A 48290-nucleotide genomic window follows, 5' to 3' on the forward strand; every position below is an offset into this window, starting at 1 on the left:
ATACTATTAAACTCTTTCCATGTACTCTCCAGTTCTAGTATCAACTCTAATAGTATCTCCTTCATTAACGAACATAGGAACATTTACAACTGCTCCAGTTTCAAGTGTAGCTGGCTTTAAAGCATTTGTTGCAGTATTTCCTTTTACTCCTGGTTCACTTTCAGTTACTAATAATTCTACGAAGTTTGGTGCTTCAACTGAGAAAGCGTCTCCTTTATAGAATTTTATTATAGCAAACATATTTTCCTTTAAGTATTTTATAGCATCTTCAACCTTTTCATAATTTAAAGGAATTTGATCATATGTTTCTTGATCCATGAAGTAATATAACTCTCCATCTGAGTATAAATATTGCATTTCTTTTCTTTCAATAACAGCTTCTTGGAACTTAGCTGTAGGGTTAAATGTTGTTTCAGTAACTCCTCCTGATATAACATTTCTAAGTTTTGTTCTTACGAAAGCTGCTCCTTTTCCTGGTTTAACGTGTAAAAAGTCTACAACTGTATATACTTGTCCTTCGTGTTCAAAAGTTGTACCTTTTCTTAAATCTCCTGCTGATATCATTAAATATCCCTCCAAAAGTATAAATTCAATCCAAATAATTATATCAATTAGAAGTTAATCATATATAATCATAATTTGGTTTCTTCTGACATACAAATTTATTTTATCAAAACTCCTTATTAATTGCAATTATTTAGAGTATTATTTTAACATTATTTTTATATTTAAAATCCTTCTTTAAATATTATTATAATTTTCGTTTAAATTTATACTCTTCAAGATTTAATTTTACATTAAAATTGTCATTATCATATTTAACTTCATAATCTTTTATAATATAACCTTTTATTTCTTTCATTGCCTTAATAATAACGTCCTTATTTCCTTCTATAGTTACAAGAGCTTTTATATTTTTAGTTCCTTCTATATTATTTACAATTAGTCCTTTTATGTTGCTTAAATCATTAAATACATTATTAATAGTTTTTATATCTCCATTAAATACATTTATTGCATTATCATAATAACTTTTTTCATCTATTTTAGATGATGATACAAAAAACATTCCCTGAATCAAAATCATTATTATAAGTGATATATATTTAAAATAAATCTTTTTCATAATCATTTTCCCAAAACTTTTAAATAATAACCTTCCTCTCCTTTATTTTCTATACTTTCTATTGTTTTTTCTTTACTTATATAATCTATATATTTTTTATCCATTATAAGCATACTTCCCTCATTATTTTTAATCTCACCACTGCGTGATGTTTTATATAATATATTCATCCAATCTTTTAATTCATCTATATTAACTCCAATATCAGCTACTATATTTTCATTTATTTTTGATTTTATTTCCTTATTATTTATCAAAACTTTTATATTGCTAATTGTACTTGGTAATAATATTAAATTAATAATTAATGTTATTTTAATCATTATATTTAATCTTGTTTTAGTTTCTTTCATCCTTTTATCTATAAACTTTTTAGGTATAAATTCATTGCTCATATCATACCTCCTCTAAAATAAAGCTTTTTTTATTAAAAGGAAAACTTATTTTTCCAACTAGAATATTATCTAACGAATCTTTTAAATTAAAATTACTGTATATTTTATTATTTATTAAATACCCATTTACCACCTCAAGAAAATACCAATTTTCATAAACTTTTATTACAGCCTTAAATGTATTTAATTTCTTCATTTTAATTATTAAATTTATTATTTGAAATTGGATTGGTATAACTTTAAGTTTTCTTATATTATTTAATACTTGTGATATTTTATTTCCACCTTTAACAGCATATATATAAGTTTTATTTAGTTTTTTATCAACTTTAAAATCTAATAAATAATCATCTTCATTAAACTCACCCTTTATATCATTATCTATAATATTACTAATTTTCTTTTTATTAATTTCTAAGTATTCTTTTATATAAATTTCTTCATCTAATATAAAAATCTTAGCATTTAATTTATTATGTAAATTTAGTGAATTTTGTTGTCCTTTATAAACATATCCAAATTTATTTATCTCTAATATTTCTTTATTTATCATAAACTCTATACCTTTCTTTTAGGAAACAATCTTAAAATTTTATTTTCTTCATTTTGTAAATCAGCTTTTAATTTTTCATCCTTTTTTAAATTATTCTGACTTTCTTTTTCTATGAAAACTTTTTCTTTATCTTCTATACTATAAAGACAATATAAAGTTTTTTCTTCTTTTTTAATACCATAAGCTATTTTAAATATTTTTTTACTTTTTAAATAATGTAATTTAATATAATTTTCATTTGGTATAACATAAGAATTTTCTATATCATTTATATTTTCATTATTCATATTGTTAATAACTTTATTACTATTACTTTCTAGCCAAGCATTGCATATATTTAAAACTTCAACCTGACTATCTTTTAAATCTAAAAAACTAGAATAAATTTCATAATTTTTTATATATTTAATATTCATGTTTGATATTTTAGCTCCTAAAATTAATATAGTTGTTATAAAAAATATTAATATTATAGAGTTTATAAGTACATACCCCTGTTTTTTTACATACATATTAAGTACTCCTTATCATCAATTCCGAGTTCAACATATATAAGTTTATCTTTTTTATAAACAATAAATTTTGTTACATCATCTAAAATTATATTTGTTGTTAACTCTTTTTTTACTCCACCTATTTCTCTATAATACTTAATTTGTAATGTTTTGCTAACTAAATATATCTTTTTATATTTAACTAATAAATTTTTATCTATTGCATTTTTATCATTTATTTCTTCTAACTTATGTTCTTCCTTTGAAATTTCAATTTCATCACTATTTTTTGAAATTTTATAATTTGTATTATCTACTTCTGAAAATATTTTCTTTATATTTAATATTGCCCTATCAATTTCATTTTCTTTTTTTATTAAAGTATTTCTTTCACTTGAATACTTATATGTATTCAATGTTAACTTAATCAAACATAAAATTATAATTGATGATATAAATATATATGATAAACATTCTATTAATGTAAAGCCTTGCTTTTTCATTTTAATTCCATCCAATACTCTTTTAATATTTCAGTTTCTAAAAATTTTTCATCATTTAAAGTTAAACTTATACTCATTTTAATCTCTTTATCATTTTTGAAAATTTTACTTATTTTTATAAAACTTTTAGAATTAAAATTAGAAAATAAATTTATTATATTTTCATCTTTTAATTTATTTGCATCATTTAAATTAATAAAAATATTTTCTTCAAACTTATTAAATATTCTATCTAATTCATTTATACTAATATTAAACTTAAGCTCACTTATAATATTATTTAAAATAATATTATTTTTTCTTGATTCTTCCCTAATAACAAATGCCTTCAAATCTAATTTATTCATTTTTACAACTACTCCACATAATATAGTTATTATAAATATAGAAACTATACATTCAAGCAATATACTACCACTTTTCTTTTTCAATATTTATATAGTCAACTCCTACTCTTATTTTTAATGAATATTTTTCCTTATCTTTATAATTCTTCATTACAGTTGTTTGAGATGAAATTTGTCCATTAGTACTTATTTGAATAATAGATCCATTTTCAACACTTATATAATCTGGTATTTTAAAAGATTCTATTACGATACCTTCTTGAGTTAAATTAACTTTACTATTTGCTTTGCTAAAGTTAATTTGAAAATTTTTATTCTCTTTTATTGCCTTAGCCTTACTATAAGTTAATATACCTTCAATAGATGTAAGAAAATTTTCTGTTTCTAAATTTCTAATAGCCTTGGTATAGTAATTTATAATACTATTTGAAGATCCTATTATAATAGTTATAATTATAATTACTGCCATAAGCTCAATAAGTGTATACCCCTTCTTTTTCTTTATCAAATTATTCCTCCATAAACACTTTGAAAAATTGGTAATATAAATATTCCAATAAATGCTAATATTAAAATAGACATAATAACAATAATTATCGGCTGAAACATAGCTGTTATTTTTTTAAGTTTATCATTATTTTTCTTATAAAGTCTTGAATATAAATTATCTAAGTTATTATCTAAAGAACCACTTTCTTCACCTAACCTTATCATAGCTAGACTATATTCAGATAAATTTATAGTTTTCTTTAAAGATTCTGAAAGTTCTAATCCACTTAATATATTTTTATTAATATCTTTATAAATTTCTTTATTTAATATATCGTCTTCACAATATTTAAGCCCTAATGATATATTTACCCCACTTAAAACAATTATCTTAATAACTAAAATAACCTCAAGCTCTCTAAATTCTTTAAAAATTTTATTCTTTTTAAATATTAAATTTATTATTTTATTAAAGTTATTTTTAAATAATATGCAAGGAATTAAAATTACCCATATAAATAAAGATAATATATATATAATTGGAGATTCGTTTATTTTATAGGAAAAATCAATTAGTACTTGTGCTATATAAGGAATAGAATTTCCTATAGATTTATATATATCCTCCAATTGAGGAATCATAAATTTCATTACAAAAATTAATATAAATATCATAGAACTTAATAAAAACATTGGATATATCAAGAAATTTATTATATCTTTAAGTAATTCATCTTTTCTTTTATAATATATACTTAATTCATTAAGAACTTCTTGAAGTCTTCCAGTCTTTTCTCCAATTGAAATCATTCCAACAAAAAACTTAGGATATAAATTATTATTTTTCATAAATCCTTCACTTAAAGATTCTCCTTGCATTATTGAGTTAACTAATACTTTTATACTATTTTTATAATCATTTCTTAATGGAAATTCATTTAATAAACTAATCGCTTTACTTATTTGCAATCCATCTTTATATAAATTAGATAAGTTTTCACATATAATACTTAAATTCTTATATGAATATTTTTTGTTGAAATTCATATTTTACTAATTCCTCTCCATTTATAAATCTTTTATATTGCTTATAGCTTATTTCTCCTTTATACAATAATTCTTTACATCTGCTATACATTTGTTCATTTGACAATATTTCTAAATCTTCATTTATATTTTTAAGCTTACTTCTTATATTTTCATCTATAAAATGTACTGCACATATTAGTCTTCTTCCACTTATACCAGTATAATTACATCTTTTACATCCCACTTCTTTATAAAAATAGTAAATCTTATCATTTATGATTTCTTCTTTTTTAGTTTTACATTTTTCACACAAGCAACCAATTAATCTTTGAGATATAGCCCCAACCATTGAATCGCGTATTAAATAATCTTTTACATTCATATCTTCAAATCTAAAAAATACATCTCTACTTGATTTTGTATGAATTGTAGAATAAACTTTATGTCCAGTAATTGCAGCTCTTATTGCTATATTAGCTGTTTCTTCATCTCTAATTTCTCCTACCATTATCACATCTGGATCTTGCCTTAATATGCTCCTTAGACCATTTGCAAAATTTAAATTTATTTTATTATTCACATTTATTTGATTAATTCCACTAAGATTACATTCCACCGGATCTTCAATGGTAGTTATATTTATATCATTATCTTTAATTTTTGAAATTATTGAATATAAAGTTGTAGATTTACCACTTCCTGTCGGACCATTTATTATGACTATTCCATTGTTAGCTTTTATAATTTTATCTAAATTTTCAGACTGTTCTTTTGATAAATTAAGTAATTCCATATTATAATCAGATTTTTCTTTATAAAGTATTCTTATAACCATTTTTTCTCCAAATACTAATGGTATTATAGATATTCTGCAATCAAAATAAATTTCATTATACTTAACAACAATTTTTCCATCTTGAGGTTTTCTCTTTTCTGCAATATCCATATTTCCATTTAACTTTACTCTAGATAATATTTGATTATAATCACATATTCTTATTTTACTAACTAATATTAAGATTCCATCTATTCTTATTCTAACATTTACGAAATCTTCAAAAGGCTCAAAATGTATATCACTGCCTTTTTTAGATATAGTATATTTTATAAAAATTTCCTCTAAAGATTTGCTTAAGTCCGGCTTAACCATATAAAATAAATCATAAAAATCATCCTTACTTAAATAAATAAATTCTACTTTTTTACTAAATATAAATTCTATAAACTCTTTTGAATTATTATTTTTTTCATAAGTTGCAACCTTTATATAATCCTTTTCAATATATAAAGGTAATATTTTGTATTCAATCATCTTATCTTTATCTATTTTATATACACAATTTAAATCTATATTTAAAATTAAATTTTTCATATCTCCTCCTTAATATTATTTATTTAATTATTTTCCAAATATTTCATATAATATTCAAAGCAAAATAAAAAAGCCTTAATAAAAATTAAGACTTTAATTTATATTTATAAAGTTATAGTTTCCTTCTTTATTACTTATTAAAGAAACACTGTTATCCTTATAAGAAAATACTTCTTCTTTACCTTCTGAAGAATTACTTCCAATAAATAATATTCCACTATTTGAAATCTGAATTCCTTTTTTCATATTTATACTTGATGGAAAAGAAAATACTAATTTTTTAATATTTTTATCTTTTAACTTATATAATGATTTTGTATCATCAAAAGCTTCGCCTAATATATAGTATGAATTATCTTGTTTTTCTAAATCATTTATAGATTTAAAACTATTTGATATATTATTTATATTCTTATTTTCAGCATTTATTTCTAATAAGATTTTTTCATTATTAGCTTTTTGTTGAAACACAAATACACTATTAAGATCTCCCTTTAGAAAATCTACATATCCTCCAGACTTTAGATTGTATAAAAGTTCTTCTTTATTCTCTTTTAAATCGTAAGTAAATATTCCATTTATTTTATCTTCTGAAATTCCATAATAGACAAGTTTATCATTTTTTATAAAATCATATAAATTGCCAGAAATAGCAACCTTAGATTTTATATTTATTTCTTTATCATCTTCTAAAGAAATTACTTTTAAATTATATCCGTTATCATAACTCATATAAGAAACATATCTTCCATCATAAGATATTTTTATAAAGTTATAATTACTATCCTTTATTGGAATTTCTTTACCCTTATAATAAATATAATGTTTTCCATCTTTAACAAAAATATAAGTTCCACTTTCTTTGTTAAAATTTATAATAACCCTATCATTACTTATCCCATGATATTTATCTTCTTGTAAATCAAAAACTTTATACTTTCCATTACTTTCTAATAACACAGAACCTTTTTCTAAGTTTATAGGTTGCAAATTTAAATTTGAGTTTTCTATATTTGATTTACTATTACACGAAATAAATGTCAAAGATAAACTTAAAATAATTAGTATATACATAGGTACTTTGATTGATACCTTTTTTAATAAATGCATTAAACTCCCTCTTATCTATATTTATAATGTTTCACCTTTACATATATACTCAGCATTCCCCGTCATATAAACACCATTATCTAAAACTTCTATAATTAATTCTCCACCTGGTAGCTTTGCTAATACTTTATTATTAGTTAATCCAAATTTATTAGTTACAACAGCAGATGCACATGTTCCAGTACCACAAGCTAAAGTTCTTCCTGCGCCTCTCTCCCATGTATCTACTTTAATTGTATCACTATCAATTACTTTAACAAAATTAACATTTGTTCCTTCTTTAAAATAACTAAACTTCTCTATATACTTTCCTTCTAAAACATCATAATTATTGTTTTTATCAATTACTATAGTATGTGGTACACCCATTAATAATGCTGTTAACTCATATATCTTATTATTTATATTTACCTCTTCTTTTATTAATTCTTTTTTATTATTTAATGGAATTAATTCGCCTTTAAATGATGGCTTACCCATATAAACTCTAGCTCCAATTATAATATTATCTTCACTTATAAGTTCAATTTCTTTTTTTCCATCATCTGTTTCCACAATAAACTTTTTATCTTTAACATATCCTTTATCATAAATATATCTTCCAAAACATCTTATTGCATTTCCACACATATTTGCTCTAGATCCATCACTGTTTATAATAGTCATTTTCATATTTAAATTATTTAATTTTCTAACTACAACTAATCCATCTGCACCTATTCCAAAATGTCTATCACATAGCTTTTTAGCTATTGAAACTTCTTTTTCTAATAATTTGTTATCTAAATCTTCAATAAATATAAAATCATTCCCAATACCTTGCATCTTTGTAAACTTCATTTCTATTCCTCCTGTAACTAATATATATAATTGATTATTATCTTTATTTGGTGTTATACTATCCTTAAATTAAAGAAAAGAAAGGACGATAAACGTGGCATTAGACGGTATATTTTTAAACAGCTTAATCGATAATTTAAGAATTTCTATTATAAATTCTAAAATAGATAAAATAAATCAACCTGAAAAAGATGAAATTATTTTAACATTAAGAAAAGATAGAAAAAATATTAAACTATTAATCTCAGCATCTTCACAATTTGCTAGATTACATATTACCAATACTCAAAAAAATAACCCTCTTAAAGCTCCATTATATTTAATGGTTCTTAGAAAATATTTACTTGGAGGTACTATAACAAACATAACTCAAAAAGATAATGATAGAATAATAACTCTTCATATTTCTTCTAGAGATGAGTTAGGTTTTGATAGCAAGTACCAATTAATTATTGAAATAATGGGAAGACATTCAAATATAACTTTAGTTCGTGAGCGTGACTTTAAAGTTATGGAATCAATAAAACATATTACTCCTGATATAAATAGTTTTAGAGTTTTATATCCAGGTGTTCCTTATATCTATCCACCAAAATCTCAAAAATTAAATCCATTTAATTTTTCTAAGGAAGACTTTGAAAATATTATAAATGCTAACTCTTATGAAGTTAACGAAAATCTATTCTTTAATATATTTACCGGGATTAGTAAAACCTTTTCCAAGGAAATATTTTTAAATATTACTATTGATTATTATAACCCAATAACTTCAGAAAGGTTATACAAATTTGTTACAAATTTATTTAATAATTTAAAAAATAATATTAATTTTAATATATATATAAATGAAAATGGATTATTTAAAGATTTTTATTCAGTAGATTTATTAAATGTTTATAAAAACTTAAGAAAAATAAATTATAAAGATCCATCAAAAATGTTAGATGATTTTTATTTTAAAAAAGATAAGCAAGAAAGACTTCATAGCAGATCTCAAAACTTACAAAAATTAATTAATACAAATATAGAACGTTGCAATAAAAAAGAAAAAATACTTAATTTAACATTAAAAGATTGTTTAATAAAAGATGATTTTAAAATTAAAGGTGATTTATTAACTTCTTATATATACAGCTTTAAAAAAGGTGATAAATTTGTTGAAGTGCAAAACTTTTATGATGAAAATTTACCTATCGAAAAAATTAAATTAAATCCAAATAAAACTCCATCTGAAAATATACAAATATATTATAAAAAATATAATAAATTAAAAAAAGCTGAAGAAGAAGCTAAAGTGCAACTTGAAAAAAATAAAACTGAATTAAATTATTTAAATTCAGTTCTTACTAATATTATAAATGCTGATTCTTATGATGAAATTGAAGAAATTAAAAATGAACTTATGGAAACAGGATACTTAAAATTCAAAAAATCAAACAAGAAAAAAATTATTAAGTCAAAGCCTCTACATTTTATATCTTCTGATAATATCGATATATATGTAGGTAAAAATAATTTACAAAATGATTATCTAAGCCTTAAATTTGCAAATAAAAATTTTATGTGGTTACATACTAAAGATATTCCTGGATCTCATGTAATAGTTTGCTCTAATGAAGTTCCTGATAATACATTAGAAGAAGCTGCTGTCATTGCTGCTTTTTATAGTAAAGCAAAAACATCATCAAAAGTTCCTGTAGATTACACTTTGGTAAAAAATTTAAAGAAACCAAACGGTGCTAAGCCTGGAATGGTTATTTATCATACTAACTATACTATGTATGTAGAACCTAAAGATTTTGAAACACTTAATTTAAATAAATAATAAAAAGGTCTAGAAACTTATTAAAGTTTCTAGACTTTTTCATTATATTAAACATTGCATCAAAGTATCACCTTGATTTTTTATTAAGCTATTATCAAAATATTGGTAATAATAACATTTTAATTTACCATTATAAAGTTTTCTATTTTTAGTTGATTTTCTATTGAATGACTTTTCAAAATTTTCATATGATGTAAGGATATTAAATTCCCATTCTGAATACTTCTTTTTATATTCTCCAAATATTCTATAAAGCTCTTTTACTTCTCTTTCGTCACTTAATCTTTCCCCATATGGAGGATTAGATATTATGAAACCATATTTATGTTTATTTGAAAATACTCTAAAGTCTCTCTCTTGAAACTCTATATATTCATCCACACCAGCTTTTTTTGCATTTTCTTTTGCAACTTTTAAAACTCTATAATCTATATCATAACCTATAAGCTTTAAAGGCTTATTTTTTATAGCTTTTCTCGCACCATTTCTTACTTGATCATATATATTAGGTGGCATTGTTGGCCATTTTTCTGATACAAACTCTCTATTTAATCCTGGAGCAATATTTTGCATAATCATACAAGCTTCTATAAGTATTGTTCCTGAGCCACAAAATGGGTCAATCAATATATACTCCTCTTTCCATCTTGATAATAAAACCATTGCTGATGCTAATGTTTCTTTAAGAGGTGCTGCTCCTGCATGTTCTCTATATCCTCTCTTATGAAGTCCAGCTCCTGATGTATCTATTGTAAGAGTTACTTTATCTTTTAATATAGCAACTTCTATTTTATATACTGGACCATCTTCACTAAATTGACTTATTCCGTAAGCTTCGCTCATTTGAGTTACTATTGCCTTCTTTACTATAGATTGACAATCTGGAACACTATAAAGAGTTGATTTTATAGATTTTCCAACTACATGCATAACTCCATCTTTAGGAATTATTTTGCTCCAATTTACTTTTTTTGTACCTTGAAATAGCTCTTCAAAACTTCTTGCTTCAAATTCTGCCATTTTTATTAAAACTCTATCTGCCGTTCTTAAATGTATATTTGCTATTGCTATATCCATTTCATCTCCTTGGAAATGAACTTTACCATTTTCTGTCTTTAAACCTTCATATCCTAAAGCCTTAAGTTCTTTTGCAGTTACTCCTTCTATTCCAAAGGTTGTAGTTGCAATTAAATTGTATTCCATTAAATTCGCTCCTTTAAGTTTAAATTAAACTTCTTTTTGATATATTTTTACTGAATCTTCTCCATCAATTTCTTGTATTTTAACTCCAACAACTTCTTCTTTTGATGTTGGTATATTCTTTCCAACAAAGTCTGCTCTTATAGGTAATTCTTTATGTCCCCTATCTATAAGAACTGCTAATTCAATTACTTTAGGTCTTTCCACATCTATTATTGCATCCATAGCTGCTCTTGCTGTTCTACAAGTGTATAATACGTCATCAACTATTATTACTCTCTTATCTTTTATATCAACACCTAAATCAATACTCTTTAACTCTGGACTTTCATTATCTTTGCTTAAATCATCTCTATATAAAGTTATGTCAACTGAACCAACAGGTAACTCTATTCCTTCAATATCTTTTATGAAGTTAGATATTCTTTTAGCTAAAGGATATCCTCTTCTTTTTATACCTATTAAAACTAAATCATCTACACCTTTATTTTTTTCAATTATCTCATGTGAAATTCTTATTAAACTTCTCTTTATAGCCTTATCATCTAATAAGTTTGCTTTTAATTTCATTTTTATCCTCCTATACATTATCTTTTCTTAAATTATTTAATAACACTTTATAATTTTCTGGAAGCTCTGATGAAAACTCCATATATTCTGAAGTTGAAGGATGAATAAATCCTAATGTTTTAGCATGTAACATTTGCCCTTCAGTTTTAAATTTACCTTTTTTAAAACCATATGTAGGATCTCCAACAAGTGGGTATCCAATAGATGCCATATGAACTCTAATTTGATGAGTTCTTCCAGTTTCTAAAACACACTTTACTAATGTAGAATTTCTAAATCTTTCTATAACTTCATAATGTGTCACTGCTCTTTTACCATCTTCACATATTGCTATTTTTAATCTATCTCTCTTAGATCTAGCTAAAGGCTTATCTATTGTTCCTTCATTTTGCTTCATTCTACCTTCAACCAATGCATAGTATTCTCTTTTCATAGAATGTTCTTTTAATTGTTCTGATAATTTATTATGAGCATCATCATTTTTTGCAATTACAAGTATACCAGTAGTATCTTTATCTATTCTATGAACTATACCTGGCCTTATAATTCCATTAATACTTGATAAATCTTTGCAATGATATAATAATGCATTAACTAGGGTTCCTGTATAATTCCCTGGAGCTGGATGGACAACCATTCCTTTTGGTTTATTTACTACTATTACATCTTTATCTTCATAAATTATATCTAATGGGATGTTTTCTGATTCAACAGCTAATTCTTTTGGTTCCTCAACAATTACTTTTATTTTATCATTTTCTTTTAATTTATAATTACTTTTTATTTTTTTATCATTTACCAATACTTTTTCACGTTCTATTAATCCTTGAATAAAACTTCTTGATTTTCCTTCTAATTTTGTTAAAAGAAATTTATCAATTCTAATGTTCTTTTCTTCATTTGTTATGCTATATATTAATTCATCCATTTTAAAATTCTCCTAAAACTTTATTACTTAACAATTATAATATATAGTATACTTTTACTCAACTATATCAATATATAAAAAAGTCGGCATTACAAAGTAATGCCGGTTTTTATTCTTCTTTATTTGCAAAAAAACTTTTTATCTCATCTAATTCACTTGATGAAACCCCTTCAACTACATTATCAACTATTTCCTCGTTATAATTAACATCTTTAATATCTAAATCTTCTATTGTATTTGTAATTGAATAATTTTTATTTATATCTTTCTCTAAATCATCAAAAGTTTCTAATTGTGTATTCATAAAATTTCTAAACTTAGCTCTAAACTTAATAAATTCCTGTTTTACTCTATCAAATTCATCATTTATTTGAATAACATCATTGTGTGCTTTATCTACTATTCTTTGTGCTGTTTCATTTGCATTCTTAACTATAAGTTCGGCCTCTTTTTGTGCACTTTCTTTTGCTTGATCTGCAGCATTTTGAGCTAAAACTAAAGTGTTTTGAATAGTTGATTCAATTTTAGCATAATGTTCTATTTGTTCTTCTAAAATTTCTAACTTTTCTTTAAGCTTTGAATTTTCTTTATATAGTTCTTCATAATTATCAACAACTTCATCTAAAAATTCATCTACTTCATCTGGAATATATCCTCTAAGACCCCTCTTAAATTCCTTATTATTTATATCCATTGGAGTTAATTTCATTATTTTCACACCTCTACTATGTATATTTTTTTATATCTATTTTACATTTTCCACTCTTTGTATATCCAGTACATTCCCCAAGTATGTACTTTCCATATTTTCTTATAGTTATTCTATCTTCCCTTTTTACCTCAAAACTTTTATCTCTTACTGTAGAATAATTTACAAGTACTAAACCCTCATCAATCATACTTTGAGCTATATTTCTTGATTTATTTATAAGCTTTGCAACTACAGAATCTATTCTCATAGATGAAATATTTATTGTAATATTTTCAAAATTATAAGTTACTTCATTTGTAGTTTTGTCAACTTCTTCTACATTACATTTTGCTTTTCCTATTTGAATTAAATTAGATATTATATAATCTTTTATATCTTCATGAACTACAACATAACAAGTATTATCTTTAACTATTAAATCACCAATCTTATTTCTTTCTAATCCTAATGATAGTATACTACCTAAATATTGATTATGAAATACTTTATTAAATTTCGTGTTTACTGTTATCTTAAGAAGAGCTGTTGGAAAAGGTAAATAAAAGTTATTATTAAAACATATCATACGTCTTTCGGAATCTTCAAAAATTCCTTCACTTTCAACCTTTAATCCATTTATCTTTTCTTCATCACAAAAAAATTTCCATATGTTTGGAGTATAAAATTCACTTCCAAACATAGGAATATCTCTATTATATGAAATTATCATTTTTTCATATAAATTTATTGCTTTATTTTTATCTTCACCTATAAATTTTCTAATTATAGTTTCTTTATTCATACTAAAAAACACTTAACAATATTGATAAAATTATTGGTCTTATTAAATCTAATATAATAATTGCAAATATAGGTGATAAATCAATTGGTAAATTTCCTAAAAATTTATATTGTATCATTCGAAATGGCTTCAAAATAGGATCTGTAAAACTTGTTATAATACCCATTATTCCATTATTTCTATCTCTTATAACCCAAGATAATATACATTCTAAAATAATGGCTAATTCTATTATACGAAAAAGGGAGTTAATAAAATTAACTAAAAAGCTTTGCATATAATATCCTCCTATTATTTAGACCAATTAAATAAAGCTTTTGAAGTTAACTCACTTTTTAACTCACTAGTTACCTCAACATTTGAAGGTGATAGTAAATATACTCTTTTTTCTATTTCTTGTATATCTCCATGTAATGCATAACAAGAACCACCAATAAAATCTAACAATCTTTGAGCTGTTCTTATATCAAGATTAGTTGTATTAACTACTACTATTCTTCTATTTCTTATAGCATCACATATTTCCATAGCTTCTTCATATGCAGTAGGTTTTGTTATTAAAACTTTAGCTGATGCTGAAGTATGAATATTTACAACCTTGTTTGATCTCTTTCCTGATACTGCAGGTGCTGAAATATTCTCATCTGTTTCAGTAACATCCTCATCTATTTCTTCGATTTCATCTGCAAATCCATCATCATCAAAATCTTCATCAAAATCTCCAAAACCTAAAATATTTTTCATCTTTGATATCATATTTGCCATAAAAATTCCTCCTAAATATTATAATTTCTTTCTCCAAATATTCCAGTTCCTATACGAATCATATTAGAACCTTCTTCTATTGCTATTTTATAATCATGTGTCATCCCCATTGATAATATTTCCATATTTATATTATTAAAAGATCTTTCTTTTAATTTTGAAAATATATCATAAGTTTGCTTAAAATAATACCTATTACTTTCATCATTTCCTTTTGGAATGATAACCATTATACCCTTAACTTTCACAAATTTACATTCTTCAATTTTCTCTATAAGCTCTTCTAAATTTTCAAGTAAAATCCCTGTTTTACTTTCTTCCCTTCCTATATTTATTTGGATTAAAGTATTAGCTACAACATTGCTTTTTCCAAATAATTCTTCTATTTTTTCTAAAAGCTTAATACTTGAAAGGGAATGAATTAAATGTACCTTGCCTACAATATATTTAACTTTATTAGTTTGCAAGTTACCTATAAGATGCCATCTTACATCTTTATGAAATAACTCTTCTTTTCTAATTAATTCTTGAACTTTATTTTCAGCAAAATCTCTTAATCCAAAATCATAAGCCTCTTCCATTTCTTCTATAGTTCTAGTTTTAGAAACTGCTAATAATTTTACGCTTTTAGGTAAATTATTTTCTATGGTTTCTATATTTTGCTTAATACTCATAAAAGCCTCCTTAATTAATAGTTTCTACCCTAAATAATATTATTCTTCATTTATTTTCAAATTCCTCTAATTTATATATATTTTTTTATATATTTCATATTTTTTATCAATTAGCTACATATTCCTTCATATATTCATTGTGCATTATCTTAGATGTAGCTGGCATAACTATATTTTCTTTTATTTCTATATTAACTGATAATTGTCTAATCATAAGTTCTCTAATATGACTTCCTTCCTCTAATAAAGAAGTTTTCATAACTTCTGGATCGCCTATTGCATATATGTAAAATGGTGCATATTCTGTTGTTTCATCCCCAAAACCCAAAAAAGCCCAATTACATATAACACCACTACCTGGTGTAACTCTATGATTATTTATACTTATAGCTTCCGCCCCTGCTTTTCTTAAATCATTCAAAACTAATGCCATATCATTATCATGAAATATTTTTGATTTAGTTTCAAAATCTGTATCCTTATTTAAATCAATATTTCCATCATTTATTTTTATTAAAAGTCCTGGACCTTGAACTTCTGTAAGTCCTGTTATCATACTATAATCTTTAAGCTGTAATTTCATACTATCTAATATTTTATCTTGTTTTTTATCATCATACTTATATTTATTTATAGTTTCTTGAGTTTTAATATTATTTTCTCTTAAGCTTTCAACCTCTTTATATAAATCTCTCTTTTCATTTATTGCATCTTTATATTGTTTTGCACTTAAGCTTAAATTCCTTTCTATTATTTGATTAAAGTTTATATTAAACGATATAAGCATACCTAAAAATATAGCTGCAATAAAAACTATAAATCCGCCCTTTATTTTCATACCTTTTTCTCGCTATGTCTTGATCTAAGTTTTTCTATCAGTAATCTTCGTATTATTGCGAAATTATTAAATATTCTTCCACCAAATACTATTACTGCTGCAATATAAATAGGTATTCCAAGCTTATCTCCAAGATATGCTAAACCAGCAGCCAATAAAGAATTTCCAAAAAAACCTGAAATAAATATATCAGCTTGAAAACTATTTGATAGATTAGCTCTTATTGCTCCAAAGACAGAATCTAAGCACGCCAATATAGCAACAGACATATACGGTGAAAGCTTATCTGGAATATTTATATCAAATATAAAGCCAAATACTATACCTATTAATAGTCCTATAAATGGTACCATTATTTCTCCTCCTTTTTTTCAACTGGTTTTAAATAATCACTTTTTATAGTTTGAGTTGTTTTATCTATAATTATATTATCACTTTGTTCAACCTCACAATTATAATTTTGAAGTGCTCCAAAATCTAAAGACCCCGGAAAATTCAATCCAACATTTAACCTTGCCTTATCCCCTATTGCTTTTATTGTTATAGGTTCCTTAGGACTAACTTTACCAGCACTTCCAATCCATATATAATTACTTGAATTTTTTATACCAGTTTGTGGAGTTATCCTGTATCCATTTACTGAAATTGCCTCAGCCTTTGAATACCAAAGTAAATTAATAATATGTACTAATTCTTCTTCAGTAATCCCTCTCCCCATTTCTTCTGTATTACTTCCAAATATTGATGTCTTTGGAGTTATCTTTATAGTAACTCCTGGTCCTTTTACATCTACAAGCCCTAATTGCATCCTAGCTGAATCTAATTGGTTTTTTATTTCTTTCCCAACATTGCCTTCTTTTGAAGCTGATTCTTCTAAATTTTTCAATTCTTCTCCTAATGAATTATTTTTCTTTTGAAGTTCTTCCTTTTCCTTCTTTAAACTATCAATTTCTGCAATTATATCACTTTTATTGTAATTGTCTATTCCTGTTTCATTATTTATTTTTAATATTTTAAACTGATATGCTAATAAAAATCCTAATATAGCACATACAGCAGCAATAGAAATCTGTGAAACTGATTTCTTCATTTATATATAACCTCCTCTATTTTCTCTCTCTAATTACAGGAGCTCCTTCAAAACTTACATCTATATATCCATTTTTCATATCAACTTTTTGTTCTTTTAACCCACTTAAAATATTTAGAGCATCATTCATTTTTTTAACTAAATCATCTCCATTTCCAATCCTTACTTCAGTAGTACCAAAATATACTATTATTGAATTAAGATTTGAAACATTAACATTAGTTATATTATGTTTTGTAGTATTTGCTTGTTTTATCTTATACAATTCTTTTAGAAAATCTTCTAACCTTGTATCATCCTTAGTGTCAATATATTTACTTCCTAAAGTTTCATTTCCAGAGTTTAACCCTGTTATTTCTATCAAATTTTTTCCATTTAAATTATTTACTTTTTCTAAAAAAATAAAATCAGAACTTATAATATCATATCCGTTATTAGATTTTACATAATACGCTACATTCTTTTCTGTAATATCAACTTTAAGTGTTGATGGAAACTTTCTTGATATAGAAATTTCATTTATATATGGATCTGATTTAAGTTTTGTTTTTATATCATTACTTTTAACAAAAAATATATTTTCTCCCTTAACACCTTGAAGTTTATCAACTATAAGATTTTTAGAAATTAATTTATTTCCACTTACTTCTATATTCTTTATTAAAAACATATTTGATTTTGTGATAAATAATCCTAATGCAACTAATATTAAAATTAATATAAAAATACTTCGCTTTATCATCCTTTTCCGTCTAGCTTTTTTTATATATCTATTTTCTGATGTTCCCATACATTTACCTATCCTCACATATTTTATATATACATTAATATAATACCATTGTTCATATAAATTTTCATCAAAAAATTCTTAACAAGGAATTAATTATTTTATATTGCCCATTAAAAAACTTAGTAGTGTTATCACTACTAAGCCTTTTTTTCATTTATATTCTTAATCTTTTCTTTGCCTTCAACTTGTCTTGATATATTAAGTAATATACCCATAGCTATTAAGTTGATTACAAGGGATGTTCCTCCATAACTTATAAATGGTAGTGGAACTCCTGTTACTGGCATTGATCCAGTAACAACAGCTATATTTATTATAGATTGTACTGCTATAACGGATGTTATTCCTATAGCTAAAAGACTTCCAAAAGTATCCCTAGCTTTTATAGCAACTCTTATTCCTCTCCAAACAAATACAACAAATAATAATATGATTACTATACAACCTATTAACCCTAATTCTTCTCCTATTATAGAAAATATAAAGTCATTATGTGGCTCTGGCATATAAAGCATCTTTTGTCTTGATTGCCCAAGTCCTAAACCTGTTACTCCACCAGCTCCTAATGCATAGAATGACTGTATTAATTGATATCCATTTCCTGCTGGATCCTTCCAAGGATTTATAAAATTTAACATTCTTGCTCTTCTATACGGTTCTAAAAATGCAAATGCTGCTGCCGCCGCTCCTAAAGTTGGCATAACAAGGCCAAACATATGCTGATTTCTAGCACCTGATGAATATACCATTATAAACGTAACAATCATAATAACTGAAGCTATACTTAAATTTTTCTCAGCAAGTACTAAACCTGCAAATATACCAGCAATTAAAAAGCAAGGAATTACACCTTTTTTTAGACTTTTTACATAATCTCCTTTTCTTTCTAAAAACATTGCTAAATAAAGTACAACTACATATTTTGCAAGTTCTGAAGGTTGAAATGAAAGTGGTCCAAGTTGAATCCATCTTTTTGCTCCATTAACACCCGGAAAAGCAAAAACAGCTAATAATGCTAATATAGTTATTGGGATTAATGGTAGTATTATCTTCTTAAGCTTATGATAATCTACTGACATCATAATCATCATAGATACAACACCTAAAACACTCCATATAAGCTGTCTTTTCAAATAATGCATACTATCATTATTATGAAACATAGCATAATAAGAACTTGCTGAATATACCATTACAACCCCAACAGCAAGTAATAATATTATGGTACAAAACACACCATAATCAATTTCACCCATTCTCTTCCCTTTGGGTCTTAATTTTCTCATACAAAACTTCCTCCGCTATATATTATTAAAGTGATAAACCTCCTATAATACAAAGGATAATAGTTACTAATGAAAATACAAATACTACTTTCTTTTCTGACCAGCCTAATTGTTCAAAATGATGATGAACTGGAGCCATTTTAAATACTCTTTTACCAGTTGTTTTAAATGAAACTACTTGTATTATTACTGATAAAGTTTCGAAAACATATATTCCTCCAACTATTGCAAGAATAATTGGATTCTTTAAAAGTAAAGCTATACTTGCAACAGCACCACCTAATGCTAATGACCCAGTATCACCCATAAATATTTTTGCTGGATATTTATTATATTTTAAGAAACCTAAAAGTGCTCCTATTAAAGCTACACAAAATACTGTTATTTGATAATTACCTTGTGTATAAGACATTATACTAAAGAATATTAAAACTATAACTGTAACACTTGAAGCTAATCCATCTAAACCATCAGTAAGATTTACAGCATTTGTCGCTCCTGCATAATATAAAATTACAAATGGAATATATATTATTCCAAGGTTTAAATCTATTCCTAAGAATGGAATTACTATACTTGTTCCAAGAACATTATAGCTATAATAAGCCATTGCTATTGAAAATAATAAAAGTAATAACATCTTTTGCCATGCTCTTAATCCTAAGTTATTTTTGTGTATTATCTTTAACATATCATCTAAAAATCCAATAAACCCAAAAGCTATCATTGAATATAATATTATCATACCTTCATCTGATAATTTATATCTCATAACAAACATTACAATTGTAACTGATATTATGAATATAACTCCTCCCATTGTTGGAGTACCAGCTTTTTTAAAATGGCTTTTTGGCCCCTCTTCTCTTATGTTTTGGCCAAACTTAAATTTGTGTAGCATTGGTATAAATATTGGTCCTAATACTATTGATATAACAAAACCTAATACTAACGCTAATGCTAATACCATAAATGGACTACTAAAACTACTTAAAAATTCCCCCATCTTTACTACTAAAGAAATCTACTTTAGTAGTTCACCTCCTTCGTTGTTATTTTATATTTTTTAATTCTTCGACTATTTCTTCGAATTTTTCTCCTCTTGATGCTTTAACTAATACTACATCCCCAGGTTTAATAATTGAATTTAAGTCGTTTATTAAATTTACCTTTGTATTATATAATTTTATTTTATCTTTTTCAAAACCTTCTTTGAAATCATCTATATGTTCACCACATGATACAAGTAAATCAACTCTATCTTTTGCATACTCTCCAACTTCTTTATGACATCTATTAGCTTCATCACCTAATTCTCTCATAGTGCCTAGTATTGCAATTTTTCTTTTTCCTTCTCTATTTTTTAATACATCAAGAGCTGCTTTCATAGAATCTGGACTAGCATTATAACAATCATTAATTATTTCTATTCCAAATTCATTTTCTATAAATTCTAATCTCATAGATGTAGCCTCTAAATTTTTAAGACCTTCTTTTATTTCATCTACTGTTAAACCTAATTTATATGATGCAGCAATACCTAGTAAAGCATTTAGAACGTTATGAATACCTACCATTGGTAATGTTATTGTATTCATTTCTCCATTATAGTTAAAATCAAAAGATGTTGTTTCTTTATCTAATTTAATATTTTTAGCAAAATAATTACAATTTTGATTATATCCAATATTTATTATTTCATACATATTGCTATTAACAGTTTGAAGCATATCATCTTCACTATTTAATATAAGAATATTATTTTTATTAAAGAAATCAGTTATTTCCATCTTCGCTTTTAATATATTTTCTCTAGTTTTTAAATTTTCTATATGAGAAACTCCTATATTAGTTATCATAGCAATATCAGGCTTTGCACATTCGGCAAGATTATGAATTTCATTAAAATTACTCATTCCCATTTCAAGAACAGCAACATCAATTGAACTATCAAGTTCTAATACCATAAGTGGAAGTCCTATTTCATTATTAAAATTCCCTTTTGTTTTAAAAACTTTATATTTTCCACTTAAAAACGCACTTACCAAATCTTTAGTAGATGTTTTTCCTGTAGACCCTGTTATGGCAACTACTTTTATTCCTAACTTTTCTCTATATCCTCTTGCAATGCTTAATAAAGCCTTCTTTGTATCTTTAACTTTAATTACAATACCATTTATTTCTTCTTCATTATATAAAACTTCATCAACTATAGCTATTGAAGCACCCTTTTCGAAAGCTTCCTTAACATACTTATTTCCATTAAAATTCTCACCTTTTAATGCTAAAAATATATTATCTTTTTCAATTTTTCTAGTATCAGTTGATAATTTATTGAATTTTTTATTTTTATTATTTAAAATTATTTCTCCTTCGCTATATTTTAGTAACTCCTCAAATGTCATTTCCATAATAACTACACCCCTAGTTCTTTTTTAAAATTTCATCTATTACTTCTCTTTCATCAAAATGAATTGTTTTATCTTTTAAAATTTGATACGTTTCATGACCTTTACCTGCTATAACAATTACATCATCTTTTTTAGCAATATTTATAGCCTTTTCTATAGCTTCGTATCTACTTGTTATTTTAATAAAATTATCTTTATCTATTCCTTGTATTACATCTTTTATAATTAATTCAGGTTCTTCACTTCTTGGATTATCTGATGTAATTATTGCAATATCTGAATAATCTACACCTATTTTTCCCATTTGTGGTCTCTTGACTTTATCCCTATCTCCACCGCAACCAAATACTGATATTAAATTTCCTTTAGTAAATTGTCTTGCAGTTTTTAATATATTTTCTAATCCATCTGGAGTATGTGCATAATCTATTATTATTTCAAATGGAAGATTATACTTTCTAGCTACCCTTTCACATCTACCTGGTACAACTATTTCTTTTAATCCTTTTTTTATATTTTCTAATGATATACCAAGTGAATAACATGCACCAATAGCCCCTAATGCATTATATACGTTATATTCCCCTGGAATAGGAAGTAGAATATTTTTTTCTCTCTCATCTTTAACTTTTAAATCAAATATTATGTCCATACTTTCTAGCTTTTCATTTTCAGCCTTTATATCAGCATTATTTTTTATACTGTAAGTTAAGTAATTATTTATATTTTCTTTTTCTAAATCTTTTGTTATTCTATTACCATATTTATCATCTATATTTATTATACTTACTTCTGTTCTTTCAAACAATTTATATTTTGCTTTATAGTAATTTTCAAATGTTTTATGAAAATCTAAATGATCTCTTGTTAAATTAGTAAAGATTGAAGTTTTAAACTTCACTCCATAAACTCTATCTAATTCTAAAGAATGTGAAGATACTTCCATAACACAATATTTAACACCTTCGTTTACCATATTACAAAATAATTCTTGTAACTCCAATGATTCTGGTGTTGTTCTTTCTGATTTTATTTGCTTATCCCCTATGTAGTTAGCAATAGTTCCTATAAGTCCTACCTTTTCTCCTAAACTTTCTAATATACTTTTTATCATAAAGGCTGTTGTAGTTTTACCATTAGTTCCTGTTATACCTATTATTTCTAATTTTTCAGAAGGTCTTCCATAGTAATTAGCTCCTATACTTGCAAGTGCTTTTCTTGTATCATCAAATTTTATTATTGTAACATCTTCATTTATATTTATTTCATCTTGACAAATAATAACTTTAGCACCTTTTTTTATTGCACTATCTACAAATTTATGTCCATCACTTTCAAATCCCTTTATACATACAAAAACATCTTTATCTTGTACTTTTCTACTATCATAGTTAATTTTATTTATTTCTCTATCTATATCCCCTTTTATTAATTTATAATTTAACCCATCTAATAATTTAGCTAAATTCATTTAATCATCTCCTTTAATAATATGCACTTTACTTAGCTATAATTACATTTACTCTTTAAAATAGCATGTAAGGATAACCCTTACATGCTATAACAATTAAAGAATCTAATCTTTATAATCTGAATTTAATGTTAACTTAACACTAGTTCCCTTATTAATTAATTCTCCACTAGGTACATTTTGATCAGTTACTTTGCCTTCACCTTCAAAAATAGCAGATATTCCAAGACCTTTTAAAAGATTTGATGCAGCATCTTTTGAGTACCCTCTAACATCAGGCATTATAACAGCTTCTTTGTTATTATCATTTCCATTAGTATATAATGTTACCTTAGTACCTTCCTTAACTGAATAGCCTGGATATGGTTTAACACTCTTTACTGTTGTTCCATTTCCTTCTATATTATAATCTAACTTTGAATCTTTTAAAATCTTTTTAGCCTCTTCAATACTTTTACCTCTTACTTCTGGTATTATAGCATCTCTAATTATAGCTGAATCATTCTCTTTAGAAAAGTCACTTTCTAAATAATTAAAAATATCAGTAAATAAAGATTTTGCCACAGGACTTGTTACAACCCCAGCATAATATGCTCCATTACTTGGTTCATCAATTGTTATCATAACTGTTATCTTTGGATCACTAACTGGAGCCATACCTACAAATGAAGATATATATTTACCTTGTTCATAAGTACCATTCTCTGGATTAACCTTTTGAGCAGTACCAGTTTTTCCACCAATATGATATCCTTCTATAAATGTACCCTTTGCAGAACCTGCTGTAACAACTCTTTCTAAGTATTGTCTAAGTTGTGCTGTAGTCTCTTTATCTGAAACAGCCTTCTCTGTTGGCTCAAACTTTCTATCTACTACCTCAACTCCACTATCATCTTTATGAGTTATTTCTTTCATAATATGAGGTTGTATTAATGTACCACCATTTGCAATAGCATTAAAGGCAGACATATATTGAACAGAATTTACAGTATTAGTTTGTCCAAATGATATTGTAGCTAAATCTGTTGCTGAAATATTTTTAGGATTCTTTATTATTCCTGATGCTTCTCCAGGAAGGTCTATACCGCTTTTTTTACCAAATCCATATTTATCAATATATTTATATAATTTATCTTTACCAATCTTTTCACCAAGTTCCATAAATCCTACGTTACATGAATTTTGAATTATTTCAGGAAATGTCAACTTACCATGTCCTGTAGTTTTCCAACATTTTATTTTTCTTTTTCCAAATGTTAAACCTCCGTTACATACAAATGTATCGTCTGGTTTTACAACACCTTCTTGCATAGCAGCAATTGCCGTTATTACTTTAAAAATTGAACCTGGTTCAAATGTATCATTTACAAGTCTATTTCTCCACATTTTTTGAACTTTATCATACTCTGTTTTTCCTGTAAATTTATCAGCACCTTCAAAAGGATTATTAGGGTTAAAATCTGGCTTATTTGCCATAGCTAATATTTCACCATTTTTAGGATTAAATACTAAAACTGATGTTGCTTTTGCCTTATTATCCTTTAAAGCTTTTTCTGCTGCCTTTTCTGCAAAAAACTGAATATTTTCATCTATAGTTAAAACAACATCTTTTCCTTCAACTGGAGGAACAAATTTTGATATTGTATATGGTAAATCATTACTCTTACTATCTAATTCTGCAATTCTCATTCCTGGTATTCCTGATAATTCTTTATTATATTGAAGTTCTACTCCCGTTAATCCTTGACCATCTATATTAGTACTACCTAAAAGATGAGCTGCAAAATTATTATTTGGATAATATCTCTTTGTATCTGGTGAAACTATAACACCATGTATTTTTAAATCTTTAACTTTATCAGCTTGGTCTTTTTCTATTCTTCTCACTAAAGTTGCTGATCCAGCTGGAGCACCACTTGGTAATTTAGTTTCAAGTTTCTTTAAAACATCAGCTTCTTTCATATTAAGAGCTTCTGCTATTTTAGGTGCTATTTGACTATTTGTTAATTCATTATCTTTTAAATATGCTCTTATAGAATTTAAATCAAAATCTACTCTATATACATTTGCTGAAACAGCAAGTTCTGATCCATTTCTATCTAATATTCTTCCTCTTCTTGCATCAATCTTAACTTCACTTGTCCATTGTTCTTCAGCTCTTGCTTCATAATCTTGTCTTTTAACAATCATTATATAAGATAATCTAATTGTCAAAACTACAAATATTAATGTTAAAAAACCTACAACGACTCCAATCCTTTTTCTAGTTAGAGCTCTATCAACAAAGCCTCTTTTTTTCACTTTAACTCCTCCGTATAATTGCTAAAACACTTTGGATGCACTTTAAAATATTGAAAGTGCATCCAAATATTTTTTAAACTCTTTAAATCTATCTTGCTAGTCTATTTAAACAATCTTTTGATAAATCGATATTTACCTTATCAGCTTTAGCTGGTGGAATCATACCTAATTTACTTTTTGCTTTTTCCTCTATTCCTTTAAGTGATGAATGTTTCAATAAATCTACCCTTAATGCTTCATTTTCATTGTTTACAACTTTTATTTCATTACTTATATTTCCAACCTGTGTTTGTAAATTATAAACTTTTGTATCTCTCCAAATTGTAGCAACCCCTAAAACAAATATAACTAATGCAACTTGAATAGTTGAATTTATTTTTTTCTTTTTTTGTAACGTAGCTAATTTTTTCTTTTTATTGTTTTTTTGATTCTTTCTTTGCTTATCTTTTTTTATGTCATCGTATTTTCTTTGAGGTTTTACTGCAGTATTCCCTCTAACATAATCAAAATCCTTCACTATCACTTTATTCACATCCCCTTAAAATTATAACATAATATTTTAATTATAGCTTTTCAATAACTCTAAGCTTTGCACTTCTACTTCTTGGATTTTCAGTAACTTCTTCTTTGCTTGGCTCTATTGCCTTTCTACTTACTAATTTAACAGTTGGTTTCTTTCCACAAACACATATAGGAAACTCTTTAGGACATTTACATGGATTTGCAAGATCTCTAAATTTCAACTTAACTATTCTATCTTCTAAAGAATGGAATGTTATTATAGCCATTCTGCCACCCTTATTTAATCTTTCAACTCCATCTTCTATAGCCTTATTTAATATTCTTAATTCTCCATTAACTTCTATTCTTATCGCTTGAAAAGTTCTTTTTGCTGGATGAGGTCCCTCTCTTCTAGCTTTCGCTGGTATTGCACTTTTTATTATGTCAACTAATTCTAAAGTTGTATTTATAGGACCTTCTGACCTTCTCTCTACTATAAAATTAGCAATTCTTTTTGCAAACTTTTCTTCTCCATAATCTTTTATAATTTTAAATAATTCTTCTTCACTATATTCATTTACAACATTATATGCTGAAAATTCATTATCTCTATTCATTCTCATATCTAAAGGTGCATCTTGCATATAGCTAAAACCTCTTTCACCTTCATCTAATTGATATGATGATACTCCTAAGTCCATTAATATTCCGTCTACATTTCCTATATTTAAACTATCTATTATCTCACCTATATTGTAAAAGTTATTGTGAACTAATATTTTATTATTATATTGTTCTAGTCTTTTTGATGCAGCTTTTAATGCATCTTTATCTTGATCTATTCCAATTAAAAGTCCGTCTTTATCTAATCTTTTAATTATTTGAGATGAATGTCCAGCTCCACCTAGTGTGCAATCAACATATTTACCATCTTTTTTTATATTTAACCCTTCTAAACATTCATTTAAAAGAACTGAAATGTGTTTAAATTCCATATATTATTCTCCTCTTTTTGCTGTAATTTAAGCTACTAAATTATATAAAATTAATTAACAGTTTATACTATTCTGTTTGAACTTATTTTTAATACATATTTTCACTTTCTCTATTATACTTTACATTTATTTTTATATACTTTCAACTACTATATTCTATTTTTAGCTATTTATTTATAGTTATTCTATAATTATTATTAATTTCCTTCATTTAAAAGTATATTTTTCAATAGTTTGACTTTTAATTATATTTTTTATAAAATAGTTCTATTAAGGGAATAGATAAGTTCTGGTGTACTTACCGGTCTTCAACACCGAGTTGTGGCGCTAATACCGTCATAGGTAGGTTCGATTCCTACATATTCCCGCCATAAATTTAAAATATAACTATAAAAAAGGTGGAGAATATTCTCCACCTTTTTTATAGTTATATTTTATTAAACATTAAATCTAAAGTTTACAACATCTCCGTCTTTCATAACATACTCTTTACCTTCTAATCTGAAAAGACCTTTTTCTTTAGCTGCAGCTTCTGATCCACATTCTACTAAGTCATCATATGAAACAACTTCTGCTCTAATAAATCCTCTTTCAATATCTGAATGAATTTTTCCAGCAGCTTGTGGTGCTTTAGTACCTTGTCTTATAGTCCATGCTCTTACTTCTTGAACACCAGCTGTTAAATAACTTATAAGTCCTAATAATTTATAACCTTCTCTTATAAGTTGATCAAGTCCTGATTCACTTAAACCATATTCACCAAGCATTTCTTCTTTTTCTTCATCTTCAAGTCCTGATAGTTCTTCTTCTATTTTAGCACTTACTATAACTATACCTGAATTTTCATTTGTAGCATATTCTTCTACTTTTTTCACGTATTCATTATGAGTGTTTCCACTTACTACGTCGTCCTCTGAAACATTACAAGCATATAATACAGGCTTTGATGTTATTAAGAATAAAGTTTTTATAAATGCTGCTTCATCTTCATTAACGTCTAAAGTTCTAACAGGTAAATTATTTTCTAAGTGAGCTTTAACTTTTTCCATTATCTCATATTCAGCTTTAGCTGTTTTATCTCCTGATCTTACAAGCTTAACAGCCTTTTCCATTCTTCTCTCTAAAACCTCTAAATCTGAGAATATAAGCTCTAAATTTATTGTTTCTATATCTCTTATAGGATCTACTGAACCTTCAACGTGAACAACATTTCCATCATCAAAACATCTAACCACATGAACTATAGCAGCTACTTCTCTTATATGTGATAAAAATTTATTTCCTAATCCTTCACCCTTTGAAGCTCCTTTAACTAATCCAGCTATATCATAAAATTCTATTGAAGTATATACTTTTCTTTTCGTATTATACATTTTTTCTAATACATCTAATCTTTTATCTGGGACACTAACTACTCCAACATTTGGCTCTATAGTACAGAATGGGTAGTTTGCTGACTCCGCTCCTGCCTTTGTTATAGCATTAAATAAAGTACTCTTACCAACATTCGGTAAACCTACGATTCCTAACTTCATTATGTACATTCCTTTCTAACTTTTACTTATACCCATAAATTATACTCTACATAATATTAATTTTCAACTTTTGAATTTTTTATCATTAAATCTTAAATATTACCATGTTTATTTTTTAAAATTTTCCTAATACTAATTATGACCTTTAAGAAAGGAGGTTTTATATTGAAAAAGCATTTTAAAAAGCTTTTATTTATTTTTTCATTTATTTTAACTTTATTAGTAAGCGCTACACCTTTAGCCTTTTCTTCTAATGATAATACTGAATTTAATTGGTACTTTGTTTCTAGAGAAAAAAATAAAACTCCTGAAGCACCAAAAGAATCAGCAACATTTTTAAAAGATAGTAATTCTTTTTATGTTGGAGATACAACAAAAAAAGAATTATATTTAACATTTGATGAAGGATATGAAAAAGGAAACACAGAAGAAATTTTAGACATATTAAAATCCTTAAATGTAAAAGCAGCTTTTTTCGTTGTTAAACCTTATATAACTTCTCATGCTAGTACAGTTACTAGAATGGTTAAAGAAGGGCATTTAGTTTGTAATCATACAAATACACATCCATCAATGGCAAGTATAACAGATGTTTCTAAATTTAATGAGGAAATAAATAGTGTAAATGAAGCTTACAAAGAACTTATTGGTGAAGATATGCCGAAATTCTTTAGACCACCTATGGGAAAATACTCTAAAAGCTCGTTAGATAAAACATCTGCGTTAGGTTACAAAACAATTTTTTGGAGTTTTGCATATAGAGATTGGTTAGTTAATGATCAACCAAATCCTGAATTTGCTATGAAAAAAATTAAAAATGGTGTCCATCCAGGATGTATAATGTTATTACATGCTGTATCTGATACAAATACAAAAATATTGAAAGATTTAATTATATCTTTACAACAAGATGGTTATGAATTTAAAACTTTAAATGATTTACCAGATAAAATGATTATAGAGTGAAGTTAAAACTTCACTCTATAATCATTTTAAGAAAATATATAATTATTTACATCTTTTAATATTTTATTTTTATATTCCTTAGATTTATTTAAAATATCTTCTAACTCTAATTTTATTTCATCAAAATATTCCTCATCCTTTAATGAATTTAAATTAACTTTCACATTTATTATAGAACTTTCTATAGCTGAATGTAATAAACTTGCTGAAACTCCAGCATCTGATATAAGCATTTTATTACCATATTTTATTGCAAATTCTATATTTTCATAAAATTTAATACATTCTCTACAAACTTTAAGAGGTGATATCATAGCTTCATATGTTTTAGCTTTTAATTCAGATTTTCTGTACTCTTTTTCTTCATCTGTATTTTTAGGGAGTTTATAGCATTTCATTAAGTTATTGAAACAAGTTCTATCTTCCTCCATAAAATTTACACAATTTGAAATAAAATTGTTACATTCATTTTCAAATTTTATCATTTCTTGTTTTTTCTCTTCAGTTAATATTTCAAATGACTTTTTATTTATTGTAAGTGAGTATACCATATTATTCAAGCATCCTGCCAATGCTCCTACAAATGCTGCAGTACTTCCTCCTCCTGGAGATGGAGCATCTGAAGCTAATTCATTTACAAATTCTTGTATTTTATAATCTTTAAATAACATTTGACTCCTCCTTAAAAGCTATATTTAATTATCTTTTTCATTTTCTAATAATTTTTCAATCTTTTTAACAATTTCATCTTCACTATTTAATTTTTTTGCAATTTCTAAATGTAATTTTGCTTCTTTAATATTACCAATATTTAAGTAACACATTATTATGTTTGTGCAAATTTCAACTTCTTTTGAAGCTTCAAAAGCTTTTTTAAAATATTGTATTGCTAAATTATATTCTCCTATACAAGCATAATTTAATCCAAGCTCATTTACAACTTCAAGTATTCCGCTTTCTATTTTTATACTTTCACATAAATAATATATAGCTTTATCATGTTTACCTAATTTTCTAAAGCAAACACCTAAGTAATAATATATTAATGGATTACTATCAAATTTATCTACTAATGATAAAAATAATTCAATAGATTTTTCTGGCTCAGTTTCAACTAACTCCACAGCCTTTTCATATGTTGTTACATTTTCTATATCATCCATAAGCATTTCTATTTCAGAAGTTTGTTCTCCACCTCTTCTTAAATACTCATTGATTTCTACCTTAGCTCCAACATAATCATTTTTATCTTTTAATATTATTGCTTTATATAAATAAGGTTCTTTCATATTTCCAAATAGTTTTTTAGCTTCTTCTATATCTTCTAGTAAAATCTCTTCAAAAGCCTTGTCTTTCTCTCTTAAATTAACACCTAGAAGAAGCAACTTTTCCATATATTCTTCCTTTTCTTCAAAATCAAGTAATCCTTTTAATATAAGATAAGCATCATCTAATCTATCCTCTTTAACTCTTTGTGCTACTAAACTTTTTCCACATTCTTCACTTTGAGGTATTTGCATAAGTAATATATTATAATCATCTGCATATTTTATATTTCTATCAGCTCCTAAAGTTAAAAGCATACCTTCTACAAAATAATATATAGGTAAATTTTCTATTTTTATTTTATCATCTATATTACTTGTTATGTATTCAGAACTTATTGGTACAAATAACTCCTTACTATTAAATGAAATATATTCTGGTATATTTAGTATATTTTTAAATCCTTCCTTATCAATCTCTAAGAATAAAAGCTTTCCTAATTTCTCTTTAAATACTGCTTTATAATCCATTTGTTCACCACCTATATAAAAATATCGCTACCACCTATATAAGATGATAGCTTAAATTTCAACTTATTTTTAATTAAGCTTATACATTTTCTTTAAATATAATATATAATTTTACTATATATAAAAATTATTTTTAAAAAACATATTTTTATTACTCTTAATAGTTTTAAATTTTAATATAAAATATAATATATTTTCAAGTATAAATTTTAACATATTTATATTAAGTAGTTCAATGTTAGTTTTTATATTTTAAATTAAAAGTTTTTAAAACTCTATCTTGAATCATATTTAATATTTATTTTATATAGTAAAAATTTTACTAATAAAATAATAAAGTTATTTTTTATACCTTGTTTAAGTAAAGTAATTTAGTATAAATAAATAAACGGAGGTAAATCCTCCGCTTAAATAAAAATTTACTTTTATTTATTTTTTTCTGAATTGTTAGCTTTTTGTTCTTCATCCATTAAATCTGATGTTAACTTTCTTTCATTTGATATTGAAGCCATAACAGAATTTAAATCATCTAAAATATTAAGTTCCTCTGCAATTTCTAAATCACAAACTCTAAATACATCTCCATTCATTCCCTTTGACACATCAAATTTAATTGATTTTGGAATAGAGTTTAAATCACATGAAACTTTTATTGAATCTTTTTCTTTTTGTAAAACTGCCCCTTTATTATTTAAATATTTTTCTCCTAAATATTGTATTGGTACTTCCGTTTCAATATTTTGATTAGAGCTTATAAGTTCTAAATCTAAATGTATTATTTCATGATTTACAGGTTCCCTCTGAACTTCTTTTATTAACGCATCTCTTTTATTTCCATTAATATTTAAACTTAAAACTCCATGTTCCCCAACATTTGCTACTTCTCTACAAAGTTCTAAAGAAGATACCTCAAACATAAAATTTTTCATTTCTTTTCCATAAACTACTCCAGGCACTAACCCCTTATTTCTAGTTTTTCTACCACTATGAGTAACTCTTTTTCTTTCAGTTATATTTAGTTCTGCCATAATAAATACCTCCTATTTTTATTGAAACTCTTTTTAATTATTCCTAAAATAGATAGTATTTATACTACTAATTTATATTAAATATTTTCTGGTATATTATTTTCTGAAAAAACTTCTATTCCATTTTCAATAAATTTTTTTGCTGTAACTCCAAAACCATTAATTTTATTATTTGTAAATGTTCCATCATATATAAAATTACTTCCACAAGATGGACTACCATCTTTTAATATTGCAAATTTTGCATTTATAAGTTTTGCAAGTTTAAAAGCCTCTTCTGCACCTTTATTAAAGTTTTCCGTCAAATCTTCACCTAATTTATTAATAACTGTAAGATTTCCTTCTTTTTTTATAATTTCACAAGGTATTCTAGGAGTGCTTAATCCCCCTAATTGTTCAGGACATACTAAAATCGCTTTCCCTTCTTTAAATAAATTTAAACATTTTTCATTTTTATTATTTTTACCATTATATTTACAATTACACCCACAAAGGCATGCGCTTATTATAATCACTTTACCACTCTCCTATCTATAAAAATAGCTAAAGGATTTACCTTTAGCTATTTTTATAATTAATATGTATTTTCTTCCCACTCAATTTTGTTCAGATATACATCTACATAGTCATTACTCATTTTAGGATTTATAGTATCTTCATGGGAAATAGTTATTGTTGACATTGCAATTGCATATTTAACGGTATCCTTTAATGATAATCCATTCATATATCCATATCCAACTCCTGCGACAAATGAATCACCAGCTCCAGTTGTATTTTTAACTTTAACTTTTTTAGCTTTTATTTTTCCAACTTCTACTCCATTTGTATAATATATGCCATCTGCATCTAAACTTATAAATATATTTTTTACTCCTTGATCTAAAAAGTATTTTCCTGCTCTTTCTAAATCATCTTTAGTTTTTATTTCAAAACCACAAAGTATTTCAGCTTCATATCTATTTGGCTTTATTGTGTGGAAATATTTAATTAAATGTTTTATATTTCTAGCTTTAGCCGCTGATACTGGATCTAATATAAATTTTGTTTTTCCTTCATATTTTTTAAGTATATATTCAAGTAATTCTGCATCATCAGCATCAAGTATAGTGTATTCTGCAGCCTCTATTATGTGACTTTTAGAATCAATAAAATCAGTATCCATTTCATCTAAACTTTCCATGTCAACTACTGCTGATACCATATCACCTGTATGGTCTAAAATAGCCATGTATGTTGGAGTACATCCGCCTTCAAGTATTAACGAATCTTCCATATTGTAACCTATCATTTTTGAATGTGATAAAATATTTCTACCATTTTCATCATCACCTATAGTTGATATAAACTTAGTTCTAACTCCAACCCTTGCAAGATTTTCTGCAATATTTCTACAAACACCACCAAGTGATATTTTAATATTTCCCGGATTAGAGTCTTTTCCTTTATATGTATTTCTACTAAAGCCTAATATATCAACTATGGATGCTCCAATAACTAGTACATAAGAATCTTTTTCTATCATATTATCTCTCCTGTTTCCATTTCCCATTATTATAAAAAAATCTATCATCATTATAAGTTACAAAAAGAAAAAAATAAAGAATAATTATTTAATTTTTTTTAAATAACACAATGTAAAGGTTTATTTGTATTATTTTTATGTTAAAATCATAGATTATTTATGAACTTAGTGTTTACTTTAATATAACTACAGTGACTCCATCTCCCCCTTCACCATACACTCCTAATCTATGTGACTTTACATGAGGATGTCTCTTTAACATATCATTTATAGCTTTTCTAAGTATTCCTGTTCCTTTACCATGAACTATTGTAACTTCACCTAAATTAGCCATATAAGCATCATCTAAATATTTATCCGCTCTATAACATGCTTCTTCTGCATCTAACCCTCTAAGATCTACTCTTGATGATACAGAACTTAAATTTAATTTCACTTCCCTCTTTTTCTTTTCTTTTTTCTTTGTATTAGGATTATTTATAGCTCTTAGATCTTTAGCTTTAGCTGTTATTTTCATTATGCCTGCCTCTACTAAAACTTCACCTTTATTATCTGGAAGAGATAATACTGTTACATTCTGATTCAATGATGGAAGATATGCCTCCATTCCAAGTTTTATATTTTTTATTTCTTCTCCTTTTTGTTCTTTTTGCTTATAAATTTCATTTTCTTTATTTTCTAAACTTTCTCTAAGTTTTCTTCTCTCTTCTTCAAGCCTACTTCTTCCACCGCCTGATATTCCTAACTTTTCAAGTTCCCTCATAGCTTTTAATATATCATCAGCTTCTTCTTTTGCATCTGATATTATATTTTTCGCTTCTTGCCTTGCTTCCATATAAACTTTATCTCTAGTTTTATCTAACTTCTTAAGTTTTTCTTCAAATTTTTTCTTTAATTCATTAGCTTCTTCTTTTATTTTTAAAGCTTCTCTAGCATCTCTTTTAGCTATTATACTTTTTTCTTGAAGTTCTCTTATTAAATCTTCAAATTGTAGGTTTTCATTAGATATAAATTCTTTTGCAGAATTTATTACATCTTCATTTAATCCTAATCTTCTTGATATTTCAAAAGCATTAGATTTACCTGGAACACCTATTAAAAGTCTATATGTTGGCTTTAATGTTTTTACATCAAATTCAACTGAAGCATTCTCTACATCTTTATTTTTAAGAGCATATCCTTTAAGTTCACTATAATGGGTAGTTGCAATAACTTTAGTTCCTCTAGCTTTTAAATTATCTATTATTGCAGCAGCAAGTGCAGCTCCTTCTGTTGGATCTGTTCCTGCACCTAATTCATCAAAAAGCACTAAAGATTCTTTAGTTGCTTTCTTCATTATATCTACTATATTAGTCATATGCGATGAAAATGTTGAAAGAGATTGTTCTATACTTTGTTCATCACCTATATCTGCAAATATTTCTTTATAATATGCAATAGTTGAACCTTCCTTAGCAGGTATTAAAAGTCCAGACATTCCCATAAGATGTATTAATCCTACTGTTTTTAATGTTACTGTTTTACCTCCTGTATTAGGTCCAGTAATCATTATTACATTATATTCATCACCTAAATATATATCTGAAGATATAACTTCTTTTGGATTTATAAGTGGGTGCCTTGCACTTATAATATCAAATCTTCCATCATCACTAACATTAGGATAAGTCCCATCAATACTAGATGCATATGCACCTTTAGCAAATATAAAATCTAATTTACCTAATATTTCATTATTGCTTTTACATATATTTATATTGTTTGCTATTTTAAGTGACAAATCTTGAAGTATTCTTTCTATCTCAGCCTTTTCTTTTAACATAAGCTCCTTAATTTCATTATTTAAATTAACAAGACTCATAGGCTCTATAAAAAGAGTTGCTCCTGTTGAACTTTGATCATGTACAATACCTGGCACCTGACCTTTATATTCTACCTTTACAGGTAAAACATATCTTTCACCTCTCATAGTATAAAGAGTTTCTTGAAGATATTTTGAATAACTTCTAACAATACTATTTATCTTTTCTCTAACTGAAGAATTTTTTTCTTTTAAATTTCTTCTCAAACTTCTTAAAGTGGCAGATGCCCTGTCACTTATTTCATCTTCTGATACAATTGCTCTTTCTATATAATCTTCCAAATCCTTTAAAGGTTCCAATATATATGCTAAATCTTCAATTCTTTCAAAAGCTAATTCTTCTTCTTCTCTTTTAACATACTCTTTAAATCTTCTAGAACACTTTAACATATTGCCAACTCTTAATATTTGTCCAGCTGATAATACTCCACCCTTTCCAGCTCTTTCTATAGCTTCTCTTACATCATATAACCCTTCAAAAGGTGGTGCTCCCTTTGAAACTAACATATCAAGTGCTTCTTTTGTTTCCTTTAATGCCATTTCCATCTCATATTTAGTTTCATAAGGAACAAGTTCATCTATAATCTTTCTTCCCATTTGTGTTTTAGAATATTTTTTTAAATTTTCCTTTACTTTTTTAAATTCTAATACTCTAAATGTTCTATCATTCATCTTTTATTCTACACCTCTTCTGTAATGACCTTTTGTGTAATCTTTAACATCTATAACTTTTTTGTTATTAAATTCATTAATTACTTTTCTTACTTCATCTATTGTCTCATCTGTAAAATCTAATCTTAAACAATTTATCCCCATATCTTTTAAATCATCGATTTCTTCTATTAAATTTAAAGGAAGAGAATTTAATATATAACTTCTACAAAATACATCTGTCATAATACTAAACTTTTCATTTACTCTATCAATCAAAGTATATATGTCTTTTTCACAAGCTCTATTACAACTTTTATTTGTATCTTTTAAACCAAATGTACTTCCTATAGGGCAATATTCACTAACCATAAGTTCAGTTTTTCCATATATCATTTTAGCACAATTATATTTTGAACTCTTTAATAATGCTTTTATTTCTTTTCTATTTAATTCTTCACTAACTGTAATTATATCTAAATCTTCTTTAAAGAAATTTAAAGCCTCACTATTAAATATGTTTAATTTATAGTCACCTATAATTTTCAATTCATTTTTATATTTATTTATTATACCTACATTTGATGTTAAAATACCACAAATATAAGGTTTTACTTTTTCTATAATATTTACAACTGAGCTAAATTCACTTTTTATTATATTAGGTAATTTAAGTATTAATTTATTTGTTTTACTATATTCTTTTAAATCATCTATTTTAATTGAATTTTTGTATCTACTAAATATATCTACTGCAATATACTCAAAATCTTTTTTTAATTCATTAAATTGATCTTTTAATATAACCTTCGGCAAAACATCTATAGCTTTAATTTCCTTAGAAATATTTTTAACTTCTACTTCTTTACCATATCTATTTCTTCTATACTTAGAACATTCACCTTTTACTATTTTCTCAAATAAAGCTCTTCTTAATTCATTAAGGTCTCCTATTCTTATAAACCCGTTATCAAAATCAATAAAATTAATTTTATTAAATTTATAAGGATAATCACCAGATTTAAATAATGCTTTTTCAATTCTTTCTTTATCTAAAGGCCTATTTGTAGCTTCTTCAACTATTTCCCCTGAAACTTCATAGTAATTATCATTAAATAAAGCACCTAATTTCAATTTCTCATTAACTTTAAATGTTACATATCCTTCTAATTCTATTTTTCTACCATACGGTTTAACAGTTTCAGAAAGTTCAAGAGTTAATTTTTTATCTGACATTTTATATAAAAAATCACCTTTTTTATAATCTATAGGAAAAAGTTTTACTTTATCACCTTTTTTAGCTTCTTTAATTTCATTTTTATTTTTTATTATTTTACTTAAAGTAAAACCACCATCATTTACTCTTATTCCATCACCTAAAGATATATCTCTTTCTAATATTACTTCTCCATTTTCTAATACTTTTCCTAATATAACACCTGTATTTTTAGGAAAATTATAACTCATCATATCTCTACCAACATCTTTTTTTAAATAAGCCTTAGAAAAACCTTCTCTATTAAAAAGCTGTAATAATTCATCTTTTCCAATCTTTACATCAAATTTTTCATGAAAAAGTTCTTTATCTACTGCTTTTCTGTAATTTCTAACTACACCAGCAACATACTCTGGCCTTTTCATTCGACCTTCTATTTTTAAAGAATACGTTCCACTATTAATTATATCTTTAACATCTTCTATAGTACACATATCTTTTGGAGATAATAAATAGCCTCTTTTTTCTCCAGATTTTCTTGATTTTAATGTATACTCCATTCTACAAGGTTGTGCACATCTTCCTCTATTTCCACTTCTTCCACCAATCATAGAACTCATTAAGCATTGTCCTGAATAACATACACAAAGTGCTCCATGAACAAACATTTCTGTTTCTATTTTTAAATCTTTTGATATATGCTTTATTTCTTCAAAAGTTAATTCTCTTGATAATACTATTCTATGAAAGCCTCTCTCTTTAAAGTAAAGCGCACCTTCACCATTATGTATTGTCATTTGAGTAGAAGCATGTAATTCAAAATCACTATATTTTTCTTTTATTAATTTAACTAAACCTAGGTCTTGTATTATAAGTGCATCTACTCCTATTTCATATAAATAACCTGCATATTTTAAAGCCTTTTGCAGTTCTTCTTCCTTTAATAAAGTATTCATAGTAACATATACTTTTACTCCATAGCTATGTGCATAATCTATAGCTTTTTTCATATTCTCATTATCAAAGTTAGATGCATATGCTCTTGCTGAAAATTTATTTCCGCCTAAGTATATAGCATCTGCACCATTATTTATTGCAGCATAAAGACTTTCCATACTTCCTGCTGGTGCTAAAACTTCTATTTTGTTCATTTTCATCTCTCCTAAATTTTTAAAAAATAATTTCTCCTATGTATTATTTTAGTTTAACTTATAAACACACAAAAATAAAGTACTGAGCAAAATTTAGTTACTCAGCACTTTATGATTACTTTCTCTTTAATAAAACAGGCTCATTTTTAGCTTTTACCTTAGTAACTTCTATTTGAGCATCTATAAGCTTCTTTTCTAAATCTAAAATTTTATATTTACTAGTTTGAAGTGCTATTCTTGTGCTTTTTCCAGCTTCCATAAGTTTATTTCTGTCTTCCTTATACTTACAAGCCTTTTCTGTTAACTCTTCTATAATTGATTTCTTATCATTTATATCTTTATTTAAAGTTTCTATTTCTATTTTAAGATTTTCTATCTCATTATTTTTTTCATTTTCTATACTATTAAAGTTATCTATTGTATCACGATTTTTTCTCATCTCATCTTTTAGTGAATTATTTAACTTTTCTTTTTCTGCAATTAGTAAGTTTAACTTTTCCTCGTTTTTATCTAATACATTAGATAAAGTTTTATTTTTATCTTCATATTCATTTATAATATCTTCATTATTTTTTATTTCTACGTTCAGTTCTCTAATCTTTCCATTTAATTTTCTTATATCTTTTTCTAATATATTTTTTTGTTCTGCTTCTTTGTTTAAGTTTTCTAATAAATTAATCTTTTCTTTTTCTATATTTTTAATTTTCTGTTCAAGATTATTATTTATAGTAGAAATATTATTTATTAACTCTTTATTAGTATCATTTTTAGATTCAAGATCCTTTATCTCTCTATATAATATCTTTTCACTTTCTTCTCTTTCTTTTGTTATTTCTTTTATTCTATTTTTATAAGTTTCATTTTCAGATTTTAATATTCTATTTTCTTCTTTAAGCTTATTTACGTAACTCTTTAAATTTTTTATTTCTTCTTCATTTTCTTTTATCTTAATTTCATTTTTTTCTTTTATTCCTTTTAAATCAACATTTGATTTATTTAGTTCATCTCTTTCCTTTAGAAGATTATTTCTATCTTCTTTTAAACCATTTATAGTATTTTCTTTTCCATCTATTATTTTAGAACTTTCCTCTTTAAATTTTTCTAAGTTAATTTTTACTTCTTCTAAACTTTTATTTAATGCTAGATTTTCTTTTTCTATACTATTTTTTAACTTTGCTATGTTTCTTAATTCATCATCTGTTTTATATAATATATCTGTAATATTAACAGCTGCTAAAACAGATGCTTGTGAAATACTAAGCATTTTATTTTTAGCTAGTACCTCTTTTATTCTTTCGTCAACATAAGATGCAATATCTCTTAAATATTCTTCACTTTCTTTACCTTTTAAGTTATAATCTACTCCATTTATGTTAACCGTAATTTTTACCATTATGTCCCACCTCTTAAAATATAATCTTCCTATTATATTAATTATATTTGATATTTTAAGTTTGTACAATTATGTATATTAAAAAGGTAATTAATTTTATTATTATTTTAAAGAAAAGAGGTAGTTTAAAAACTACCTCTTTTAAAATTTATTGTTCTCTTAAAATAGCACCTAATTTATGTTCAAGTGATCTTAAAATTTTATCATGTACTTTATTTACTTCTTTATCTGTTAAAGTTTTGTTTTCATTTCTATATGTTATTGCGTAAGCAATACTTTTCTTTCCTTGTGGAACTTGTTCTCCTCTGTAAATATCAAAAAGTTCTACTTTTTCAACAATATTTCCACCAGCTTTTATTATTGAATCTTCTATATCTTGAACTAATATATTTTCTTCAACTAAAAGAGCTATATCTCTTGTAACAGCAGGGAATTTTGGTAAAGGTTTATACTTCTTTTCAAGTTCTGAATTTTTATATACTTCATCTAAATCTATTTCTGCTACAAAACAAGAAGTTTCTATACCAAAGTTTTCAGCTACATCTGGATGTATTTCTCCAAATACTCCAGCCTCAAATTTTCTACCAACAACAAGTTTTGCTGTTTTCCCTGGATGGAATGTAGGATTTTCTGATTCTCTTAAGAATTTAACGCCTTTAACTCCTAATCCATCAATTAAGTTTTCAACTATACCTTTTAAATCTAGATAATCTACGTTTCCGTAAATTCCAATAGTTAAAATATTTTTTTCTATTGGTAATTCTGTTTCATCTTCTGAAGGAATATAAACTTTTCCTATTTCAAAAAGATAAGCTTCACTATTATTTCTTGTATAATTTCTTGAAAGTGATTCCATCATTGAAGCTAAAGTTGTTGTTCTCATAACACTATAATCTTCACCTAAAGGATTTTTGATAGTTACAACTTTTCTTAAATCACTATCTTCACTTAATTCTATCTTATCAAATGCTTTCTTTGATATAAATGAATAGCTTATTGATTGATTTAAACCACTAGCTATCATTATATCAACAACTTTTTCATCTAATAATTCTTTCTTATATTTAGCTTCTCTTTCAGTTTGAGCCTTAAATATTGTACCTTCTATGTTATTATATCCATATATTCTAGCCACTTCTTCTGCTATATCTTCTTTTATAGCTATGTCAATTCTAAATGTTGGTATTGTAATTTCTAACATATCACCATTTATTTCAGTTTTTAAATCTACTGAATCTAAACATCTTTTCATTTCCTCTATTGAAATATTTGTTCCTAAAAATTTATTTATCCAAGTAGAATCAACAGCTATATGTCCTTCTTCTTTTACTTCGTTATATACGTCTATAGTTCCATCTATAACTTCTCCAATACCTAATTCACATACTAAAGCACAAGCTCTATCAAGTGCAAGTTTTGCTAAATTTGGATCTATATCTTTTTCAAATCTTGATGAACTTTCTGTTCTAATTCCTAGTTTTTTAGAGTTTACTCTTATATTAGTTCCTTCAAAATTTGCACATTCAAAATAAATATCTGTTGTGTCTTTTTTTACTTCTGAATTTAATCCACCCATTATTCCTGCTATCGCAACAGTTTTATCATCATCCTTTATACATAAAACGCTACTATCAAGTTTTCTATTAACTTCATCTAAAGTTACAAACTCTTCACCATCTTTAGCTCTTTCTACAACTATTTTATTTGACTTAATTTCTCTTTTGTCAAATGCATGCATTGGTTCTCCAGTTTCTAACATAACAAAATTAGTAATGTCAACTATATTATTTATAGGTCTAACCCCTGCTTCTAAAAGTCTATCTTGCATCCATTTAGGTGAAGGTCCTATTTTAACATTTCTAACTCCTCTTGCCATATATCTTCTACATAAAGAATCTCTAACTTCAACTTTCAATTCGTCATTTATGTTACTTCCATCTACAGTTTTATATTGAAAGTTTGGCATTTTATAATTAGTTTTTAAAGTAGCAGCTGTTTCTCTTGCCATACCTATCATACTTAGGCAATCTGGTCTATTTGATGTTATATCAAAATCTAAAGTTTCTTTCTTAAGACCTAAATATTCTTTTATTTCAACACCTATAGGAGCATCCTCTTCTAATATCATAAGTCCATCAACTTCTTCTTCACCTTTTAAGCCAAGTTCTGCTTCTGAACAAAACATACCATTTGATACAACGCCTCTAAGTTTTCCCTTTTTAATTTCTGTTCCATCTGCTAATGTTGATTTATGAAGTGCAACAGGAACCTTGTCTCCAACTTTCATGTTAGTTGCAGCTGTAACTATTTGTATTTCTTCTCCTCCAATATCAACTTGACATATACTTAATTTTTCAGCATCTGGATGCTTTTCTATAGAATTGAATTTACAAACAACAACTCTATTTATATTATCTCCTTGAACTATTATTCCTTCTAAGGCTGAACCTGTAAGAGTTAATAAATCCCCAAGTTCTTTAGCACTTACATTTATATCAACATAATCTTTTAGCCAACTATATGGTACTTTCATTTAATTTACCTCCTGATTTATTAAATTTTTACTAGAATTGATCTAAAAATCTCATATCACTTTCATATAGTAATCTTATATCATCTATTCCATATTTAAGCATTACCATTCTATCTACACCGAATCCGAAAGCAAATCCTGAATATTCTTCTGGATCTATTCCACAATTTCTTAAAACTTCTGGATGAACCATTCCACAACCTAGTATTTCTATCCATCCACTTCCTTTACAAACTTTACAGCCTTTTCCACCACAAACAAAGCAAGTAGCATCCATCTCTGCTGAAGGTTCAGTAAATGGGAAATGATGAGGTCTAAATTTAGTTTTTACTTTATCTCCAAACATTTTCTTTGCAAATAATTCTAATGTTCCTTTTAAATCAGCAAAAGTTACTCCTTTATCAACAACTAAGCCTTCCATTTGATAAAATATAGGTGAATGAGTAGCATCAACATCATCTGATCTATAAACTTTTCCTGGTGATATCATTTTTATTGGAAGAGTTTGTTTTTCCATAGTTCTAACTTGAACAGGAGAAGTTTGAGTTCTTAAAACAAGACTATCATTTATGTAAAAAGTATCTTGTTCACTTCTTGCTGGATGGTCTTTTGGAATATTTAACGCTTCAAAATTATATTTATCAAGTTCTATTTCTGGACCTTCCTCTATAGTAAATCCCATTGATACAAATATATTTTTCATACTTTGAAGAGTTAAATCTAATGGATGTCTCTTTCCTATTCTATTTTTCTTTCCTGGTAATGAAATATCTATAATTTCACTTGCTAGCTTTTCATTTTTTTCTTTATTTTTTATTTCTTTAGAAACACTTTCAATTTTTTCTTCTAATATACTTTTTACTTCATTAACAAGCTTTCCAACTATAGGTCTTTCCTCTTTAGAAACATCTTTCATACCTCTTAATATAGTTGTAAGTTCTCCTTTTTTTCCAAGAAATCTTACTCTTATTTCTTCTATTTGAGAAGAAGTATTAGCAGTTTCAATTTCTTTTAATGCTGCTGCTTGAATATTTTTAAGTTTTTCTTGCATATTCAAAATCTCCTTTCTTTAAAAACAATATTTTTTTACAATAAAAAAACCGCCCCTAAAAAGGGACGGAATATCCGCGTTACCACCCTAATTGGTTTAATAAAATGAACTTTACTAAACCCAACTCGTAAATATAACGGTTTTAACCGCTAACCACTACTTTAATTAAATTTCGCAGTTAGAACTCCAGAGTGAACTTCAGAATAAAACTTTTAAAATAGCTTACAGTCAACGGCTATTTCTCCCTTAAAAAGTTATTTATACCTACTCTCTCTTTCTTAGTCTTTTAATGTAATTTTATACTATTAGATTATACATATTATTAATCAAAATTTCAATAGTTATCTTATTTGTCTTACTCTTTCATAAATAATAATAGATGCTGCCACTCCAACATTTAAAGATTCTGCTCCGCCAGGCATAGGAATTTTTACTTTTTTATCAGAAATATTATATATCTCTTTTGATACACCGTTTCCTTCATTTCCAACAGTAATTATAATATTTCCTGTCAAATCCTCATTAAAAAAATCTTTGCTTCCTTCAAGTGAAGTAGAAACAATTGAAAATCCTTTATTTTTTAAATTCATTATATTTTTCAAATCTTCATCTTCTTGAATTATTGGTATATAAAACATAGAACCCATTGTAGATCTTATAGTTTTATCATTATATATATCTACAGTTCCTTTAGTTAATATAACTCCATCTATATTAGCTGCATGAGCTGTTCTTATTATAGTTCCTAAATTCCCAGGATCTTGAACTTTATCACAAAGCAAATAAAAACTACCATTTAACTTTCTATCATTGTTATCCATACATATAACTGCAAGTATACCTTGAGGGTGTTCTGTTTGAGTACAGTCTAAAAATAAATCATTATTTAATCCAAAAATTTTACCTTCATAATTATATTTTTGCAATAATTCTTCTGCTTTATATTTAGCACCTTCTGTAAAAAATATACAATCTATTTTTGTATTAGCTTTTAATGCTTCCTCTACAAGTCTAAAACCTTCGATTAAATACTTTTTTGCTTTATTTCTATTTTTTCTCTCTTTTAATTTTTTTATTTCTTTATATATAGCATTTTCTTTACTTTCTATATAAATCAATGTAATTACCTCGTCAATTAAAATTTAACTATCATACCTTCTAACTTACTTAAGTCTTCAGCAGATCCTATTGCAACTATAATATCTTTACTATTAATCACAAAGTCAGCAGGAGGTGAAAGATTTATTTCATCATCTCTCTTTATAGCCATAACATTTATCCCGTACTTACTTCTAAGTTTTAACTCTCTTATAGTTTTATCGTTCCAATCTTCTGGAGTCTCTATCTCCATAATACTATAATCAGGAGATAACTCTATAAAATCTAATATACTTTCTGATACCAAATTGTGTGCAACTCTAACTCCCATATCCTTTTCTGGTAATATTACTCTGTCTGCACCTATTTTATATAGTACTTTAGCATGTAAATCACTATTTCCCTTTGCAATAATATATTTAACTCCAAGTTCTTTAACTAAAAGAGTAACCATTACACTTGCTTGTATATTAGAACCAATAGTAACTACTGCAACGTCAAAATTTCTAAGTCCTAATGTTCTAAGAGCACCTTCATCTGTTGCATCCATTTGAACAGCATGAGTTACCTTATCTGATATATCTTGTATTAAATCTTCATCTTTATCTATTACTAAAACGTCATTGCCTAGTCCATATAAAGTTTCAGCAACTGATGATCCAAATCTACCAAGACCAATTACTACAAATTGCTTTTTTACCATATAATTCATCCCCTAACCGATTAAAATCTTACCTTCTGGATATTTATGTGTTTGCTTTTTCTTATTTCTTATAAATGCTAATGCTACAGTCATAGGACCAACTCTACCACAATACATAGTTATCATTATAATAATTTTTCCAGCAGTACTTAGCCTTTGGGTAACACCAGTTGTAAGACCAACAGTTCCAAATGCTGATGTTGCTTCATACAAAATATTTATAAATGATTCATTTGGGTCAGTTATAGATAATAAAAGTGTAACACCTATAACTAAAGTCATTCCTATAATTAGTAAAGCAAATGATTTATAAACTAAACTTTTTGAAAATCTTCTTCCAAAAACTTGAGTATCTTCTCTACCTCTTATAACCGAAATTACTGTTAAAATTATAATTCCAAATGTTGCTGTTTTTAATCCACCTGCAGTTGAACCAGGTGATCCACCAATAAACATTAATATTATAGTTAATAACTTCCCTGAATTTGTCATTCCATCTGTAGAAACACTATTAAAACCAGCTGTTCTTGGTGATACAGATGCAAAGAAGGAGTTTAAAACTTTATCATCAAAACTCATATTACCAATAGTTTTTGGGTTATGCATTTCAAATAAATACATAAAAATAGTTCCACCAATTATAAGAACAACTGTAATTAATATAACTATTTTAGAATGTACAGATAATTTCTTAAGTCCTCTATAATTATAGACTTCAAGCCATACTGTAAAACCTAAACCTCCTATTATTATAAGAGCACTTATAGTAAGTAAAACTACAACATTACCTGAATATGAAACAAGAGAACTAAATCCTCCAAATAAATCAAATCCAGCATTACAAAAAGCCGAAATTGAATGGAATATACTATAATAAATTCCTTTTGCTAATCCAAACTTCGGAACAAACTGAGTAGATAATAACAAAGCTCCAAAAAATTGTACTGCAAATGTAAATCCAAGAACATATCTAACCATTTTAACAAGACCTTGAATATTAAATGTATTCATAGCTTCTTGCATTATAAGTCTATCTCTTAAGGTTATTTTTCTTCCAAGAAGTACAGCTATAAATGTTGCAAAGGACATAAATCCTAATCCACCAATTTCAATTAAAAACATTATAACTATTTGCCCAAATTCGTTCCAATGCGTACCAGTATCTAAAGTAATTAATCCTGTTACACATACAGCTGATGTTGAAGTAAATAATGCATCTAAAAAGTTTGTACTTTCACCACTTGCAGAAGATATTGGTAAACTTAATAATACACCACCAACAAATATTACTATAAAAAATCCTAGTGCTAATATTTGTACGCCACTCAACTTCATTTTTTTAGTAAAAAATTTTTTCATTTAATCACCTCAAAGGTTTATATCCAATATAATATCTAATATTTATTATACACCCTTCAATAAAAATATTAACGTGTAAATTTTATCAATACTCTGTTAAAGATTTATTATACACATATTAATAAATTATGAAAACAATTTTTGTTTAATTTTATCTATATATAAAGAAAATGCGACCTAAGTCGCATTTCAAATTAAGCGTTTATATGTTTTTTAGCTACTTCAACTAACTCAGCGAAAGCTTTTGGATCATTGATAGCTATTTCTGATAACATTTTTCTGTTTATATCTATACCAGCTAATTTGATTCCATTCATGAATCTTGAGTATGAAAGACCATTCATTCTTGTAGCTGCATTTATTCTAGCTATCCATAGTCTTCTGTAATCTCTCTTCTTTAATCTTCTTCCAACATAAGCATTTCTTAATGCTCTGATTACTGATTCGTTAGCTGTTTTAAATAACTTGCTCTTTCCACCGTAGTATCCTTTTGCAAGTTTTAATACTTTTCTATGATTCTTACGAGCGTTAACTGCTCTTTTAACTCTTGCCATTTAACAAAACCTCCTGCGTCTAAACTCTTATAGGTATGGTAATAATTTCTTAATTACTTTTTCTTGTGCTACTGATACGTATCCACCTTTTCTAAGTTTTCTCTTAGTTTTTGAACTTTTCTTAGTTAATATGTGGCTTCTGAAAGCTTTAGCTCTCTTAAGTTTTCCTGTACCTGTCTTTCTAAATCTCTTTGCTGCACCTCTATGTGTCTTCATTTTTGGCATGATAAAATCCTCCTCTCAAAAGTTATGCCTTTTTTGGACCTAAAATCAATGTCATGTTTCTGCCTTCTCTTTTTGGTTTCTTTTCGATAACACAAACATCTTCAAGTTTTCCAACGAAGTTATCTAGAATTCTTTCAGCTATGTGACCTAATTCCATTTCTCTTCCTCTAAATCTTACAGTGACTTTGACTTTATCTCCATCTAATAGGAACTTTCTTGCTTTTTTAGCTTTAATTGCAATGTCATTTT

50 protein-coding genes, 1 tRNA gene and 1 other annotated feature are annotated in these 48290 nt (G+C 26.0%); of the genes, 3 read left to right on the top strand and 48 right to left on the bottom strand.

What is annotated here, in order from left to right; translation table 11 throughout:
• Nucleotides 1-6: 6 nt before the first annotated feature.
• The 12 genes from efp to dapF form a co-directional block, all read right to left on the bottom strand.
• Nucleotides 7-564 carry an elongation factor P gene (gene efp, locus Q4E08_RS04725; RefSeq protein WP_303128974.1) on the bottom strand — a complete coding sequence of 186 codons (558 nt, stop codon included), beginning with the start codon at nt 562-564 and terminating at the stop codon, nt 7-9.
• A 187-nt stretch (nt 565-751) separates the two neighbouring features.
• Nucleotides 752-1126: a hypothetical protein gene (locus Q4E08_RS04730; protein ID WP_303128975.1), complete on the bottom strand. Its 375-nt coding sequence runs from the start codon at nt 1124-1126 to the stop codon at nt 752-754.
• A 2-nt stretch (nt 1127-1128) separates the two neighbouring features.
• Nucleotides 1129-1521 carry a hypothetical protein gene (locus tag Q4E08_RS04735; protein WP_303128977.1) on the bottom strand — a complete coding sequence of 131 codons (393 nt, stop codon included), beginning with the start codon at nt 1519-1521 and terminating at the stop codon, nt 1129-1131.
• A 1-nt stretch (nt 1522) separates the two neighbouring features.
• Nucleotides 1523-2074 (bottom strand): hypothetical protein, encoded by a 552-nt coding sequence (locus tag Q4E08_RS04740; RefSeq protein ID WP_303128978.1) that lies wholly within the window; start codon nt 2072-2074, stop codon nt 1523-1525.
• Nucleotides 2075-2079: 5 nt separating this feature from the next.
• Nucleotides 2080-2586, bottom strand: a complete 507-nt coding sequence (locus Q4E08_RS04745; protein ID WP_303128981.1) for a hypothetical protein — start codon at nt 2584-2586, stop codon at nt 2080-2082.
• On the bottom strand, nt 2577-3071 hold the full coding sequence (locus Q4E08_RS04750; RefSeq protein WP_303128983.1) for a hypothetical protein: 495 nt from the start codon (nt 3069-3071) through the stop codon (nt 2577-2579). Before Q4E08_RS04750 ends, Q4E08_RS04745 begins: the two co-directional genes overlap by 10 nt.
• Nucleotides 3068-3502 (bottom strand): hypothetical protein, encoded by a 435-nt coding sequence (locus tag Q4E08_RS04755; RefSeq protein ID WP_303128985.1) that lies wholly within the window; start codon nt 3500-3502, stop codon nt 3068-3070. The genes Q4E08_RS04750 and Q4E08_RS04755 overlap by 4 nt, the downstream gene beginning before the upstream one ends.
• Entirely contained in the window at nt 3483-3926 is a 444-nt protein-coding gene (locus Q4E08_RS04760; RefSeq protein WP_303128987.1) for a prepilin-type N-terminal cleavage/methylation domain-containing protein, read from the bottom strand. Before Q4E08_RS04760 ends, Q4E08_RS04755 begins: the two co-directional genes overlap by 20 nt.
• On the bottom strand, nt 3923-4954 hold the full coding sequence (locus Q4E08_RS04765; protein ID WP_303128990.1) for a type II secretion system F family protein: 1032 nt from the start codon (nt 4952-4954) through the stop codon (nt 3923-3925). The genes Q4E08_RS04760 and Q4E08_RS04765 overlap by 4 nt, the downstream gene beginning before the upstream one ends.
• Nucleotides 4926-6308, bottom strand: coding sequence for a GspE/PulE family protein (locus Q4E08_RS04770; RefSeq protein ID WP_303128992.1), 1383 nt, complete (start codon nt 6306-6308; stop codon nt 4926-4928). Before Q4E08_RS04770 ends, Q4E08_RS04765 begins: the two co-directional genes overlap by 29 nt.
• A gap of 93 nt (nt 6309-6401) precedes the next feature.
• Nucleotides 6402-7418: a hypothetical protein gene (locus Q4E08_RS04775; protein ID WP_303128993.1), complete on the bottom strand. Its 1017-nt coding sequence runs from the start codon at nt 7416-7418 to the stop codon at nt 6402-6404.
• 21 nt (nt 7419-7439) lie between these two features.
• Nucleotides 7440-8258 carry a diaminopimelate epimerase gene (dapF, locus tag Q4E08_RS04780; RefSeq protein ID WP_303128994.1) on the bottom strand — a complete coding sequence of 273 codons (819 nt, stop codon included), beginning with the start codon at nt 8256-8258 and terminating at the stop codon, nt 7440-7442.
• A 94-nt stretch (nt 8259-8352) separates the two neighbouring features.
• On the opposite strand from dapF, the gene Q4E08_RS04785 reads away from it, so the two are divergent.
• A complete protein-coding gene (locus Q4E08_RS04785) occupies nt 8353-10083 on the top strand; it encodes an NFACT family protein (RefSeq protein ID WP_303128996.1) in 1731 nt (576 codons plus the stop codon).
• A 42-nt stretch (nt 10084-10125) separates the two neighbouring features.
• On the opposite strand, the gene Q4E08_RS04790 is transcribed toward Q4E08_RS04785, so the two are convergent.
• From Q4E08_RS04790 to rsmH, 19 genes are all read right to left on the bottom strand, one after another.
• Nucleotides 10126-11286: a class I SAM-dependent RNA methyltransferase gene (locus Q4E08_RS04790; protein ID WP_303128998.1), complete on the bottom strand. Its 1161-nt coding sequence runs from the start codon at nt 11284-11286 to the stop codon at nt 10126-10128.
• Between the two features lie 24 nt (nt 11287-11310).
• The gene (pyrR, locus tag Q4E08_RS04795; RefSeq protein WP_303128999.1) at nt 11311-11853 is read right to left on the bottom strand and encodes a bifunctional pyr operon transcriptional regulator/uracil phosphoribosyltransferase PyrR; all 543 of its coding nucleotides are present in this window, start codon (nt 11851-11853) and stop codon (nt 11311-11313) included.
• Between the two features lie 10 nt (nt 11854-11863).
• Nucleotides 11864-12781 (bottom strand): RluA family pseudouridine synthase, encoded by a 918-nt coding sequence (locus Q4E08_RS04800; protein WP_303129000.1) that lies wholly within the window; start codon nt 12779-12781, stop codon nt 11864-11866.
• Nucleotides 12782-12890: 109 nt separating this feature from the next.
• Entirely contained in the window at nt 12891-13490 is a 600-nt protein-coding gene (locus Q4E08_RS04805) for a DivIVA domain-containing protein (protein ID WP_303129003.1), read from the bottom strand.
• 16 nt (nt 13491-13506) lie between these two features.
• The gene (locus tag Q4E08_RS04810; RefSeq protein ID WP_303129004.1) at nt 13507-14274 is read right to left on the bottom strand and encodes an RNA-binding protein; all 768 of its coding nucleotides are present in this window, start codon (nt 14272-14274) and stop codon (nt 13507-13509) included.
• A gap of 1 nt (nt 14275) precedes the next feature.
• Nucleotides 14276-14551 (bottom strand): YggT family protein, encoded by a 276-nt coding sequence (locus Q4E08_RS04815; RefSeq protein ID WP_303129005.1) that lies wholly within the window; start codon nt 14549-14551, stop codon nt 14276-14278.
• Nucleotides 14552-14565: 14 nt separating this feature from the next.
• On the bottom strand, nt 14566-15039 hold the full coding sequence (locus tag Q4E08_RS04820) for a cell division protein SepF (RefSeq protein WP_303129007.1): 474 nt from the start codon (nt 15037-15039) through the stop codon (nt 14566-14568).
• An 11-nt stretch (nt 15040-15050) separates the two neighbouring features.
• Entirely contained in the window at nt 15051-15713 is a 663-nt protein-coding gene (locus tag Q4E08_RS04825) for a YggS family pyridoxal phosphate-dependent enzyme (RefSeq protein WP_303129009.1), read from the bottom strand.
• A 106-nt stretch (nt 15714-15819) separates the two neighbouring features.
• Complete coding sequence (locus Q4E08_RS04830; RefSeq protein WP_303129010.1) at nt 15820-16551, bottom strand: DUF881 domain-containing protein; 732 nt, start codon at nt 16549-16551, stop codon at nt 15820-15822.
• Nucleotides 16548-16904, bottom strand: coding sequence for a small basic family protein (locus Q4E08_RS04835; RefSeq protein WP_303129012.1), 357 nt, complete (start codon nt 16902-16904; stop codon nt 16548-16550). Before Q4E08_RS04835 ends, Q4E08_RS04830 begins: the two co-directional genes overlap by 4 nt.
• Nucleotides 16904-17641: a DUF881 domain-containing protein gene (locus Q4E08_RS04840; RefSeq protein WP_303129014.1), complete on the bottom strand. Its 738-nt coding sequence runs from the start codon at nt 17639-17641 to the stop codon at nt 16904-16906. The genes Q4E08_RS04835 and Q4E08_RS04840 overlap by 1 nt, the downstream gene beginning before the upstream one ends.
• Before the next feature lie 16 nt (nt 17642-17657).
• The gene (locus tag Q4E08_RS04845; protein WP_303129016.1) at nt 17658-18431 is read right to left on the bottom strand and encodes a cell division protein FtsQ/DivIB; all 774 of its coding nucleotides are present in this window, start codon (nt 18429-18431) and stop codon (nt 17658-17660) included.
• 137 nt (nt 18432-18568) lie between these two features.
• Complete coding sequence (spoVE, locus tag Q4E08_RS04850) at nt 18569-19717, bottom strand: stage V sporulation protein E (RefSeq protein WP_303129018.1); 1149 nt, start codon at nt 19715-19717, stop codon at nt 18569-18571.
• 25 nt (nt 19718-19742) lie between these two features.
• Complete coding sequence (mraY, locus tag Q4E08_RS04855) at nt 19743-20723, bottom strand: phospho-N-acetylmuramoyl-pentapeptide-transferase (RefSeq protein WP_303129019.1); 981 nt, start codon at nt 20721-20723, stop codon at nt 19743-19745.
• Nucleotides 20724-20769: 46 nt separating this feature from the next.
• Nucleotides 20770-22128, bottom strand: coding sequence for a UDP-N-acetylmuramoyl-tripeptide--D-alanyl-D-alanine ligase (gene murF / locus Q4E08_RS04860; RefSeq protein ID WP_303129021.1), 1359 nt, complete (start codon nt 22126-22128; stop codon nt 20770-20772).
• 13 nt (nt 22129-22141) lie between these two features.
• Complete coding sequence (locus Q4E08_RS04865) at nt 22142-23599, bottom strand: UDP-N-acetylmuramoyl-L-alanyl-D-glutamate--2,6-diaminopimelate ligase (RefSeq protein ID WP_303129023.1); 1458 nt, start codon at nt 23597-23599, stop codon at nt 22142-22144.
• A 105-nt stretch (nt 23600-23704) separates the two neighbouring features.
• Complete coding sequence (locus tag Q4E08_RS04870; protein ID WP_303129024.1) at nt 23705-25900, bottom strand: stage V sporulation protein D; 2196 nt, start codon at nt 25898-25900, stop codon at nt 23705-23707.
• Between the two features lie 88 nt (nt 25901-25988).
• Entirely contained in the window at nt 25989-26423 is a 435-nt protein-coding gene (ftsL, locus tag Q4E08_RS04875) for a cell division protein FtsL (protein WP_303129025.1), read from the bottom strand.
• A gap of 40 nt (nt 26424-26463) precedes the next feature.
• Nucleotides 26464-27396, bottom strand: a complete 933-nt coding sequence (rsmH, locus tag Q4E08_RS04880; RefSeq protein WP_303129026.1) for a 16S rRNA (cytosine(1402)-N(4))-methyltransferase RsmH — start codon at nt 27394-27396, stop codon at nt 26464-26466.
• A gap of 274 nt (nt 27397-27670) precedes the next feature.
• Between rsmH and Q4E08_RS04885 the strand changes: the two genes are divergently transcribed.
• Nucleotides 27671-27767: transfer RNA gene (locus Q4E08_RS04885), tRNA-Sec, on the top strand.
• A gap of 66 nt (nt 27768-27833) precedes the next feature.
• On the opposite strand, the gene ychF is transcribed toward Q4E08_RS04885, so the two are convergent.
• On the bottom strand, nt 27834-28931 hold the full coding sequence (gene ychF / locus Q4E08_RS04890; protein ID WP_303129028.1) for a redox-regulated ATPase YchF: 1098 nt from the start codon (nt 28929-28931) through the stop codon (nt 27834-27836).
• Between the two features lie 165 nt (nt 28932-29096).
• On the opposite strand from ychF, the gene pdaA reads away from it, so the two are divergent.
• Nucleotides 29097-29897, top strand: coding sequence for a delta-lactam-biosynthetic de-N-acetylase (gene pdaA, locus Q4E08_RS04895; protein WP_368410162.1), 801 nt, complete (start codon nt 29097-29099; stop codon nt 29895-29897).
• A 26-nt stretch (nt 29898-29923) separates the two neighbouring features.
• Here the strand turns inward: pdaA and Q4E08_RS04900 are convergent, their stop codons facing one another.
• The 16 genes from Q4E08_RS04900 to infC form a co-directional block, all read right to left on the bottom strand.
• Nucleotides 29924-30568 (bottom strand): cyclodeaminase/cyclohydrolase family protein, encoded by a 645-nt coding sequence (locus Q4E08_RS04900; protein ID WP_303129030.1) that lies wholly within the window; start codon nt 30566-30568, stop codon nt 29924-29926.
• Between the two features lie 24 nt (nt 30569-30592).
• The gene (locus Q4E08_RS04905) at nt 30593-31693 is read right to left on the bottom strand and encodes a M48 family metallopeptidase (protein WP_303129033.1); all 1101 of its coding nucleotides are present in this window, start codon (nt 31691-31693) and stop codon (nt 30593-30595) included.
• A gap of 425 nt (nt 31694-32118) precedes the next feature.
• Nucleotides 32119-32721: a 50S ribosomal protein L25 gene (locus Q4E08_RS04910; RefSeq protein WP_303129035.1), complete on the bottom strand. Its 603-nt coding sequence runs from the start codon at nt 32719-32721 to the stop codon at nt 32119-32121.
• 77 nt (nt 32722-32798) lie between these two features.
• On the bottom strand, nt 32799-33236 hold the full coding sequence (locus tag Q4E08_RS04915) for a DUF523 domain-containing protein (RefSeq protein WP_303129036.1): 438 nt from the start codon (nt 33234-33236) through the stop codon (nt 32799-32801).
• 59 nt (nt 33237-33295) lie between these two features.
• On the bottom strand, nt 33296-34246 hold the full coding sequence (locus Q4E08_RS04920; protein WP_303129038.1) for a carbohydrate kinase family protein: 951 nt from the start codon (nt 34244-34246) through the stop codon (nt 33296-33298).
• A 172-nt stretch (nt 34247-34418) separates the two neighbouring features.
• Nucleotides 34419-36779, bottom strand: coding sequence for an endonuclease MutS2 (locus Q4E08_RS04925; protein WP_303129039.1), 2361 nt, complete (start codon nt 36777-36779; stop codon nt 34419-34421).
• Between the two features lie 3 nt (nt 36780-36782).
• Nucleotides 36783-39125 (bottom strand): U32 family peptidase, encoded by a 2343-nt coding sequence (locus Q4E08_RS04930; protein WP_303129040.1) that lies wholly within the window; start codon nt 39123-39125, stop codon nt 36783-36785.
• A 115-nt stretch (nt 39126-39240) separates the two neighbouring features.
• Entirely contained in the window at nt 39241-40518 is a 1278-nt protein-coding gene (zapA, locus tag Q4E08_RS04935) for a cell division protein ZapA (RefSeq protein WP_303129041.1), read from the bottom strand.
• A gap of 148 nt (nt 40519-40666) precedes the next feature.
• Complete coding sequence (pheT, locus tag Q4E08_RS04940; RefSeq protein WP_303129042.1) at nt 40667-43051, bottom strand: phenylalanine--tRNA ligase subunit beta; 2385 nt, start codon at nt 43049-43051, stop codon at nt 40667-40669.
• 31 nt (nt 43052-43082) lie between these two features.
• Complete coding sequence (gene pheS, locus Q4E08_RS04945; RefSeq protein WP_303129044.1) at nt 43083-44102, bottom strand: phenylalanine--tRNA ligase subunit alpha; 1020 nt, start codon at nt 44100-44102, stop codon at nt 43083-43085.
• Between the two features lie 58 nt (nt 44103-44160).
• Nucleotides 44161-44391 (bottom strand) — a binding site (T-box leader).
• Between the two features lie 52 nt (nt 44392-44443).
• Nucleotides 44444-45220: an RNA methyltransferase gene (locus tag Q4E08_RS04950; RefSeq protein WP_303129045.1), complete on the bottom strand. Its 777-nt coding sequence runs from the start codon at nt 45218-45220 to the stop codon at nt 44444-44446.
• Between the two features lie 17 nt (nt 45221-45237).
• Nucleotides 45238-45903: a TrkA family potassium uptake protein gene (locus Q4E08_RS04955; RefSeq protein ID WP_303129046.1), complete on the bottom strand. Its 666-nt coding sequence runs from the start codon at nt 45901-45903 to the stop codon at nt 45238-45240.
• 12 nt (nt 45904-45915) lie between these two features.
• Nucleotides 45916-47262 (bottom strand): TrkH family potassium uptake protein, encoded by a 1347-nt coding sequence (locus Q4E08_RS04960; protein WP_303129047.1) that lies wholly within the window; start codon nt 47260-47262, stop codon nt 45916-45918.
• Between the two features lie 194 nt (nt 47263-47456).
• On the bottom strand, nt 47457-47816 hold the full coding sequence (gene rplT / locus Q4E08_RS04965; RefSeq protein WP_024614981.1) for a 50S ribosomal protein L20: 360 nt from the start codon (nt 47814-47816) through the stop codon (nt 47457-47459).
• Between the two features lie 27 nt (nt 47817-47843).
• Nucleotides 47844-48041, bottom strand: coding sequence for a 50S ribosomal protein L35 (gene rpmI, locus Q4E08_RS04970; RefSeq protein ID WP_024614980.1), 198 nt, complete (start codon nt 48039-48041; stop codon nt 47844-47846).
• Between the two features lie 22 nt (nt 48042-48063).
• Nucleotides 48064-48290, bottom strand: a 227-nt coding sequence (infC, locus tag Q4E08_RS04975) for a translation initiation factor IF-3 (RefSeq protein ID WP_303129048.1), incomplete at its 5' end; no start/stop codon positions are given.

It is taken from the genome of Clostridium sp. (assembly GCF_030532265.1).
Classification (GTDB): Bacteria; Bacillota; Clostridia; order Clostridiales; family Clostridiaceae; genus Clostridium.

Coding starts and splice junctions, on each gene's coding strand:
- Q4E08_RS04925 (WP_303129039.1), bottom strand. CDS start 36,779: ATGAATGATAGAACATTTAGAGTATTAGAATTTAAAAAAGTAAAGGAA.
- dapF (WP_303128994.1), bottom strand. CDS start 8,258: ATGAAGTTTACAAAGATGCAAGGTATTGGGAATGATTTTATATTTATT.
- efp (WP_303128974.1), bottom strand. CDS start 564: ATGATATCAGCAGGAGATTTAAGAAAAGGTACAACTTTTGAACACGAA.
- rsmH (WP_303129026.1), bottom strand. CDS start 27,396: ATGGAATTTAAACACATTTCAGTTCTTTTAAATGAATGTTTAGAAGGG.
- Q4E08_RS04920 (WP_303129038.1), bottom strand. CDS start 34,246: ATGATAGAAAAAGATTCTTATGTACTAGTTATTGGAGCATCCATAGTT.
- Q4E08_RS04960 (WP_303129047.1), bottom strand. CDS start 47,262: ATGAAAAAATTTTTTACTAAAAAAATGAAGTTGAGTGGCGTACAAATA.
- Q4E08_RS04830 (WP_303129010.1), bottom strand. CDS start 16,551: ATGAAAATAAAGGGCGGATTTATAGTTTTTATTGCAGCTATATTTTTA.
- spoVE (WP_303129018.1), bottom strand. CDS start 19,717: ATGAGAAAATTAAGACCCAAAGGGAAGAGAATGGGTGAAATTGATTAT.
- Q4E08_RS04735 (WP_303128977.1), bottom strand. CDS start 1,521: ATGAGCAATGAATTTATACCTAAAAAGTTTATAGATAAAAGGATGAAA.
- pheS (WP_303129044.1), bottom strand. CDS start 44,102: ATGCAAGAAAAACTTAAAAATATTCAAGCAGCAGCATTAAAAGAAATT.
- Q4E08_RS04835 (WP_303129012.1), bottom strand. CDS start 16,904: ATGGTACCATTTATAGGACTATTAATAGGTATAGTATTTGGCTTTATA.
- ychF (WP_303129028.1), bottom strand. CDS start 28,931: ATGAAGTTAGGAATCGTAGGTTTACCGAATGTTGGTAAGAGTACTTTA.
- Q4E08_RS04810 (WP_303129004.1), bottom strand. CDS start 14,274: ATGAATAAAGAAACTATAATTAGAAAATTTATAGGTGAAGATAAAAAT.
- Q4E08_RS04840 (WP_303129014.1), bottom strand. CDS start 17,641: ATGAAGAAATCAGTTTCACAGATTTCTATTGCTGCTGTATGTGCTATA.
- Q4E08_RS04905 (WP_303129033.1), bottom strand. CDS start 31,693: ATGGATTATAAAGCAGTATTTAAAGAGAAATTAGGAAAGCTTTTATTC.
- Q4E08_RS04765 (WP_303128990.1), bottom strand. CDS start 4,954: ATGAATTTCAACAAAAAATATTCATATAAGAATTTAAGTATTATATGT.
- Q4E08_RS04845 (WP_303129016.1), bottom strand. CDS start 18,431: ATGGGAACATCAGAAAATAGATATATAAAAAAAGCTAGACGGAAAAGG.
- Q4E08_RS04815 (WP_303129005.1), bottom strand. CDS start 14,551: ATGCAAAGCTTTTTAGTTAATTTTATTAACTCCCTTTTTCGTATAATA.
- mraY (WP_303129019.1), bottom strand. CDS start 20,723: ATGGGGGAATTTTTAAGTAGTTTTAGTAGTCCATTTATGGTATTAGCA.
- pheT (WP_303129042.1), bottom strand. CDS start 43,051: ATGAAAGTACCATATAGTTGGCTAAAAGATTATGTTGATATAAATGTA.
- Q4E08_RS04825 (WP_303129009.1), bottom strand. CDS start 15,713: ATGAGTATTAAGCAAAATATAGAAACCATAGAAAATAATTTACCTAAA.
- rplT (WP_024614981.1), bottom strand. CDS start 47,816: ATGGCAAGAGTTAAAAGAGCAGTTAACGCTCGTAAGAATCATAGAAAA.
- Q4E08_RS04865 (WP_303129023.1), bottom strand. CDS start 23,599: ATGAATTTAGCTAAATTATTAGATGGGTTAAATTATAAATTAATAAAA.
- Q4E08_RS04910 (WP_303129035.1), bottom strand. CDS start 32,721: ATGGCAGAACTAAATATAACTGAAAGAAAAAGAGTTACTCATAGTGGT.
- zapA (WP_303129041.1), bottom strand. CDS start 40,518: ATGGTAAAAATTACGGTTAACATAAATGGAGTAGATTATAACTTAAAA.
- Q4E08_RS04750 (WP_303128983.1), bottom strand. CDS start 3,071: ATGAAAAAGCAAGGCTTTACATTAATAGAATGTTTATCATATATATTT.
- Q4E08_RS04740 (WP_303128978.1), bottom strand. CDS start 2,074: ATGATAAATAAAGAAATATTAGAGATAAATAAATTTGGATATGTTTAT.
- Q4E08_RS04820 (WP_303129007.1), bottom strand. CDS start 15,039: ATGGCAAATATGATATCAAAGATGAAAAATATTTTAGGTTTTGGAGAT.
- Q4E08_RS04745 (WP_303128981.1), bottom strand. CDS start 2,586: ATGTATGTAAAAAAACAGGGGTATGTACTTATAAACTCTATAATATTA.
- Q4E08_RS04955 (WP_303129046.1), bottom strand. CDS start 45,903: ATGGTAAAAAAGCAATTTGTAGTAATTGGTCTTGGTAGATTTGGATCA.
- Q4E08_RS04770 (WP_303128992.1), bottom strand. CDS start 6,308: ATGAAAAATTTAATTTTAAATATAGATTTAAATTGTGTATATAAAATA.
- Q4E08_RS04790 (WP_303128998.1), bottom strand. CDS start 11,286: ATGGAATACAATTTAATTGCAACTACAACCTTTGGAATAGAAGGAGTA.
- Q4E08_RS04930 (WP_303129040.1), bottom strand. CDS start 39,125: ATGAACAAAATAGAAGTTTTAGCACCAGCAGGAAGTATGGAAAGTCTT.
- Q4E08_RS04800 (WP_303129000.1), bottom strand. CDS start 12,781: ATGGATGAATTAATATATAGCATAACAAATGAAGAAAAGAACATTAGA.
- Q4E08_RS04805 (WP_303129003.1), bottom strand. CDS start 13,490: ATGAAATTAACTCCAATGGATATAAATAATAAGGAATTTAAGAGGGGT.
- Q4E08_RS04900 (WP_303129030.1), bottom strand. CDS start 30,568: ATGTTATTTAAAGATTATAAAATACAAGAATTTGTAAATGAATTAGCT.
- pyrR (WP_303128999.1), bottom strand. CDS start 11,853: ATGAAATTAAAAGCAAACTTATTAGATGATAAGGCTATAAAGAGAAGT.
- murF (WP_303129021.1), bottom strand. CDS start 22,128: ATGGAAATGACATTTGAGGAGTTACTAAAATATAGCGAAGGAGAAATA.
- Q4E08_RS04775 (WP_303128993.1), bottom strand. CDS start 7,418: ATGCATTTATTAAAAAAGGTATCAATCAAAGTACCTATGTATATACTA.
- Q4E08_RS04730 (WP_303128975.1), bottom strand. CDS start 1,126: ATGAAAAAGATTTATTTTAAATATATATCACTTATAATAATGATTTTG.
- rpmI (WP_024614980.1), bottom strand. CDS start 48,041: ATGCCAAAAATGAAGACACATAGAGGTGCAGCAAAGAGATTTAGAAAG.